Origin of the sequence: Nostoc sp. XA010, from assembly GCF_020829625.1 — a bacterium.
Classification (GTDB): domain Bacteria; phylum Cyanobacteriota; class Cyanobacteriia; order Cyanobacteriales; family Nostocaceae; genus Nostoc.
Genome location: NZ_JAIVFX010000023.1, coordinates 1 through 57,671, shown reverse-complemented (window position 1 = coordinate 57,671; position 57,671 = coordinate 1). Strand labels below are relative to the sequence as shown.

Annotated in this window: 53 protein-coding genes (1 of these 53 running past the window's edge); 23 read left to right on the top strand and 30 right to left on the bottom strand. The window is 40.3% G+C overall.

Annotation, left to right across the window (positions count from 1 at the left end; all coding sequences use genetic code 11):
• On the bottom strand, positions 1-198 hold the start of the coding sequence (locus LC608_RS25695) for a hypothetical protein (protein ID WP_229556275.1). The gene continues 240 nt to the left of window position 1, outside the view; 198 of the gene's 438 nt are visible here — the first part of the coding sequence; its start codon is at positions 196-198; its stop codon lies off the left edge, out of view.
• A 48-nt stretch (positions 199-246) separates the two neighbouring features.
• Between LC608_RS25695 and LC608_RS25690 the strand changes: the two genes are divergently transcribed.
• From LC608_RS25690 to LC608_RS25680, 3 genes are all read left to right on the top strand, one after another.
• A complete protein-coding gene (locus tag LC608_RS25690) occupies positions 247-447 on the top strand; it encodes a hypothetical protein (protein ID WP_229556274.1) in 201 nt (66 codons plus the stop codon).
• 119 nt (positions 448-566) lie between these two features.
• A complete protein-coding gene (locus LC608_RS25685; protein ID WP_229556273.1) occupies positions 567-1,211 on the top strand; it encodes a hypothetical protein in 645 nt (214 codons plus the stop codon).
• A 184-nt stretch (positions 1,212-1,395) separates the two neighbouring features.
• On the top strand, positions 1,396-1,785 hold the full coding sequence (locus tag LC608_RS25680) for a hypothetical protein (protein ID WP_229556272.1): 390 nt from the start codon (positions 1,396-1,398) through the stop codon (positions 1,783-1,785).
• A 140-nt stretch (positions 1,786-1,925) separates the two neighbouring features.
• Here LC608_RS25680 and LC608_RS37660 read toward each other — a convergent pair whose 3' ends face one another.
• Positions 1,926-2,033, bottom strand: coding sequence for a hypothetical protein (locus LC608_RS37660; protein ID WP_374108449.1), 108 nt, complete (start codon positions 2,031-2,033; stop codon positions 1,926-1,928).
• Between the two features lie 127 nt (positions 2,034-2,160).
• On the opposite strand from LC608_RS37660, the gene LC608_RS25675 reads away from it, so the two are divergent.
• Positions 2,161-2,376, top strand: coding sequence for a hypothetical protein (locus LC608_RS25675; protein WP_229556271.1), 216 nt, complete (start codon positions 2,161-2,163; stop codon positions 2,374-2,376).
• Positions 2,377-2,378: 2 nt separating this feature from the next.
• Here the strand turns inward: LC608_RS25675 and LC608_RS25670 are convergent, their stop codons facing one another.
• On the bottom strand, positions 2,379-2,639 hold the full coding sequence (locus LC608_RS25670) for a hypothetical protein (protein WP_229556270.1): 261 nt from the start codon (positions 2,637-2,639) through the stop codon (positions 2,379-2,381).
• A 209-nt stretch (positions 2,640-2,848) separates the two neighbouring features.
• Between LC608_RS25670 and LC608_RS36975 the strand changes: the two genes are divergently transcribed.
• Positions 2,849-2,980, top strand: coding sequence for a hypothetical protein (locus LC608_RS36975; RefSeq protein ID WP_267871203.1), 132 nt, complete (start codon positions 2,849-2,851; stop codon positions 2,978-2,980).
• Positions 2,981-3,089: 109 nt separating this feature from the next.
• Here the strand turns inward: LC608_RS36975 and LC608_RS25665 are convergent, their stop codons facing one another.
• The gene (locus tag LC608_RS25665) at positions 3,090-3,599 is read right to left on the bottom strand and encodes a GNAT family N-acetyltransferase (RefSeq protein WP_229556269.1); all 510 of its coding nucleotides are present in this window, start codon (positions 3,597-3,599) and stop codon (positions 3,090-3,092) included.
• A 752-nt stretch (positions 3,600-4,351) separates the two neighbouring features.
• Between LC608_RS25665 and LC608_RS25660 the strand changes: the two genes are divergently transcribed.
• A complete protein-coding gene (locus LC608_RS25660; protein ID WP_229556268.1) occupies positions 4,352-4,555 on the top strand; it encodes a CopG family transcriptional regulator in 204 nt (67 codons plus the stop codon).
• Between the two features lie 125 nt (positions 4,556-4,680).
• Here LC608_RS25660 and LC608_RS25655 read toward each other — a convergent pair whose 3' ends face one another.
• From LC608_RS25655 to dinB, 3 genes are all read right to left on the bottom strand, one after another.
• Positions 4,681-4,971 (bottom strand): hypothetical protein, encoded by a 291-nt coding sequence (locus tag LC608_RS25655; protein WP_229556267.1) that lies wholly within the window; start codon positions 4,969-4,971, stop codon positions 4,681-4,683.
• Between the two features lie 41 nt (positions 4,972-5,012).
• Complete coding sequence (locus LC608_RS25650; RefSeq protein WP_229556266.1) at positions 5,013-5,306, bottom strand: hypothetical protein; 294 nt, start codon at positions 5,304-5,306, stop codon at positions 5,013-5,015.
• Between the two features lie 328 nt (positions 5,307-5,634).
• On the bottom strand, positions 5,635-6,195 hold the full coding sequence (gene dinB, locus LC608_RS25645; protein ID WP_229556265.1) for a DNA polymerase IV: 561 nt from the start codon (positions 6,193-6,195) through the stop codon (positions 5,635-5,637).
• A 197-nt stretch (positions 6,196-6,392) separates the two neighbouring features.
• Here dinB and LC608_RS36970 point away from each other — a divergent pair, with 197 nt between their 5' ends.
• Positions 6,393-6,527 carry a hypothetical protein gene (locus tag LC608_RS36970; protein WP_267871201.1) on the top strand — a complete coding sequence of 45 codons (135 nt, stop codon included), beginning with the start codon at positions 6,393-6,395 and terminating at the stop codon, positions 6,525-6,527.
• A gap of 111 nt (positions 6,528-6,638) precedes the next feature.
• On the opposite strand, the gene LC608_RS25640 is transcribed toward LC608_RS36970, so the two are convergent.
• A complete protein-coding gene (locus LC608_RS25640) occupies positions 6,639-10,232 on the bottom strand; it encodes a CHAT domain-containing tetratricopeptide repeat protein (protein WP_229556264.1) in 3,594 nt (1,197 codons plus the stop codon).
• 105 nt (positions 10,233-10,337) lie between these two features.
• Here LC608_RS25640 and LC608_RS25635 point away from each other — a divergent pair, with 105 nt between their 5' ends.
• A complete protein-coding gene (locus LC608_RS25635) occupies positions 10,338-11,825 on the top strand; it encodes an IS1380 family transposase (RefSeq protein WP_229556263.1) in 1,488 nt (495 codons plus the stop codon).
• A gap of 150 nt (positions 11,826-11,975) precedes the next feature.
• On the opposite strand, the gene LC608_RS25630 is transcribed toward LC608_RS25635, so the two are convergent.
• From LC608_RS25630 to LC608_RS25595, 8 genes are all read right to left on the bottom strand, one after another.
• Positions 11,976-13,325, bottom strand: coding sequence for a tetratricopeptide repeat protein (locus LC608_RS25630; protein WP_229556262.1), 1,350 nt, complete (start codon positions 13,323-13,325; stop codon positions 11,976-11,978).
• A gap of 50 nt (positions 13,326-13,375) precedes the next feature.
• Entirely contained in the window at positions 13,376-14,134 is a 759-nt protein-coding gene (locus LC608_RS25625; protein WP_229556261.1) for a DUF1822 family protein, read from the bottom strand.
• The gene (locus tag LC608_RS25620) at positions 14,131-14,826 is read right to left on the bottom strand and encodes a hypothetical protein (protein WP_229556260.1); all 696 of its coding nucleotides are present in this window, start codon (positions 14,824-14,826) and stop codon (positions 14,131-14,133) included. The genes LC608_RS25625 and LC608_RS25620 overlap by 4 nt, the downstream gene beginning before the upstream one ends.
• 117 nt (positions 14,827-14,943) lie before the next feature.
• Complete coding sequence (locus tag LC608_RS25615) at positions 14,944-15,153, bottom strand: HNH endonuclease (protein ID WP_267871209.1); 210 nt, start codon at positions 15,151-15,153, stop codon at positions 14,944-14,946.
• Between the two features lie 600 nt (positions 15,154-15,753).
• Entirely contained in the window at positions 15,754-17,064 is a 1,311-nt protein-coding gene (locus LC608_RS25610) for a glycosyltransferase (protein WP_229556258.1), read from the bottom strand.
• A gap of 235 nt (positions 17,065-17,299) precedes the next feature.
• Positions 17,300-17,980 (bottom strand): SDR family oxidoreductase, encoded by a 681-nt coding sequence (locus LC608_RS25605; protein ID WP_229556257.1) that lies wholly within the window; start codon positions 17,978-17,980, stop codon positions 17,300-17,302.
• A gap of 22 nt (positions 17,981-18,002) precedes the next feature.
• Positions 18,003-19,406: a Rieske 2Fe-2S domain-containing protein gene (locus LC608_RS25600; protein WP_229556256.1), complete on the bottom strand. Its 1,404-nt coding sequence runs from the start codon at positions 19,404-19,406 to the stop codon at positions 18,003-18,005.
• Positions 19,407-19,569: 163 nt separating this feature from the next.
• Positions 19,570-19,710: an aldo/keto reductase gene (locus LC608_RS25595; protein ID WP_308189921.1), complete on the bottom strand. Its 141-nt coding sequence runs from the start codon at positions 19,708-19,710 to the stop codon at positions 19,570-19,572.
• 234 nt (positions 19,711-19,944) lie between these two features.
• On the opposite strand from LC608_RS25595, the gene LC608_RS25590 reads away from it, so the two are divergent.
• Positions 19,945-20,241, top strand: coding sequence for a hypothetical protein (locus LC608_RS25590; RefSeq protein ID WP_229475961.1), 297 nt, complete (start codon positions 19,945-19,947; stop codon positions 20,239-20,241).
• 434 nt (positions 20,242-20,675) lie between these two features.
• Here the strand turns inward: LC608_RS25590 and LC608_RS25585 are convergent, their stop codons facing one another.
• The 5 genes from LC608_RS25585 to LC608_RS25565 form a co-directional block, all read right to left on the bottom strand.
• Positions 20,676-22,256 (bottom strand): reverse transcriptase domain-containing protein, encoded by a 1,581-nt coding sequence (locus LC608_RS25585; protein ID WP_229556255.1) that lies wholly within the window; start codon positions 22,254-22,256, stop codon positions 20,676-20,678.
• A gap of 825 nt (positions 22,257-23,081) precedes the next feature.
• A complete protein-coding gene (locus LC608_RS25580; RefSeq protein ID WP_229556254.1) occupies positions 23,082-23,657 on the bottom strand; it encodes a TniQ family protein in 576 nt (191 codons plus the stop codon).
• A gap of 7 nt (positions 23,658-23,664) precedes the next feature.
• A complete protein-coding gene (locus LC608_RS25575) occupies positions 23,665-24,714 on the bottom strand; it encodes a TniB family NTP-binding protein (protein ID WP_229556253.1) in 1,050 nt (349 codons plus the stop codon).
• Entirely contained in the window at positions 24,698-26,947 is a 2,250-nt protein-coding gene (locus LC608_RS25570; protein ID WP_229556252.1) for a Mu transposase C-terminal domain-containing protein, read from the bottom strand. The genes LC608_RS25575 and LC608_RS25570 overlap by 17 nt, the downstream gene beginning before the upstream one ends.
• Entirely contained in the window at positions 26,940-27,482 is a 543-nt protein-coding gene (locus LC608_RS25565) for a TnsA endonuclease N-terminal domain-containing protein (RefSeq protein ID WP_229556251.1), read from the bottom strand. Before LC608_RS25565 ends, LC608_RS25570 begins: the two co-directional genes overlap by 8 nt.
• Positions 27,483-29,371: 1,889 nt before the next feature.
• On the opposite strand from LC608_RS25565, the gene LC608_RS25560 reads away from it, so the two are divergent.
• Together LC608_RS25560 and LC608_RS25555 are read left to right on the top strand one after the other, a co-directional pair.
• On the top strand, positions 29,372-29,674 hold the full coding sequence (locus LC608_RS25560; protein WP_229556250.1) for a hypothetical protein: 303 nt from the start codon (positions 29,372-29,374) through the stop codon (positions 29,672-29,674).
• A gap of 58 nt (positions 29,675-29,732) precedes the next feature.
• Complete coding sequence (locus tag LC608_RS25555; protein WP_229556249.1) at positions 29,733-30,941, top strand: PD-(D/E)XK nuclease family protein; 1,209 nt, start codon at positions 29,733-29,735, stop codon at positions 30,939-30,941.
• Positions 30,942-30,974: 33 nt separating this feature from the next.
• Here the strand turns inward: LC608_RS25555 and LC608_RS25550 are convergent, their stop codons facing one another.
• Positions 30,975-31,274 (bottom strand): tyrosine-type recombinase/integrase, encoded by a 300-nt coding sequence (locus tag LC608_RS25550; protein WP_229556248.1) that lies wholly within the window; start codon positions 31,272-31,274, stop codon positions 30,975-30,977.
• 366 nt (positions 31,275-31,640) lie between these two features.
• Between LC608_RS25550 and LC608_RS25545 the strand changes: the two genes are divergently transcribed.
• Positions 31,641-31,979: a hypothetical protein gene (locus tag LC608_RS25545; RefSeq protein ID WP_229556247.1), complete on the top strand. Its 339-nt coding sequence runs from the start codon at positions 31,641-31,643 to the stop codon at positions 31,977-31,979.
• A 144-nt stretch (positions 31,980-32,123) separates the two neighbouring features.
• Positions 32,124-32,492, top strand: coding sequence for a hypothetical protein (locus LC608_RS25540; protein ID WP_229556246.1), 369 nt, complete (start codon positions 32,124-32,126; stop codon positions 32,490-32,492).
• Between the two features lie 40 nt (positions 32,493-32,532).
• Here LC608_RS25540 and LC608_RS25535 read toward each other — a convergent pair whose 3' ends face one another.
• A complete protein-coding gene (locus LC608_RS25535) occupies positions 32,533-33,474 on the bottom strand; it encodes a hypothetical protein (protein WP_229556245.1) in 942 nt (313 codons plus the stop codon).
• A 649-nt stretch (positions 33,475-34,123) separates the two neighbouring features.
• On the opposite strand from LC608_RS25535, the gene LC608_RS25530 reads away from it, so the two are divergent.
• The 4 genes from LC608_RS25530 to LC608_RS25515 all read left to right on the top strand — a co-directional run bounded on the left by LC608_RS25530 (position 34,124) and on the right by LC608_RS25515 (position 40,899).
• Positions 34,124-34,465: a hypothetical protein gene (locus LC608_RS25530; protein WP_229556314.1), complete on the top strand. Its 342-nt coding sequence runs from the start codon at positions 34,124-34,126 to the stop codon at positions 34,463-34,465.
• A 463-nt stretch (positions 34,466-34,928) separates the two neighbouring features.
• Positions 34,929-35,810: a TauD/TfdA family dioxygenase gene (locus tag LC608_RS25525; protein WP_229556244.1), complete on the top strand. Its 882-nt coding sequence runs from the start codon at positions 34,929-34,931 to the stop codon at positions 35,808-35,810.
• Between the two features lie 104 nt (positions 35,811-35,914).
• Positions 35,915-38,392 carry a filamentous hemagglutinin N-terminal domain-containing protein gene (locus LC608_RS25520; protein WP_229556243.1) on the top strand — a complete coding sequence of 826 codons (2,478 nt, stop codon included), beginning with the start codon at positions 35,915-35,917 and terminating at the stop codon, positions 38,390-38,392.
• Positions 38,389-40,899: a CHAT domain-containing protein gene (locus LC608_RS25515; RefSeq protein ID WP_229556242.1), complete on the top strand. Its 2,511-nt coding sequence runs from the start codon at positions 38,389-38,391 to the stop codon at positions 40,897-40,899. Before LC608_RS25520 ends, LC608_RS25515 begins: the two co-directional genes overlap by 4 nt.
• Here the strand turns inward: LC608_RS25515 and LC608_RS25510 are convergent.
• On the bottom strand, positions 40,857-41,894 hold the full coding sequence (locus LC608_RS25510; protein WP_229556241.1) for a M48 family metallopeptidase: 1,038 nt from the start codon (positions 41,892-41,894) through the stop codon (positions 40,857-40,859). The two genes, LC608_RS25515 and LC608_RS25510, sit on opposite strands and share 43 nt — an antisense overlap.
• 127 nt (positions 41,895-42,021) lie before the next feature.
• Complete coding sequence (locus LC608_RS25505) at positions 42,022-43,887, bottom strand: tetratricopeptide repeat protein (protein ID WP_374108447.1); 1,866 nt, start codon at positions 43,885-43,887, stop codon at positions 42,022-42,024.
• 745 nt (positions 43,888-44,632) lie between these two features.
• On the opposite strand from LC608_RS25505, the gene LC608_RS25500 reads away from it, so the two are divergent.
• The 4 genes from LC608_RS25500 to LC608_RS25485 all read left to right on the top strand — a co-directional run bounded on the left by LC608_RS25500 (position 44,633) and on the right by LC608_RS25485 (position 52,403).
• Positions 44,633-46,159 (top strand): NACHT domain-containing protein, encoded by a 1,527-nt coding sequence (locus tag LC608_RS25500; RefSeq protein WP_229556239.1) that lies wholly within the window; start codon positions 44,633-44,635, stop codon positions 46,157-46,159.
• 15 nt (positions 46,160-46,174) lie between these two features.
• A complete protein-coding gene (locus LC608_RS25495) occupies positions 46,175-46,510 on the top strand; it encodes a fertility inhibition FinO-like protein (RefSeq protein ID WP_229556238.1) in 336 nt (111 codons plus the stop codon).
• Positions 46,511-47,165: 655 nt separating this feature from the next.
• Positions 47,166-48,575, top strand: coding sequence for a hypothetical protein (locus LC608_RS25490; protein WP_229556237.1), 1,410 nt, complete (start codon positions 47,166-47,168; stop codon positions 48,573-48,575).
• Between the two features lie 462 nt (positions 48,576-49,037).
• Positions 49,038-52,403 (top strand): DUF3854 domain-containing protein, encoded by a 3,366-nt coding sequence (locus LC608_RS25485; RefSeq protein WP_374108451.1) that lies wholly within the window; start codon positions 49,038-49,040, stop codon positions 52,401-52,403.
• 102 nt (positions 52,404-52,505) lie between these two features.
• Here the strand turns inward: LC608_RS25485 and LC608_RS25480 are convergent, their stop codons facing one another.
• Together LC608_RS25480 and LC608_RS36965 are read right to left on the bottom strand one after the other, a co-directional pair.
• Positions 52,506-53,168, bottom strand: a complete 663-nt coding sequence (locus tag LC608_RS25480) for a site-specific integrase (protein ID WP_229556236.1) — start codon at positions 53,166-53,168, stop codon at positions 52,506-52,508.
• Positions 53,169-53,863: 695 nt separating this feature from the next.
• Positions 53,864-53,998, bottom strand: a complete 135-nt coding sequence (locus tag LC608_RS36965; RefSeq protein WP_267871200.1) for a hypothetical protein — start codon at positions 53,996-53,998, stop codon at positions 53,864-53,866.
• A gap of 74 nt (positions 53,999-54,072) precedes the next feature.
• Here LC608_RS36965 and LC608_RS25475 point away from each other — a divergent pair, with 74 nt between their 5' ends.
• Positions 54,073-54,639, top strand: coding sequence for a hypothetical protein (locus tag LC608_RS25475; RefSeq protein ID WP_229556235.1), 567 nt, complete (start codon positions 54,073-54,075; stop codon positions 54,637-54,639).
• A 265-nt stretch (positions 54,640-54,904) separates the two neighbouring features.
• Here LC608_RS25475 and LC608_RS36960 read toward each other — a convergent pair whose 3' ends face one another.
• Both LC608_RS36960 and LC608_RS25470 read right to left on the bottom strand, forming a co-directional pair.
• On the bottom strand, positions 54,905-55,039 hold the full coding sequence (locus LC608_RS36960; RefSeq protein ID WP_267871211.1) for a hypothetical protein: 135 nt from the start codon (positions 55,037-55,039) through the stop codon (positions 54,905-54,907).
• A 120-nt stretch (positions 55,040-55,159) separates the two neighbouring features.
• A complete protein-coding gene (locus tag LC608_RS25470) occupies positions 55,160-56,209 on the bottom strand; it encodes a hypothetical protein (RefSeq protein WP_229556234.1) in 1,050 nt (349 codons plus the stop codon).
• 143 nt (positions 56,210-56,352) lie between these two features.
• On the opposite strand from LC608_RS25470, the gene LC608_RS25465 reads away from it, so the two are divergent.
• The gene (locus tag LC608_RS25465) at positions 56,353-56,562 is read left to right on the top strand and encodes a hypothetical protein (RefSeq protein WP_229556233.1); all 210 of its coding nucleotides are present in this window, start codon (positions 56,353-56,355) and stop codon (positions 56,560-56,562) included.
• A gap of 47 nt (positions 56,563-56,609) precedes the next feature.
• Here the strand turns inward: LC608_RS25465 and LC608_RS25460 are convergent, their stop codons facing one another.
• A complete protein-coding gene (locus tag LC608_RS25460; RefSeq protein WP_229556232.1) occupies positions 56,610-57,287 on the bottom strand; it encodes a hypothetical protein in 678 nt (225 codons plus the stop codon).
• Positions 57,288-57,671 lie beyond the last annotated feature (384 nt).

The window sequence follows — 57,671 nt, the reverse complement described above, 5'->3', positions numbered from 1 at the left end:
TTTTTGTAAACCATTGGTTGACAAATTTTCCATCACCTTTACAGATGCAATTTTCAGCGCCGCCGCCATGCGTGTGAATCCAAAGCGATGGCTGCGCCAACGCCAAGGGCGAACGCGGCAATATTCCTCAAATGTTTTGTGCGTTGAACGGTATAATTTGCGATCACGTAACTGGGTTAGTGCCTTCCCCGCTTCCACAAACGCGCTCTCCACTTTTCGCTCCAGATTTAGGCGGTAAGCGTAGCCATGCCGCCAGGCTTATCGCTCTGTTCTTCCTCGGTCATCTCTGGAACTTCCACCGCTTCTACATCAACCGTGACTGCGCTTGGATTTTCCGGCTCTTGTGCTGGTTTGAGGGCTGACTTTGGTTTATCGGGAGTTGTGGGGGTGAGTCTTTTGCGCTTGGAGGTTGGTTGGTTGGTTCATGCTACCACCTCCAGACTGTAGGTGGTTGAGACAGTATTGAGTTGTGTCATGATAGGGGAAGAGTTTTCTAATGTATCCCCAGCCTCACGAGAACGTTGGGGTTTTTCATCTATTTCTTATATATTTGCATTTCTTCTTAAATGGGTAAACACAAGAAAAAGCAAAAGAATGTCCCACCGTGGTTGGCGCACGAGAATCTGTTTATCCCTAAAACTGGCCAGCAAATAACTACAGATGCAGGCTGGGAAAAAATATCATTTGATGATGCTGCTAAATTTTTTAGCACCCAAACTATTCAAGATTGGCACGAATCTTTCATTGAAGGGTTTGATGATATCTCTAATTTACTATTCGCACAGGGTGTAGATATCGATTTAGAAGATGAAGCTGCTGTAGATAAATTTTTGGATAATTACAAGCCTCAACATATCAATGTAGTTATAGCTAAAGCTGTCTATAATATTCATTCTTGGGCCAGAGTTCTACTAATTTCCACTCCTGAAGATGAAGAATACTATTTTCACAACCATGAGATTGAAGCAATTCGTTTAGGCATTGGGTTGCGAAGGTATCTAAACTTAGACATTCCAGTAATTAATGATTGTCAAGATGCTGTGAGATATCTGCAAGGTAAATACCCGAACATCGCTTGGCAACCTAGACATTGTGTTTCGGTTGCTCATCGCCTGAAAATTGCTCAAGCCACCAAGGTCTACAACGAACAAACCTGGGATGAGGAGTGGAACGAAGTTCTGGATGAAGAATTAATTGTATCCGCTCAGTAAATCGGGGTAGAAACAAAAAATCAGAATTTAAATTGGGCGATCGCTTACGTTAGGCGCACTTTCACAAAAATACTCTACCGAGTTATTCACATCAATAGAGTATATAAATTTACTATAATCATCTTTTCCAAATTCAGCTTATACTTTGATAACTATTTATACCTCTGTGTAAGTACTGTAAATCTTGCCTACAACAATCATCCCGGAAGAGACAAACTTCCGGCAAAATGTCTCTGATTCGTTGATAAGTTCTTGTATTCTGGGATATCCGTTCTTTGTGGAGAGCCGAATGATTCCTATAGATATGAAACGACTCATTAAAAAAAACCCTAACCCAGTTCGCAAGAAAGCAGAAGTAACCCCACCACCGATTAAACCCATTGAGATGCTTGAGAGCCAAAATATTCCTGAACCAGTAATTGAACCAAATCCACCTGTGTACATTGAAGACTACGTTTCCGAATCCGAATACATTTCTGAACACTATCGCCCCCTACGCTCTGTTGGTAACTCCGGGTGGCAACCATCTGATGTGTGGCGCGAGTTGAGAGTTGATGATTTTTGTCGTGGGTGAGTCAGTATTTAAACAGCACTATGCCTGCGGTTCTTGCTAGCCTACGCTAAAATGTAATGCCTGCATTTTGGAATAGTGGCAATTGAATTACTTGGGTTTGTTTGGCGTTATCCAGATTGGGCAATGCAATTCCTAACAACCTAACTGCGATAAGGCATTGTCTTACTGCGGGTTCTCTGATGATAGTCAGAGAATTTGATTTTTAACGTTAACGTGCATCCCCTTGTGAAGTGCTGCTCTAGCCTCAAAGCATTCCATCACTTGCATCAACAGGAAGATTAGCTAGGAATTAAGCCTTGATTAAGATAAGGTTATACAACAGAGCTTTCACTTGTATAAGTCCATTTTTCAGAGCTAACACCTTTAGGAGCGCTATTGCAGACCCCAGACCCTCCTGAAGTAGGAGACACAGTTTTGATTCTACGTCCTTTCTATGTAACTGGAAAAGTTGGGGTTGTTTGTGGTCGAGAGCCAGACTCAGATGGTCAATCAAGCATACGCTGGCTTATTCAAGTAGATTCAGATGAGGAAAATACTCTAGTGTCACTCAGGCGCAATGAGTTTGAGGTGATTACCCCGAAGTTAGAATAACTTCAGGCTGTTGCCGATGGCTCCTCACCAATTCCCAGTTCCTTCTTACTATGCTTTAACTGTTTCCAAAGTTCCTTAATTTGCTGATAAGCATCTTCTGGGTCAAGCTTACCATTGCTTTCTAAACTGGTGATCATGCCAACTTTTTGAGCAAATTCTTGCAAGTTAGCGTTAAACACTAAGTTTTCTGGTTTAACTTGTCCGTAGTAGCGGCCACGAGGGTAAAGGAATTTATTTTTGTCTTCCTCATGAGACTGGTTCATGACTTTACCTTCCTACTAATAAGTTTTCATAAGAGAATGAATGTCAACCCAGTTTCAACTATCTCCTTAGCCAAATAGCTGCTTGGAAATATAGTTAGCGATTGCTAAAATCATGAGCCTTTCTTTAGTATGACTCATAGTCCCAAATCATCAAATATAAAGTGAAGAATTTTAGTCATTTAGCTTTTTGACTGACAGATGGCCTTGCCATGAAGCTAAAAATAGCTCAAGAGTCGAATCTCATTCAGACTGCTGAAGCGTTAGAAAATCAACTAGCCCAATTACAACAAGAATTGGGAGATAATTCAGACACACAATTGCAATCATTGATGAGCTTGTGAAATGCTTACAATGGTAACTGAGATTCGCGGCATAACGGCTGCGGTCAAAGGTTGCTAAAAACTCGAACTCAGCACGAGCGGCTTTCTTCAATCCGCTACACTGCAATTGTTAGACATCAGAAATGAACAAACTAACACTTTTACTATCATCAGATAGTTTAATCATTCGCTCAAAGCTTAGTCCTAGTTTTTTGAGCAGCTTTGCTGAACCATAATTGTCCGGTGTAGTGATAGCGACAATACGAGTTAAGCCGAAGGTTCTTCTCCCATACCTCATGACAGCAGAAGCAGATTCATAGGCGTATCCTTTTCCCCGGAACTGAGGAAGAAAGGCAAACCCAACATCCACATCCTCCAAGGAGTCTCTTTTTATCAAACCACAAATTCCAATTGAGACGCTCTTCCCCTTTAGCTCAACCAAATACAGCCCGAAGCCGAGACGCTCGTACATAGCAACCGGATTCTTCAAAATATATTCACGAGCATCATCAAGAGTTCTCACACCTTTATCACCAATAAAGCGCAACCACAAAGGGTCATTCAATATCTCAAGAATGAACTCGCTATCTTCAACTGTCAGCCGACGAAGGAGTAAACGCTCTGTTTCAAGAACTCTCATTGTCGAACACCAAGTTATTGATGTCTAACTATTTATTATGCTGATTAAATTGCGCTGATTCTGTTCTGACCACTTTTTGCAAGCATCTTTAACGATTTCTATCTCTAAAGGCGATAAAAGCTCATCCCCTTGCCCAGAAGCTATAATTTTAGCCAGGCAATGAGTTATTCATCTCAATAGAATATATAAATTTATTCGACTGAACCCATTGAGATTCCTAAGAGCCAAAATATTCCTGAACCAGTTATCTAACTAATAATTTGGCATAACAGATACTGAAGAACCAAAATTATTAAACCTTAATGCTCCTAACAAATTTTCTAGCTTGCTTAAGGTTTCATTAAGTTATAGAGTTAAATATAGTACTTGAATGAAAGTCTATATCCAGAGTAGTTAGTCAATTTCACCTTTGTGTAAAGAGTGAATAAATATTAGATGCAATTGTATGAAGATAAGATTTACTAAATTCAATTGGCAATACTTGCTGATTATACACTTCTTGCAAGGCTCACTCCAATTGCGCTTTGCTTAACAATATTTACAAAAGATACAAGCTCCCTTCAAATGTTCTAAAGTTCATATAAATGATTTATCAGTGAAGTTTTGGGCTACAAGTAAATACTCTGGGGAGGGATGTGCTAAAAATGGTTTTACGGCAAGTATGCTGTGGTTAACATCTATATATTTGTTAAGTATTGCACAAGGCATTTAAAGTCTAGATAATTCATTAAATTTGAGCAATAGAGCAAGTCATGAACAAAAAATGGGCTATCAAACGAATCACAATAAATCTTGCATCAACTGAAAGCGAAAAACTTGAAAAATATTGTGCAAGTACAGGTAGACCTGCAACTGATGTGATTCGGGAGTTGATACGCTCTCTCACAATAACCGAGTTCTCAGCGTCTGAACAGACTACACCTACCCTAAAATATGATGTTCCCATTCTGAAATAGTGGCAATTGAATCACCTGGGTTTGTTTAGTGTTATCCAAATTAGATACAGCGCTTCCGGCTATTATGCAATACAGTTTTTCTCTTTGCCCTCTCATATCAAAGCTTTCAGATTTGGGGATGTACCTCATAGCTGCCGTAAGTGCTGTAAGGAAATGCCCAGCAACCTAATGCTGCGATTCTCCAAATCAATCGACTCAAACAGCGCTTTGGCTATCTCAAAAATCGTAGATAGTTCACTGATGGGAGCAAGCATTGTCCTACTGCGGGTTATCTGATGATAGTCAGAAAACTTGACTTTTAGGGTTAATGTGTGTCCTCGTGTTTCGTGCTGGTCTAACCGTTGCTCGACGATTTGGGCAATCTGTTCGAGTTCTTGCAACATCTGGCTGATATCACTTAAGTCCTGTGCAAACAAGGTTTCTGCACCAACTGACTTGAGCCACGCACATATAATATTTAAGGAAGCGAATTTGGGGCTATTTTGGCGCAATCCAGCATTTGATAATGAGATACATTCGATTTAAGTAAGTTAGAAATGCGCTCTACTTCATTCGGAGGTATATTTTTTCCATATTTCTGTGTTACTGCTTCCACCTCTCGTTTCCAAGATGGTGAAATTTGCTCACATTTTCGCTTCCTTTGACTTATCGCCTCAGTTTCCAAATAATTTTGATATGCTTCAGTGCTGAAATATGCGATCGCACAAGCGGCGACCGTCCCCAACACTAGCCAAATTGACGCTTCTTTCATAGTACGATCACCTCTTGCCCTCTTGATATAATAAAATCAGCCTCTTTTGCCGTGACATTCAGGCTATAAACCAAAGTCCACGGTGACTTTGCGCGGGGGAATAGCTAACCGCGCCTTAAGCTTTTAGTGTCATTCAGTCAGACTCGCGATCGTTTACCACCCCAAAGGGGCAGTAGCCCCAAACGCACTTGGAGGTTATCAAAATGATGACAGATAACAGTCCCCAAGTCACGACACCTCAAGAATACGCTCTTTCAAATCAGCCCCAGTGTGAATGCCGAGCGAGTGCATTTTAGCCACAGTCACCTTTTTAATCCCGTGAAACTTCTCAATCGCTAGCTGTTCTACAAAGGCGTAGACGCTTGCGGCTTGTCGTAGACATCGCATCTTCCGGTAAAATCACCGTTAGTCCATTCGGCTTATTCTGTCCTGATGCCATTTTTGCTAGGAACTTGTTAATTGACACACCCGCAGTTGCCGTCAGCTGAGTTTCCTGGAAAATTGCAGTTTTGATATGTCTTGCAATAGTAGAAGCGTAGGTGATATTCTGCTTGTTCTCAGTAACGTCCAAATATGCTTCGTCTAGTGCAACTCCTTCCACTAAATCACTGTAGCGTTTAAAGATAGCGTGGATTGCAGCAGAAATCTCTCGGTAAACGTCGAATCTTGGTCTGACAAATATCAGTCCGGGGCATTTTGCAATTGCTGTTACTGACGGCATCGCAGAATAAATCCCAAACTTACGAGTTTCATAACTGGCTGCTGCAACTACGCCTCGTTGATTGGGACTGCCACCGACGACTAACGGTTTGCCTCGGTAGCTAGGGTTGTCCCTCTGTTCTACCGATGCGTAGAAGGCATCCATATCAACGTGAATTATTTTTCTCACTTGCAAGCAGAGTGAAGCATTAGGAAGTTAAGCTAACCGGTGCTTAATAAAATACTATATTACCAGTTTTGTAGTACATTAGCACTACTTGTTCCCAATACCATATCTGCATTACTTCCCACCTGGCTATGTGACCAGTCGGTGCGGCATCCCATCATCGCCCCTTCAACACATCACGTTGTTCACCCAAAGATTTTTTGAAGTTAGCGAGGAGTATACGGCAGAAATTACATAAGCATGGCTATCAAGTTGTCGAAATGCCGATTAAGCAATTCTTGGATGAAGACCATCACATGAATGGTATGGAACTCGAAGATGGCACTGTCATCTAGCTAGAAGCTGGACTCATTTCAATGGGGTCGAAGTATCACGCTGATTATCTGGATAAATTCAATCTAGAAAAGCAGGGTGAAAACTTAGTCACTGATAAGATACAGCAGTTATCAATTTAACCCGGAACAGGTGAAAGCTGCCCAATAATAAGGGTGAGAGAAAGGTTTAGACTCTCCACAAAAAGATTCCAAATCTTTTTTTGCTTGATAAATCCGGTTTCCGATTTGGGCATACTTTTTATATTCTTCATTGCGTTGCTGATACATTTGAGAATCTTGTGGATGAATATCCCGTTCTTCTTGAGTTTTTTTACGCAGCGTGTAGGTTTCCTTACCTTTCTGCGTCAAAAAAGAACTTAACTTAGATTTGTAAATGGTGGTAAGAGTTTCACCTGTAAGGGTATGCAGTTCAAATTGAGCTTGTCTAATTGATTGCAGTCGTTTGTTTCCCTGATGTCGGGATTGATAGTAAAATACTGAAAAGAGTGCTGTTGCCAAGTCATCTACTGCCCAGAGTGTACTGATAACACTTCTCGCGCCAGCACAAAGAAAACCTATTGAAAGAGTGAGAATATCGTCGGTTATTTCAGCCACACCTAAACCGGTTTCGCAGCAAGAGAGAAATACATCTTCTAACTGAGGAGTGCGCCAACCTGGAGTTAATAATTGACCTAAAGTAATCTGTCCATCTGCTAAACTTAATGCCGATTCTAAAGGATTATCAAGACGCGATCGCGCATGATGACTAGAATGAATTACTTGGACTTTTTGTATCAGTTGACGATAGTTGCTGACACTAGCTTCTTGACTACCTTTTAAACGTTGATTATCAGGAATATCATACAAATTTGCTAGTTGTCCTCCTTCCCAACTAGCGTAGGGTAAATCTTCAGTAGCATCTTCAACAATACCGTAGTTCATAAGACTACTGACTGAGGGACGGTTGTGACAAAATTCTAAAATTTGGCAGCTAGGAACGTAACGAATTAAAAATTTATCTCCCAGATATTGACTTTCTGCTATTGGTAAAGCAGCAAAAGGAATTTGATGTAATGCTAGATGAGGAACAAGAATCAATTCATCAATATTTTTTAGATGTTGTGCAATTAAATCATTTAACTTTAAGACTTCAGCTAGTTCTGCTATTAAAAAACTAAATTGCTCTTTCCAAGTATCCTTGTTATTAATATATTGCTGTAACCAGGGGGTTAAAATCGATTTGTTTAAAGTTTTAAGTCCCAATCCAGTACAAGTGTGCAAATTAATTTGATTCTGCCGGATGATAAAAATATGGGTATCATTCGAGGTAGTATAAAAGCTCAGGATAGCTGTTGTAGGTAGTTTAATTAGCTGCTGTATCGATGACAAATTCATGGGGCTTACTTGAATTTGACCAGCCAGAACAGGATCTAGGCGACGCATTTGTTCCCAAATTTGCTGTTTTTCAGCTTCTAAATCTGCAATAGTTTCGTTATAAGATTCGATAGCAGCCCGACTATGTGGGCTTTTACCGAGGTTATTACCATCCAAGTTACTGCTATTATAATGGTGTCTTAGTTCATTATCAATTTGCCGTTGTATAGCTTCAAAATCTTGTAAATACTGTTGAATTTCGGTAGGAATTTCCCCATCTGAATAAAGGTCATTACTTGCCATTAAATCTACGAGTCGTTTTGAGCGAGAACGTTCGACATATTCAATAGCTTTATTCAGTTGTTTATTATTAATACAAGCTTGCACCATATTTTCATAAACATGGAGAGAATCAGCTAAGATTTCTTGACGACGTGATTCTGAACTTGCCCAAGTGCGACTGGTTTCTACAGCTTCAATTGCCACACTATAGCCCCTAATCGCTTCAGCCCAATCACCAATGTTAAAAGCTGTGTTTCCCAGCATTTGTCCTGCTTTTAGGCAATCTGCGGGAAAAGCTGTGGGAGTGAATACCTTTAAACATGAACGATAAGAGGTAATTGCTGCTTCTATCTGCTGTTGTTGTAAGAAGACATTTCCTAGATTCAGATGAGTCATAGCCCACTGTCGAGGATATTCTTCTTTCGTTAAAACTTGTAAAGCTCCTTTATGAGCAGCGATCGCCTTTTCTAAATTTTCGCTCCTATCCCCATGAATTCGGTGAAGATAGGCATTAGCCAAATTCATGTGTACTTCTGCCCAACCTTGGCGGAAGGCTTCTTTTGTGTAGACTTGTAAAGCAGATTGATTAGCAGCGATCGCTATTTCCACATTTTCTGCTGCATCACCTCTGAGTCTGTGACGATAGGCAGATGCCAGATTCATTTGAGTTTGCGCCCAAAGTTCTGGGAAGTCTTCACGAGTACGAATGGAAAGAGCATTTTGATAACAAGCGATCGCTTTTTCTAAATTCTCAGCTTTGTCACCGAGAATGCGATCGCGGTAAACAATACCTAGATTATTTTGGATTTTTCCCCATCCTTCAGGAGATTGATCGCGAGTGAAAACCTGCATCGCAGCTTCACCAGCCTTAATCGCTAGTTCTGCATTCTCTACTTGATCGCCACGAATCCGATAGCCATAAGCAATGACCAAATTACTATGAATTTCTGCCCATTCTTCAGGAAACTTTTCACGGTTACAGAATTGTAAAGCATTGTGTAAGTAAGAAAGGGATTTCTCCAGGTTTTCTGCTTGCTCACCTTTTATTCGACGGTGGTAAACATTGCCCAACCAGAATTGACACATCCCCCATGCTTCTCTTAAAGCTTTGCCAGTCAAAATTTTAGAAGCAATTTCATACCCTGTAATGGCAATCTCTAAGTTATTGGCTTGATTACCGTGTCGAAATTCTTTAATTAGAAGGCTTAAACCTATAAGACTGGCAGCAATATCTTTTGCATACTCTGGTGCTACTTCAGATAACATAGCTTCTGTCTTTAATCGCAATACATTAGCAAAACGTTCATCGAGTTTGTGTTTGTTTGCTTCTAGTAAGGGGTATAATTCTTGAAAGTTTTCTTGTTTTTCTAATATTCCTTCAAATAGCTGAATATACAATAGTTCGCAGATCGCATCTTGAATGTTTTCCCATTGTTCATGGAAATCTTTTTTGGTATAAATAGTAGCGGCTACCTCATAACCTGTGGCAGCAATTCTTAAGTTAATTGCTTTATCGCCTTGTGGAAACCCCCGAATCAGATTACTAAAACTTAAAATAGTTGTAGCAATTTGAAGAGATTGCCCTGATGGTATGTGTCCGAAAACATCCTCAAGCTTTTGTAAGTCTTGAACAAATTGTTCATCTAATTTCTTCAGGTTATTTTCTAGTATTTGATATACAGCTTGCGATTCTCCATTGCTTTCAGCAGTTACTTGTAATACCTGTCCGAGGAATTGGGAATTTGAGTAAATTTGTTGAAATTCATCACTATCTAAGAGATTTAAAATCTTTTGAGAACCAGAACGTTCTGCATATTCCCTGGCTTTATCCCGTTCCCCATTGGTGATGCAAAAGACCACCATATTTGTGTAGGCAAATATCTCTTCAGGAATCTGTTGCTTCTGGACAACAGCCCCAGCCCAATGACGGCTTTGTTCAACAGCTTCAATGGCAACAGCATAACCTTCAAAAGCTTCTGCTTTCATGCCAGCAGCCAAGGCTGTTTTACCTAAACTTAATCCAGTTTCTATGCAATCTCTAGGAAAATCGGTGGGAGTGAAGACTTGCAAAGCAGCACGAAGACAGTCAAGCGCGGATTTCTCACAAAATCTGAAAAAAAGGGATCAAAAGCTGCGAAAATGTATATATAGCAAGCATTTCAGCAGTTATAAAGCATGACCCCAGCTTTGACAGATCGTATACAAAAACAGTTCAGATTTGAACAGCCAAAGTCACCTCCAATCGTAGTTAATTTCCAGGGTGGGCAAGTAACATCTGATGCAGGTTTAAGCCTAATTGCTGAAATAGATAGAAAACTAAAAATCACATCACAGTTTGCACTATGTTTCCAAGATTACCGCCAGCAAAATAGAATTGACCATTCAATAGAAGACTTAATTAAACAAAGAATCTACGGGTTGGTCATGGGATACGAAGATTTAAATGACCATGAAGAATTACGTCATGATCCGATGTTTACTCTATCATTAGGAAAAAGAATTGGAGTACAAGATAAGCCTGCAACATTAGCAGGGAAGAGTACATTAAATAGGCTGGAACATTGTCCCGAAGATGTAGAACAAGGATCTGACAGTCGTTATCATAAAATTGGACATTCTTCAGAAGAAATTGAAAGCCTATTTGTAAATATATTTCTAAAATCTTACTCAAAAGAACCACGAAAAATTATTTTGGACTTAGATGTAACTGATGATTTAGTACACGGCAATCAGGAGCAAGTTTTCTTCAATACCTATTATGGAGGATATTGCTATGCTCCACTTTATATTTTTTGTGGTAAACACTTATTAGCAGCCAAACTTCGTCCTTCTAATGTAGATCCAGCGTTTGGGGCGTTAGAAGAGTTGCAGAGAGTCATTAAACAAATACGTCAACATTGGCAGAATGTTGAGATTTTAGTACGAGGAGATAGTGCCTATTCCAGAGACGATATCATGACATGGTGTGAGTCGCTCCCTGGAGTTGACTACGTTTTTGGATTGGCGCGAAACAGCCGTTTAATTCAAATGGCTACGGCGACTCAAAATAGAGCAAAGCTTGAGTTTGAGCAGAAGTTATCAACAGTAGCTTCATTCTTAGAAGCTGTATTTAAACCAAATGAACAAATTTCCGAACTTGCTTGTGACCTGATTGATAACTCAATTTGGCACAAGTCGTTAGACTATCAGACTCGTGAATCTTGGAGTCGTAGTCGTCGTGTTGTTTGTAAGGTTGAATATGGAATAAAGGGAAATAATATTCGTTTTGTTGTTACAAGTCTTCCTACCAATAAAGTACCCCCTGGTCAACTATACAGACAAAAATATTGTAAGCGAGGGGAGATGGAAAATCGCTTTAAGGAACAACAGCTAAAACTTTTTAGTGATAGAACTAGTACTCATACATTTGCGGGAAATCAACTACGTTTATGGTTCTCTTCTCTTGCTTATGTTTTGATGAATGCATTGCGGTCACAATGTTTAGCCAAAACCGAATTAAAAAATTCTCAAGTTGGGACTATTCGGACAAAATTATTGAAGTTAGGAGCCTTAATTACTATAAGCTCACGGCGAACTTTAATTGCGATTACTAGCTCAAGTCCTGTAAAACATATCTTTGCTGCTGCTTACAGATGCTTAAAAATGCTCTCGAATACCGCTTAATTTCAAGTCAAGCAGCATTTCACATTCTCTCTAATAATATTTTTGGCTTGGTTTGATTCAAGCCTTGTTTTGGATGCTTAATTTTATGAACAGAGTGTTTCAATCTCAGTACAAGCAAAAATTTTGGTAACTGTTTTAGCTTGATAATTGTTATTTTGTACTTACTTTGTTTACCATCATAAATTTCAATTGATGATGTATCAAAAAATGTCTTACATCAAGCGATGTGAATTGATTTTTTATTGTTTGTGAGAAATTTCGGTCAAGCGCCTCAGTAATTTGACTAGCTTCATAATAGGCATTTCCCAGATTGCTTTTTGCTCTTGCCCATCGTTCAGGATAATCAGAAATGCTATAAACTTCTAAAGCGTTAATATATGCTGAAATCGCCTTTTCTAGATTCTTTTGTTTATTGCCTATAATCCTTTGAGTGTAGGCAGTACCAAGGGTAAATTGGCTACTAGCCCAATAATAGGGCGATGCCGAACGGGTACGTACTTGTAGCGCGACTTGATAACAAGCGATCGCCTTTTCTAAATTTTGTGCCTTATCACCTTGAATTCTACAAAGGTATGCATTCCCCAAATTATTTTGAAGAGTACCCCAAAGTTCAGGAAGTTGAGCGCGGTTAACAATTTTTAAAGCAGTTTCATAGCAAGAAATTGACTTTTCGATATTTTCAGCTTTGTGTCCTGTAATCCTGTCTGTATAAAGAAGTCCGAGATTATTTTGAATCGTCGCCCACTTTTCGGAAAAATCGTCGCGGGTGTAAATCAGTAGGGCATTATTACAAACAGCAATTGCCTTTTCTTGGTTATCGGCGCGATGTCCTCGAATTCGATGGCGGTAAGCCGGTGCTAAATTTAATTGGATATCAGCCCAAATTTCTGGGACTATCTCACGAGGAAAAATTTTAGTAGCAGCTTCTAAGCCTGTAATTACAATTTCTAGGTTAATTGCCCTGTTACCTAAAGGAAACTGCCCAAGCAAGGTGCAGAAATCAACAATACACAGTCCTACTAATATTACTTGTTCTGTTATTGAGTCGTTGTTGAGTAGGCTAAAGTTTATCCAGTAATTAAACTGTTCAAGAAAATCATCATTGAGTTTATCTAAGTTAGCTTTAAGTAGAGGGTAAACGGCTTGTGGGTTGCCTTTATTTTGTGCGATCTCCCACAATATTTCACCTAAAAAAGCCGGAGGTCTGATAAGATTATCTGTTGCTGAAGGCTCATCTCTATATAATTCCAGTTCTTCAACTAGCCAATGAGCTAAATTTCTCAAAAAGTAAGCAGAACGAATATCTCCTTGGTTAAACCGGATTTGAGCTACCATTTCCAAAGTTTCTACAAACCCAGCATCAACCAAGTGTGCGTGTTTCCTGAGAATCTTCATTTCCCTGCCACTAGGACAGTTGAGTAGCTGTTTAATCAGCTTGAAATAAGCTTTTTGGCGTTGAGTAAAATCTGGTGATTTTTGATAACCGAATCCTTTAGCCATGACAATTGGATGTTTTGGGTAGTTATATACATCATTCCCAACCGGTCAAACTACGTAACATCTCCCCAAATTTCTGCTAACTTCTCCAATAGCATTTCGGCCAAATCTTGTAATTCGCTATCATCTTGCTGAATTGCTTCACGAGTAGCACCAACAGCGCGAGTATCGACCGCTAATATTTCCCCTCCGGCGTAGCGCCACTCAAATTCATCGCCAGTTCGGTAAAGAAGCTCAAACTGTGCCACAATCTCTGATAAAGGTTTGTTGTCTAATACAGACCGTACTTGTACTGCCACCGAGTCATCAGTTTGCAGAAAAGCGATCGCAACTTCAAGACGAGTAATTTGCTCAAGGAAAGACTCAATCGGCTGGAGTTCTGACACTGCTAGCTGTGCAGGCGGATTCACTTCATCAACGGCTGGTGCAAATCCCAATAGCTGCACTGAATCTAGGCTTTCCTGAAACTGTATGGCTACATAGCCAATCCTATTTTCTATAGTATCTGGTAATAAAATGACAGTTTCTTGGGGTAAAACTGGACGGCATTCTAATGTTCCCACATTTGGAATTACTAAATCAGCTACATTCGACAAAGCTGCTTTTACTGGATTCCAGCAATCTGATGAATTGAAATCTGTTGGTATTTGCAACCATTTTAAATAGCTATGAACTGCGTAAACTGCTAACGCATTCAAATAAACTCGCTTACCTTTTTCTACTGTGCTTTGTTGAGCGGCTAAATATCTTGCTCTAGAATGAATTTCTAAATCTATGGGAACCATTAACAAGGGTGAAGTTGCGCTGTTCATAACGATTGCTCCTGTTTATATCCCAAATCTTCGGCAATTTTTTGAAGTATTGGTTCGCATTTTCTCTTCCAATGCGAATTGACGGTTGTATAAGGAATGCTCAACTCTCGTGCTATATCTGCAACTTTGTCAGGTGGTTCTTTGAGTACACGTCTCTGGCTGAGGAATTGACAATTACACCCAACAGAAGAACCAGAATAACTATTTTTGAGCTTACCTTCGGGATCTTGCTCAATGTAAAGCTCCAAATTTAGACCAATCCGTTGCGTAGTTTTCCTTTGAGAGTTTTCAATTAAACTATCCAAACCACTCAAAGTAAAATTGGGTAGATTATCCAGCAGAGTTATTTCCCCAAAGTCGGAGGCTATGGGAGCATCTAAACTGAGTGGAGCATTTTTATCAGGACAATACAAATCTTTCATTCGCAAGCGAAGGTAGGCGTTGACCCATTTCACCAAACTTTTGGCAACCGAGTTAGAATAAGGCTGAAATTCAGAAATATTATTGCTAACCTTCTCTAAAGTACGGTTTAGGATTTCTGGGTAGTTTTGATGACTAGATTTGGCTAATCCTGGGAGTTGCTGAATTTCTAGTAGTAACCGATTCATGGCAAATCGCCATTTTATGCTGTTAGATGGTTGTTGACGTACCTCTGTAATTAAGGTATTCAACCGTTGATCTAAATCATCCATGCCATTTTTTTCAAAGGTGTGGTTTTGATGATAGACATTATCTCATTTAGGCAGATGCTTACACCAACGATATCCAGAATTTATCGGAAGCATCTTTTGAAAAAATTCAACTAAATGCTATTCATAAGTTCTATTTGTAAGTTCAAAAGTATTTCTATTTTGTGGAGGTAATAGACTGTTACCACGGGAATTATTGCAAGTGAAACAAGCCAAACGCAAATTCGAGAGACTATTAGAGCCGCCCAGACTCTTGGGAACTAAGTGTTCAATAGTTCTTTCGGATTTGGTCATTTGCTTGCTACACCAGCAACAACGGTTTCCATACATTTGTAATAATTGATGTCTCTTGCTACGCCTAGAGGCTGGAGACATATTAGCCATAATTTAACTGCCTGAGTATCAAGGTTTGAAGGTGTTCACTTGTTTAACAGGGCAGTACTAAAAAATGACGCAGAGTTTTTGATTGCGTGGCAAAAAGCAGAAACTATAGCAGTTCTCGTTTGGATGCAACACATCGTAGGGACACAGCAATACTCATTGGTATCAACTTAACCTTAAAAAGGCAGTTAGAACCGCACGCCAGTCGCCTCTCCTATCGGAGACGCTGCGCGAACAAGTCGAGCTAGCCCTTTGCGGGGTTCGCCCACGTCGCTGGCTGGCTCGTCTACACAAACAAAAGCTATCGATCCTGGATTTCAGACAAGGGACTGGTACCGCAATGCGGAATTAAAAATGTATACAGAATAAGCGTTTCATTGATTTGAAATGGGTGATTTACTTTGTCTGGGTGAGTTCTTGTTGATATTCTCTATGTTTACACTGCCACTATTTATCTACAGTTTGTTTGGCAGCCACAAGCACAGGTGCCATCACTTTGGTTAGCTGATTATTTGTTGCATTGATGCATTATTTAATTGTTGTATCAACTTACTCAATCAAACCCAAATGCCGATGGAATGCTTCGACAGCATTCGCCACACCATCTTCACCCCGAATTTTCTCACCCAACTCCTGAGCTTTAGCTTGCATTCCCTCATCACGCAGCACGACTTCAATCGCTGCCGCTAGAGTTTCTTCTGATACCTTTTGGTACGGTATCGGTTGCGGGCTGACTCCCAACCGAGTTAGCTGTTCACCCCAAACTGGCTGGTCTGCAAAGAAGGGTACAGTAATTGATGGTGTCCCTGCACGTAACACTGCCGCCGTTGTACTAGCTCCTCCGTGATGTACTACTGCTGGCACTTGGGGAAACAACCAATCATGAGGAACTTCCTTGATCACAAACACTCGGAGCGAATCTTTTATATTCACTGTTCTTCCAACGTCGCCCCAGCCTGACAATATAATCCCGCCTTGATGTGTTTTCTTTAAGGCTTCTACGATGTAATGTGTGAGATATTCTGGATTGGGCATCGTCATGCTGCCGAACCCAAAACACAAAGGTAATTGCTTTCGTCCAAGAAAATCCTCTAGTTCCAGAGGTGGCTCATATTCGGAGGCTTGCTCAATAAACCAGAAACCAGTCACATACACCCATGCAGGCCAGTCACGGGGTCTTGGGATGACGTGCGAACTAAATCCATACAATACAGGGATTCGTGATACATTCGCCGGAGTCTTCTGTCTGAAGCGTCTGCCCAAATATGGTAAAGGCGGCAATTTCAAAGTTTCTGTTCTGAAGTGATTGAGCAGTGGACGATATCTTTGCCAGTGCAAAAACTCTACTAGTAAGTAGCTGCTATAGTTGATTAATTTCTTTAGGGGGTTTTTAGCTATTTGAGCAAATTTCAAAAACCCAAACATCCCTGTAGGAGTCAACGGTAGAACTGATGCAAAAAAGCAAGGTACGCCTAATTTCTCTGCTATGTGATATCCCCAGTTGGCTAGCGGCGTGTAGATAATCATCTCACTTCCAACACACGCACCCCAAGCTGATTCCAACTGTTGAAGCAAAAGCTTATCTGCTTCTTCTTTTTTCAACTTTTCTCCCGCAATCAATCGCTGCCCTTGTTTGGATTGCAGAAGCTCTTGCATATTGCCAGCGATCGGTGCAAACTTTAAATCGAATTTCCTCACAAAAGATGCAAAGTTTTCGTGTGTTGCGACTGTTACCTGATGCCCCGCACGTCTTAAACCAATACCCAAAGCACAGTATGGTTGCAAGTCTCCTCTTGAACCTACTGTTAGGATCGTAATCTTCAGTTTCCGGCTTGGTGCTATAGGTAGACTTTGGCTCAAATGCTTTTTCCTGCTGAAAACTCCAGTATTCAAAAATTGTACTAATTTACTGTGCCTCTGGGCGATAAACCAATACAGTTGAAATCAGCCTGCTTTTTCGTAACTGTTCCCTTATCTTCACAGAAAAACTTTCTTAACTGAACCACATTGAGCCAATTGCGTAGGCGCAGCCCGTCGTAGACATCGCTGTTGCATTGGTTAATATACAGTCAAAGCAATTCACGCATGACCAATTTTATGAAATGGTTAAAGGAATCCCATTATCTTTGGGTTTTAAATTGAGAATAAACGGAACAGCTTTTAATACCCAATCGGACACGGGTGTATAATTAGCAGCTTCTTCTCCAAAGCTAATAGAAAGCATATCTGTATGAATAATACCTGGATTGAGGGGTATAGCTGCCATACCAGTTGGCAATTCTTGTGCCAAAGAACGAGTTAATCCTTCTATTGCCCACTTGGAAGCGCAGTATGGTGCAACTTGGGCTGAAGTCGAACGTCCCCAGCCAGAACTAAAGTTAACAATAATACCCCGTTTATTTTTCACCATTGCTGGTACGAAATGGCGAATTATATTCGCTACTCCTTTTATATTGATATCTATAAGATCCGAAAATTCTTCAGATGGTATTTCCCACAAAGGTGCGGGGTAATTAGTAATTGCCGCATTATTTATCACTATATCTGGCGGTGCATATTTTTGAAGTACGTCTTGGGCCCATTTTTCTACAAGGTGTTCATTTGCCACGTCTACAGATGTGAAATCGTTGGGCGCACTAAACTTTTGGCGTATTTTATCGATTGCATCTGATGAACGGGCGCAACCAATAACAGTATGCCCCTGTTGAATAAAACCCTCGGTCATCGCATAACCTAGACCTTTACTTATGCCTGTAATTAAGATGAGCTTACTCATATATTTCTGGTATTATTAGATTTCAGTTTTTTTCGGGTCGGTTTCGTGGAGGTAAGGTTCGTCCATCATAAAACTGAATAACTAACTTACTTAGTCCGAGCCATGCTAGTGCAAAGATTAAGGGAGCTAGAGTTTCAATCACAACTACTAAAACTGATGTTGTCTGAAAAAATAAAAAAAGCATTGGAGTCCAAGCCAAAGTAAGTATTGTTGCAACTCCACTCCCAAATCTCAATCGCTCAATAATAGAAAGCGCCGAGCTACAACTGGCACATTTTTCCGTATGAGAATGATACCTCTCCAGAAGCACGGACTTTGCCAATGGGGGAGAAAAAGTCTCTTTGCCAAATGGTTCAGCATTATATTGGTTTACCCACTGACGCAATTCAAATACAAAACTATCTGCTTTGGTTGGAAGGTAAAAAGCTTTAGTAAAGTTAGGGCTACCTCCTTTAGCTTCAAGATACCTTTCTTGATAGTGGAGAAAAATTTGATCGTCTTCTAAAACACCATTTTGTCCAATGTGGTAATACCAACGCGGTCTGAGCTTAATAAACCAACCTGGAAGTTTATCAGGAAACTTAAAAGGAAAACGTGCAAATACACGACATTCTCCTTTACGTATGGGTGTAGCATAAACAACGGTTAGAATTCTACCACGCTGGGAGTTGATGTCATGCCACATTAAACTTGGAGCGACGAAGGTTGTAGACAAATCTCCTGATTGCCCTGGTTTCAAACCTTGTTTCCAAATCCCTTTGAATCCATGTTTCCCAGATTCAATCACTTCAAGTTCCAAAGGTGCTGCATTTGCCCTATTTCCTACCGTTTTATGATGTGTAAACGATATGTGGCTAGGGTCTAGTATATTTTCTAATAGTGTTAATGCATCATAAGGTACATCTCTAAATGTATTAATTACAACCCATCCTTCAGGAGATTCTTCTAATGGTTCAATTATTGGGACTTCGGTTTTGGCAGCATTTTCATATTCACCAACGTATACAAACAGTAGTCCTTGCTTTTCAATAATTGGTAATGATGCCACACAAGCTCGTTTTGACGTCTCTGCTGTTCCACCTATAACTTGTTGAGGAATCCTTTGACAATTTCCATCTCCAGAAAAAGCCCAACCGTGATAGGGACATTCCAAAAGCCCATCGTCACTAATCCTGCCTTCAGACAACGGTGCTAAACGATGAGGACACTGGTCTTCAAAGCTTCTCCAAGATTGGGCAAGTCTATCCCACCAAATTACAATATTTCTCCCCAGCACTGTAAAAGGCGTTGGTTTTGATTTGTCTAAGTCCTCTAGGTAATGGATGGGATACCATGTTTCTTTACAATCAAAACTATTCGGATCGCTGCCGCCCCCAGGCTGTTTTGAGTGAAAACTATCTCTGACATTAACTTCTTTCTCAGACATTTTTGATGTTTATTAATTTTTATTGCCTACTCTCAGATTTATTTTAGCTAGTATGAACATTGGCTGTATGGCGATCGCATTTCCATTTTTGATTTTATGAATAACCACTAAGCTCGACTTTATCCAAAATTAAGAACTTGGTTCTCCTTATAGAGCAAAAGCCCTAGCTTTTTGGCAAAAACTTTTTCCATTCGCTAAAGCCGATGTAACGAGCTTTTCCCTGACGCACTACCTCAGCGAGTGCCGTCATGGTTTCTTCTAAAGGCGTATTTTGGATCGTAGCGATGGCATTGGTACAGGTCAACGTATGTCAAAAACCCAAAAGAATTTTGACTTCTAGACAATGATCCTACTGCGATCGCTTTTAGGCATCTGCCCGAAAAAGATATTTATGTCCAATTAATAAATTCTTCTGCAAGGGACTCGTATTTTCCATCGATTTGGTGTACCTTGTTAATTCCGTGCAAATTATTTATACCTAACTTCTCCCAAATTTACTCAGACAAATTTTAAGCCAATGCCTTCAAGGGAACAGCCAATGAAAACTTCTAATGATACAGATACTAAGAAGATCATCAAAAAATCCGACAAGCTTACTCTGAAACAGATGAAGTTGATCGAAGAAGCAGAAGACCAACTTCTTCTTGAAGCTAATACTGACAATTCTACTGCCCCTGTGGTTGAGCTTGAGGAGAAATCAGTAGTCGCTCCTGAATCAAGAGTTCCTGATTATATTCCGCACCTTGACAATCCTCCAGTACAGTCTATTGGCAACTCTGGCTGGCAAGTGTCTGATGTCTGGCGGGATATTCGAGTAGATGATTTTTGTAATTAAAGCAGACAATTTGTATTCCCAGACGGTTCTGCATCAAGGCGGTTGCAGTTATCCATGATCCGAATCTTAGAAATTGAGGGACAGGAACCGCTTCAGGGAGAAAAGTTTTCCCGAATGCATTCTTCGGCAGCAATGCCTCTGTCTCTTCGCTGAACCAATATTATGGCAACCGCCTGAGCAACTTTTGTAAACTATCTTTGCACTCAGTCAAAGTTATAGTTGCATTGTGCCTATAATAAGTTACGGCTAACTATAACTGGAAATTAGCACCCTGTAAATGGTTATCGCTTGGATGACGCATCAAAGACGATACCAAGACAAACAAAATTTATCGGCAGCGCAATAGTTGGTTGAGTCGATGGGGAGTATTATCTCCCGCACCTCTCAGTTAGATCCGTACTTGTGACTTTCATCACATACGGCTCCCGATGTTCTTAGCTTACGCTTTTGCTCATGTGCTTGTAATCGTGACAACTTTCGTGGATTGCCTCTAGATTATTCTTTTTCCAGTTGGCATGATTTTCATCAATGTGGTGCAGGTGTACCCGTCCCTCATCAATGAATTTCAACCCGCAGGAAGCACATCTATAGTTTTGCTTCTTAAGAGCAATAGAGGTTTCACCGTCGTAGAGCTTACTATTACGTTCGCTCCAGTAGGCTGTATCTCCGTCATAGGGGGATTTTGTACCCTGAACCATGACGTGTTTATTTTCGGAGGTAGGAACCGTTGGAAATGCTTTCTTTATGAGCTTTTCGCTCGAATAGCGGTTTTGCTTTGTTTCCTTGTTAAATACCGTGTATGCTCTGTGACTCATAAACCAAAGCGAATGCTTTGACCCGTTCATATCACAATGCTTGTGGTAATTTCTCCAGCCTCTAACTATCGGGGCTAATTTCTCAGCTTTAATGATAGAACCATAATTCGAGTTGTTGACGACGTGTTTTACTTTCTTACGGAATGCTTTAAAGTTATCCACTGAGGGAGTACTTCTAAGCTTTCCATTGCTCTGAACTTTGAAGTTCCAGCCAAGGAAATCAAACCCGTCTGTCGTGGCGGTAACTTTGGTTTTCTTTTGGCTTACATTCATCCCGCGAATACGGAGAAATTCGGCGATTCTTTCAAGTATCTCTGTCGCATCATCTTCGGGACGGAGTATAATAACCATGTCATCCGCATAACGGATTGATGGCTCGGCAATGCTCCCTATAGAGGTCTTGTTTGTTATTCTTTTGCCGCGTTTATACTCTAGGTGGTATCTGTGGATACTTTCAATCCCGTTGAGTGCGATATTGGCTAGTAATGGGCTGACTACTCCCCCTTGAGGTGTACCCTGTTCGGGGAATTGTGGGTTAACTCTTGCCTTGAGGTATCGGAATATACCGAGTTTTAAGCCTTTGGGGGCGATGAGTTCGTCCATGATTGTTGAGTGGTTAATCCGGTCAAAGCATTTTTCGATATCGAGTTCGATTATTCGTTTATCTATTCCGTTGGCGTAGGAGCGTAGGTTATTAAAGATGTACCTTTGTGCATCATGGGCAGAGCGCCCAGGTCTGAACCCGTAACTCCTAGCGTGGAAAGTTGCTTCGTGGGCGGCTTCCAGAGCATATTTTGCAAGGCATTGCCAAGCTCTATCCGCTATGGTTGGTATTTTAAGCATTCTGGTAGTCCCGTCCTTTTTGGGGATGGGGATTTCCCGTAAGCCAAGATGTTTCCAATCTCCGCTATTCACTCTTAACCATTCTTCCAGGTGGAAGCGTTCGCTAAAGGTGAGGAATTTTTTACCATCGATACCAGCCGTCTTTTTACCAGCATTTAGCTGAGATACTTGTCTTATTGCAAGAAATCGAGCCGAGGTAGATTTTAGAATAAGCTTTTGGAGTGACCGAGCTTTCCGCTTGTTTCCAACTTGAACCGCTTTGTACACGCGCTTTTGAAGGCGGAAAAGGTTACGGCGGAATTTCTTCCACGGTAGAGCTTTCCAAGATTCACTAGTATGTCTACTGTGTCTAATCATTTTCTCTTCTCTAGTTAATGTATTCTGAACACCTCAGACCAATTACGGTCTGTCCTACCCGACTTGTGAGAGTTCCGTATCCCGTCTTACCTACCTGGGGTTCGACTTCCCCAGGACTCACAACTCGTTTTTATTCGTTCCCTCGGTGAGATTGATTGTTCCGTTAGATGTAGCCAATTCAACTACTAGATTCCCTGGACTCTTGCCATTTCTAAATAAAAATGTACGGCGGGAATTATCTCCAGTATGGTCAGGGGTTTTTGTGTTACGCCCTGCCTCAACGTAAGTCGCTTTTCTAGGCTCTGTTTCATCTTGGGAACTCCCTATTAGCGCCAGTGTCAGCCCGTAACGGCTGTCTGATTGCGCCCTGTTCCCAGCTTCACTCTACAAGAAACGAGCTTGTTCGGTGTGGGCAGATAAGGAGTCAATTCTGAGTCTGAATGGTAGGGCTTACACCTACATCAAACCGAGAGTTCAACCTTTAATGACAGTAATCTGCTGTCAGGTTGGATTAGTTATGTACGGACTTACACCGTGATTCACTAATCAACGAATCGCACTTTATTCCGTTGCCAACATGCACCCCGCGATCACATTGTGGGTTTGCAGACTAAGTGAAATTTTTTTAACGCAAGAATATGTGGGTTCGCAGATAAGATGAAATTTGAACAACGGAGCTATAGGGATTCCAGGCGATGGAATTCGCGCATAAAGTGAAATCGATTGTGGTGTAAGCGTTTGAGGCAAGTAGCGAATTCGCACATAAAGTGAAATTTGCGAAGCAAAACTCCAAAACTATAATTTGAGGCATCTTACACATAAATTTTAATCCTTGCTAATCTGCACGGTAGCAAGGCTTTTCTCCAAAGAGGATAAGTATGCAGACAGATTAACTTGGTGAAAGGTAGCTGTTTGTGCAAGCCCTGTACGAAAATCGAAACCACATCGACAACGAGTGACTGCGGGTCTAGACCACTGAATATTTTTGTGGCAACTAGAGCATTTTTTCATCAGTACACATTGATGTATATAACAAGCTGTGACTAGATCCCAATCCCAAATTTTGCGGCAATAAGCAGATTCAGTTAAACAATGTGGGCATAGTTTTTTAGCATACTTATAAATAGCGTATTGCTGAGAATTAACATCTCCAACTAATTGATTAGGAAGAGAAGCCATTACCTTGAGCTGTTCATCGCTCACCTGAATAACCTGACTCAAAGTTGAAGGCTCATAAAGACTGTTAGTGAGAGGAATTCTGCAATTAATATGTAAACCTGCTAGCTGCAAAATCCACTTAGGTGAAGAGTAATAATTACTTTCGTTTAATCGAATTAGATAACCAGCTAGACTTTCATCTTCATAGGGAGTTGGAGTTCGTAGCAGCACTCGATTATGCATTTATTCTTCAAGAATTCCTTAATATTTGAGAGGCTCTTAAGTCTTTATATTTAGATTTTAGGCGTTTATTAGTCCCGCCAACTTCTAAGTCTAGAGTTGCAGAGTGAAGTGGCTCAATCTCAAATTTATCAGTGAGAAAAGGATTATTTTTTTCAGGTTTATCAGCTTGAACAAACTTTTCAAAAGCTGCTGCTAAAATATTTAAATCAAGTTTTTCTTGATTTTTATTAAGAGTTAAATAAGTGCCATACCGAACTAGCTTCATCACATGAGCCATGATTCCATCTGATGCATAGTAAAGCCTTCTTGCTGTATATACCTCGGATAAATTGGAGGTTTGAGCTAGAGGTAGCTTTGACTCTAATAAATGTAAAAAAGTCCGAAATTCTGCACCACCATCGGACTGCCATCCAAAAGACGAAAGATAATGACGATTGGCAAAGCGACGGCTGAGTTGAGAATGAGATTTAAGTTTAAGAACTTCTTCAGCCTCGGGCAAGCCAATTAAAATAATTGGCAAGTTTGTATCTAAAATTAAAGTTTTTAACCAATCTGAAACTGTTTTGAGAACTCGTTCTGAATCTCGGTCGATAAAGTGCTGAAATTCATCTAAAATAATTAATTCAACTCTACAATCTTTCAGCAAACCAATTAAACGAATTGTTTGGTTCCCAATTGTACCTTTGTCATAAGCGGGGTCGCCAAGTGTCCACAATAATTTCGTTACTACTGTCTTTACAGTTGCTGGGGAAGGTATGGTTACAGCCAAAATAGGGACAAGTGTGCCATCTTTTGTGACCTGCCTGGGATATTTATTAGCATAAGCTTTGTAGATTGTAGTTTTTCCTACTCCTGTTTGACCGCTAAGAAACATACATTCTGGCTCAGACTTACCTAAAGAAAAATGGTGACAGTACTCTATAGCTGCTAAGACTTCTTGAAGTCGAGGGTAAAGAACATAAATGTTATTAATAATTTGGAGCTTCTCGGCCAAACTAATTTTCAAGATATCTTGGCTACTTGCATCGTCGCTAATTTCCTTATTTGGGTAAACCAATACTCACCTCCCAACCAGTTAAATCTGGCTCCCAATTATCAATTTCAATCACAGATTCTTCAGAAGGAAAAATATTCTCTATCTCTTGAGGATTAACGGATGTTTTATTTTTCTGGCGTTTGGGAGTTTTGGGAATTTTATTATCAGAATTGTTTAGTAATTCTTGGTTATGAGTTTTGAGTTCACTTTGTTGATTATCTAATAAGTTTATTAAGGAATTATCAGGATTGCCTAAGTCAGATATCCCTGCAATTTCACTACTTTGGTTAAATAAATTTGATAATTCTTGCTCGGTCTTTATCTGATTATTTCGGCTTGGGCTGTAATGGTTTTCATTGTTAAATGTAACTTCATCTACTTTTAAGTCATCACGTCCAATCCCTAGCCATCTAGCCATCGATTTACGCGTTTTACCTTTAGAAGACTTTTGCCATTCACGCTCCACAATTTCTTGAATCTTCTGTTTAGCTAAAGCCAAAGCTATAATATCAACTCTTTTTGACTCAATAGCTGCTAGGTTTTTAATAACTTTGTGTTGCCAAAGAGTCAGACCCTGAGTGTATTCCTGATTCATCGCTGGTATAACGATAAACTGATGGCTATTGGGGTCAAGGACATAGATTGTTGATAAATCTGTGGGGTCATACTTAATAGTGGCTTTTTCTCTTTCTCTCAAGCCACCTTGCCTTCTGTTGTCTTCTTTTTCATAATTTGAGCGTAGTCTAGCCAATTCAGAACTGTTATAATAAAGCCCATAAAGCTCTACACCTCTTCTAGTAATAACTCGCTTTTCTACGGCTCCGACTAATACTCTTAAATCCTGGAGATTTAGAGGTAATGTGGGCGGACATTCAGCTATTCCTTTTGACCATATTTCGGCTCTAGGCGTACAAAATTGAGAATGATACTTCTGATTATGAATGTCTACAATAAAAATGTGAATCATCTCTTGTAGAGCTTCAAGAGAAACCACAGCATTCTTTTTTGGGTCATAATCATATTGATTTGTAAATTCCTGAAATAATGCCCCTGGTTGTCCCTGCAATAGCTGGGTATTATAACTACTAAACGTCCTTTCTACGCTACTTTTATACCAAGGCATATAAGGAGGTGTATATTGGATGCTTATCCCTAATTGTTGACAAGCATCTTGAAAGTGTTGGCTATAAAATTCTTTTCCATTATCAACGACAAGAATTTCCATTAGTCCATAGGCATTCCAGTCTTTTGTGACCGAAGGAAATTTGTTTTTTACATAGTCTTTTGGGTGAATGGTATGGAGTAGACACTGCATGACAGAAAGCGAACTGAAAGGCTCAAAGCTCAGGTAATAGCCAACAATAACTCCTGAATATTTATCAACAGCACTGGTTAAAGAGGGTGTGCCAATGGGCATTCTTGTATCTGTATCAACAACAAAGAAAGGCAAAAGTGTATGGTCAATTTCAACTCTTTCTAAAGGACGAGAGGGCCGCGGTCCTTCTTGAACGGGGTCATACATTAAACTGGCAGTTCTCTTTCCATAACGACCAACTATTTTTTCAATTGTGTCTAATTGTTGAATTTGGCGGTAAATGGTGGAGCGATGAGGAATAGAGAGAGTGGCTTGCCTGTTTGATTTCCTTAAATTATTTTCTGCCAGAATCCGACAAATTACGACATCATAGATACTGGCAATATTAGGACGTTCAGGAGTTAGATATACTTCGTTAATAACTTCTTTTATTAATTGATATACTTCTGGGGCTATTTTGGGCTTAAAGTTACCTTTTGCTTGATGTTGAGGAATTAATGAGCGAATATTCCCACCACTATGGCGATATTCTTTTACCCATCGATAAAGAGTAATATATGAAGGGGGATGTTTATCTTCAATTTTTTCGGCAACTTGCTGGATAACTGGTGTCAGGGAAGCAGAAGTATATGTTGATATTTTTTGTTCTAAAACTGTTAAAATATATTTTTCTTTGCGTTGAGCTTCCGCTTTCAGATGTTCAGGAATTTCCGAAAAATCTACTGCTTGCCAGGAATTAACAATTTCAGTTTCGTCCGAATTTTGAAAAGTTAACTGACCAGTGAAGAAGTATTGGACTAATTCTTTTTCACTTAGCGAATTAATTTGACTAGTGGATTTTTCAAGTAACTTAAATTGGTTGCCTGTTTTCTCTTGGATAATATACTCACGATTATGCAGCCACAAGTGAATTCCTTCTTGGAATCTGACTCTAGTCATTTTCCTTGCCTCCCCGCGAGATAGGCTGTGAGGATAAATAAATAGGACTATTATCCTTTAGTTTAACCAATAAATCAGTTTTTAAAAATCCCCCAAAAATTAATTTTAATAAAATGGGTTTATCAATCCCTTGAGGCTGTAGATCCTTGATAGCTGTCGCTAGAGTAATTGCTGATTTTGAATAAAAATATTGATGACAAATAATCAGGTGTTGAAGTGTTAAAAGGATATTGGCATATCGATAGAGAAGTTTAACGTTACTTAACAGAGAGCCTCTACTCATCATTTCATCAGTGATCATGGCAAATTCCCACCCACGAGACTTCAAAGTAGAAGCTATTACTGGAAATTTTTTGACATTTTTTTCATCATCAAGCCAAGTTGCTGGCTTAATTTCTACAATTTGTTGTTTTGACTGCCTTTGCACTAAAAAATCCGGGGTGTACCGCCGTACTTTGTCATCTAAAATGTAAGAAATTTTGAAGGGTTGAGTTTTGTAGGAGAGGACATCTGGGTCAATTTCCAGAAGATACATATAATTTCTTTCATTCAGAGATTCGTACCAAACCAAAGAGCGCATCTTGAAGCTGAAGAATCTACCTATGTTTTTCTTCGTGCCTGTATTGGTAATTTTTCTTGCCAAGCTAGTCAAGTTGCGTTCCTAGGGGATTTTCAGTATCCCTGATGTTGAATGTTCCTAATTTCACATAAAGTCCAGTTAATTTCTGTGATTAGTTACACCATTTCACTTTATGCGCGAATTCGCTAGCTGCCTCAAACGCTTACACCACAATCGATTTCACTTTATGCGCGAATTCCATCGCCTGGAATCCCTATAGCTCCGTTGTTCAAATTTCATCTTATCTGCGAACCCACATATGGGTTCGCGCATAAAGTGAAATTTTGAGAACGATTTACAGGGTTTTCAGCCTCTCTAATTCGCGCATAAGGTGAAATCGATTATGGAATAAGCGTTTGAGCCAGGTAGTGAATTCGCACATAAATTGAAATTTTGCATCTAATCACAGAAATTCACAGTATTTTTGACAATCACATAGTATTTTATACCTAAAAACCTAAACGTTACGCACAAAAGCTACTTGACTACCTTCTTATCAAGAATGTATTGGTAATTCCATAGAGCGGGTAATCGCACTTGAAAAGTACACTTTTAAAAGCATTTGGGCTTTCGTTAAATCAAAGTCAGAAAATTTCACTTGATGTGCGAATTCGCTAAGAGCCTCAAACGCTTACACCACAATCGATTTCACTTTATGCGCGAATTCCGTCGCCTGGAACCCCTATAACTCCGTTGTTCAAATTTCATCTTATCTGCGAACCCACACACAAATAAGGGTTTGGGCAACCTTTGTTGCAGACTAAATGAAATTTTTTTGCAGACTAAGTGAAATTTTCCCCCTAAATTCACAGACTAAATGAAATTTTCCACAAAATGGACATAAAACGTCCCAATTCATTACTGCACATAGGCTTTAAGCAAAACTTTGATTATAGCGATCGCTCTGGGACTACGAAAGAATCAGGGTTACACAAGTAGATTTTCAATTAGTCTGCAATGAAATTTCACTTAGTCCGCACGAATTTCATTTAGTCTGCAAACCGACAACATGTTGGTGAAAGTGTAGTGTCTGGGGGGAGAGTATCTTTATCGTAGATTATATCGGATAAAAGATAAGGGTATTTTATTTTGTGTTGCCGGGGTGATCGCTCTTGTTGTCACTGTAGGCATAAGTTGAGCAAATTGCTTGCTTTATGCTTTCAAAGGGGGTTGCTCAATTTCTGCTTACAAAAGTAGAGACAGTGAACTCAAACAGAAAGTAACTCTGTTGCTCGATTTCGGTTTTCATAGCAGCTATACCTAAGCAAAGTTTTAATGCTGGGCATGAATATGTTTGCTCAGGTTAGGGTTGCAAAACAGAACCTTTGCTCATGTTTTGCTTTCAAAACCTGTTTTCGATAAATAATTTCCGACGTAGTATAAAGGCTTTTGGCTACGTAATTGCTCAACTTATGCTTTCAAAGTTGCTCATTTTATAATTACAGTGACACTTGTTGTGACTTTAGCCATAAGTTGTCACAATCGAACAACTTATGCCTTGGATTGAATGTCACTTAAAGGATAAAGTGGCCGAAATTAAAGCATAAAGTGACCGCAAAGCAGAACTGAGTAGGGAAGAGTGTTTAAGAGATCTGAATGCGATCGCCGTAGATTATGTGCAACGGAAAAATAAGCATTCCAGCTTGATTGGGGCGGCCACTTTATCCTTTAAAAACGGCCATCTTATCCTTTAAGTGACAGGTTGCAACTCATTACAGTATAAAGCTTTGGAGAAATACTTCTCTAATTAGCGATCGCCATATAGTACGAGAGAATAAGGGTTACACAAGGTCATTTATAAAACGATGAAAAAATATGGGGGGCAGTCAATTATTATTCCTAATCGTCAATTTGACGATGGGCATTGTTTTTACGATTATGTCGAGCGATTTTTATATGGATGGTGGACAAGTCAAGGGTATAAAAATACACTGTTATACGATTGGTGGCAGCCAGAGAGCCAAGGTTGTCGAGGCAGGTGGTTGAGCAGTGGACGGATGGAATTTAATCCAATGGATGCTTGTTGCCTGCCAAGTAACAGTGAGTCAATATTTTGGGCTTGGGGATATGTGTTTGTTGGTTGGATATTTCTTAATCTACAAGAGTAACTTTTGCTGAATTTCTGGGAATAATACAACTGTCGTACCAGTAAAAAATTCAGTAGTAATGACAATACCCCCCACAGAACGAGCATTGCTGGAAAGTTTGATTGTTGATAATGAAGATTTAGAAAAACTGGAGTTAAAACTCGCTCAATTTAATATTTTTGAAGCGATTGGTGTTGTACGTCAAGAATTACGCCATTCAAATTTTTTAGCATTTCTGTTAAATCCATCTGAAAACCATAGACTTGATGATATTTTTCTCAAGCGATTTCTTAAGCGAGTACTGTTAGAAGAGTACGAGCCTACAGACGAAAAGTATACAAAAGTTAGTCCCGTTGATATAGATATAGCTGATTTTACAGATGCTGATGTTAGACGCGAGTGGCAAAATATTGATATTCTCATACACTCTCCGCGCAATAAACTAGTATGTGCGATAGAAAATAAAATTGACGCTGGAGAAGGTATAGATAAATTAATAAAATATCAAAGGACTGTTAAGGAAGAATTTAAAGATTGTCGAGCAATTTTAATTTATTTAACACCAGTAGGTGATCCACCTTCTCAAAAAAGTTGGAGAATATATAACTATTCTAAAATAGCTGAGATAATCGATAGCATTTGTATAAGTTATAAATCTACACTTGGTACAGATATTTACACATTAATGACTCATTATTCTACATTAATTAGGAGACATATTGTGAGTGATTCAGAAGTCGCTGAACTCTGCCGTAAAATATATACTAAGCATAAACCAGCTCTAGATTTAATTTTTGAGCATCGTCCAGACTTACAATCAGAAATTGCTACAAGAATTCACGAATTCCTAAATAGAGAGATTGACTCTCAAAAAATATCTGTATATTTTTGGGCTAAGGGATGCATAGGCATCATCCCTAAAAAATGGGAAGACAATAAATTACAACTGCATTTGCAATTTGAAAATTATCCTCAAGACTTAATAATCAAAGTGCTAATTTGTCCTAATGAGGATAAATCCATGCGCGAAAAAATACATAAGATATCTCAGAAAAATATACCTCCTTTCCAGAAGAAAATATTAACACCAAAATGGACAACTATTTATACAAAATCTATTCTCAAGCCTAAAGATTATGAAGATGCTGATCTTGAGGAATTAATGAATAAAGTACAGGAATTTTGGCGGCACTTTATTAAAAATGACTTTGTAACTATCGAGAATATAATTAATACAAATATAGATGAGATAATTTGTAAAGATATTTCCGTTCATCCTGAATCCTGAAGATAAAGTTTAGCGATCGCTCCTGCCAAGAGTCTAGCTTAGTAAAATTTTATACTGGCAGTTTGGAATGTATAGGCATGGCGCATCCATCATATGACAGTGTACCTTGATATCAAGCCCCGCCTGTGCTGCCAGTCGCCCAAGCAGCTTTCGCACTGCATCAGTTGACATCACCTCACCACGCTCGGAAACGAAAATATATTTGCTATCGGGCAACATCTCTCTGAGTTGTTTGAGCAATTCCAGTTCATCATCTCTCAAGGGATGCACCCCAGAGTCACTGCCCTTTTCCCTGGTGATGAAAATCTGACGTTCGGCCCACAGAGCGTGCATCCCACCTTAAACCGCACTTAGCCCCTACAGCTTCCCCCACCCTCAGACCGTGGCGAAACATGAGCAGCATGAGTGTATAATCACGGTGGGAATAACGAGCTTTACGTTCTAGTGCAGCATCAAGAAGACTTCGCACCTCACTTGGTGTAAGGTATTCTCGCTTACCTGTAATGCTTGTTAGGTAGACGAGTTGGGGGCGGTGGCCTCATTTATTCTCGCTGGTAGTGTCCGGTGTACGCGCCTATTTAAGGACACTCCTCATTCCCTACTCATATCTGCCCTGCTTTAACCAAATACCATACCGCAGAGGAATTTACCTGCAAGCGATACCTTCTCTTTCAGAGACGCACTCGCGTTCGAGAGGCAATGCCAACGGCACGTCTTCTCTACCAGACGCACTCGCGTTCGAGAGGCAATGCCAACGGCACGTCTTCTCTACCAGACGCACTCGCGTTCGACGAACGCCACCGATTCATGGCAGGTACGCCTGGGCGATCGCTTACCGCTTTCATACAATGGGTTATTTATTACATTGTTGCATTGTGGATTTGTTGGATTAACCTCTTGTTTACTAGCTATATCATCACTTTGGCTGTCTCCAAACAAGGTTGTACTCTCTCTCAACAGTCGCTAGCAGCAAAGCGTGCAAGGATGACAGATAAGGTTTGGCAAAATCCCCAATCCTTGCAACTGCAAAATACTTGAAACCCTTGATTTATCGTTACAATAGTATTAGTAGTTAATAGCCCCCAGAAGGTTAGTTTGAGCGCTATTGAGCTTACTCCTCGTCAGAAGATTCTTTATCTTCTTCGTCATCCTTGTCAAAATTTGTATTGCTGAGGGGGACTTATGGGTGAATCGAAACGCCGAAAGGCAATATTAGGCAATCACTATGGTTTGCCTAATATTTTCAATGAAGTCCAATCAATGTGGACGCAGATTAATTTCTCAATCAAGCGAGTCAAAGATTCTGATAATGGATGTTTACTTATTCAGTGTTCCAACAACGACCGAGGATTCCATCAAGACACTATTGCCCAAGTTCAAAAAGAAATAGAAAATTGGAAATGTGATTTGGATATTCCTATCTTGATCCAAGTTCTCCCGAGGGGAGTTAAAAATTCAGAAACTAAACTTTTTGATGGGTTCGTTACCCTTTGGTGCAATTGTCCGGAATTTGAATTGTGGCGAGAAATATTTGAAACTAAACGAGTTTAGTAAACTTTGTTGCATTAAATTATTGTTTCCTACTGCAACATCATTTCTGTTGCCTCCACTCGATTTTGTACTCCCGTTCCACAGTCGCCAGCAATTTCGCCTGCAAGGAAGATAAATAAGGTTTAGCTTGTTTCCCCAATCCCTGCAACAGCCAATCTACAGCTTCTTCACGGCTAGCCACTTGATGCAACTGCCGTAACCTCACACATAGCTGCTCCATGAATTGGCAATCTTCATCAAGGAATTTTAGTGATTTCATCTGTTCGATTTTTACGGTGTAGTCGCCGTCCCAGGTCTGGAGTGTACAACTGTATTCTTCAACATGGCTAACTACTCCCCAATAACCGCCTTTACCTCTTAAGTCTGGGTCATCTTTAGGCAGAAGAATGCATATTTCACCAATATGGTAAGGATTGGGTACTTTCGGACTTTCACGTATCCTATCCACAACATCTTTCACTATGCGACCGGATGGAATCTTATTGCCAGCTTGCTCTACTGCCTGTTGCCATACATTTGCTTGCACAGCCGGTTCCAACTCGGCTTTCGCCAAAAACCGCAATTGTCGTTCATTTGTCGGCATTGGAATTTGCTGACCATTGGTCGGCAAAAACTTTTGGAGATTCTCGTAAACAGCAGTAGCCGAAATCTTCAAGTACGCTGCATCACGGCTGTAACCAAAGCGTTCGCGGCAGTATTCCTCAAAAGTTCGGTGCGTGGAACGGTATAGCCGTCTGTCTCTCAACTCCATCAGCGCCTGACCCGCTTCTAAAAATGCACGTTCTACACGGCGTTCTAATTGCAAGCGTAAGCTTTGTTCTTGGTCGGTCAACTCTCTCACTTCAACAGCCGTCACCGTGATAGTTGCCGAGGCTGGGTTGTCTTGGATAGAAGTATTTTCCGGAGCAGAGTCAGTCGCTGGCTTTGGTTCCCCAGATGCCGCAGGGATAGCTTTCTTGCGTCTAGATGGCGGTTTGTTCATTATTCCACCTCCAGGACAAATTGGCTCGTAGCAATATTGAGTTGTGTCATCATGAAAATAGAGTTTTTATTTATACCCTATCCTTCAAATAGGCTGGGGTTTTTCGTTACTTTTTATATTTTGCACTTTTAAAGCACTACCAAATATGAAACATCTTAAAAAGAGAACCCGCTAAACCTGGAGTCGCCTCAATACCGTTCGGTTAAGACATCTCTTCCCCCTTGAAAGAATGGCACGAAGATTCATGTGAAACCTCCTTGCTGGCTATCTTGTTGGGGGTAGGGTTGCAGCTTCGTGTGTTCCAGACAATTTAATGCGAATGCGTCAAGGAGTTCAACATCTGTGTGGCGCGAGTTGAGAGTTGATGATTTCTGTGGCAGGAGGCAGGAGGCAGAGGGCAGAAGGAACCTATTGGAAGGGGATTGTGATCCCTCCCAATTGGAAGCTCTCAAATCAAAGATTTGGGAGGGGCTTTATACCCTTACTCCTTTTAGTCGTGGGCAGAGGACAGAAAGCATTCCTTCTGCCTCCTGCCTTCTGCCCTCTGCCTTTTCTGGTAAATTAAGCTCTGACTAAATAAAAATTAACATATCAAGTTGATTGCTAGTTGTAATATATCTTCGTCACAACAGTGTAGACCCGAATCTGCATGAATCTAAAACTTGCGTGGACAGTAGAACTATTAACAGTAGCGATCGCTATCGGTGGTTTAGCTTCGGTATCTGCCCAGCATTCTCACACAAATCAATCAAAAGAACAAGAGAAAATATTCTTCCTTCCCCGTGACCGTCCTAAGTCTGGAGTCGGCTGGGAAATCACCACTACTTCTGGTGAGGCAGAGATAGCTCTAGCGCAGCATTTGGCTAATACAGGTGCTAAAGAATATGTCGCGTGGTGGTGTCCTCATTGTCATGAACAGAAGTTACTGTTCGGCAAGGAAGCGTATCAAATAATCAGCGACAGCATTAAAATTGAGTGCGTAGACGCTTAACGCTTAGGCGGCTTGTCACAGACATCGCCGTTAAAGGGGGTTAATCTACAAAAAAGCTAAACTTCAGCACTAATCATCAAACAGGCAGTTTAGGAGCACTGGCATCATAATCACCTCACTCGGACTACGGGCAGTCACCACCTACAGCGCCATTAAGGATACTCAATCTGATGGGGGCTGTCTTAGGGTGGAGTTAGGTAGTGGGGAATAGATGCCTGGGGCAGTGTCAAGTTGCTGTTAGCTTTATTTAGAGGTATAAGTCTGTGCTGTGTAAGTGGCTGGTTGCAGTAAGTTGCATTACTACATTAGCTCTCTTTTTTCATCCTATTCTGTGGTGAAAATATCGAACTAAAATACATTTCTTTAAAACAGTAAAAAGATGATTTTAATATTTCTTTTTAAGCTAATATGCTAATAGATATTTCAAAAACAGTAATTTTTGATAAGGTCAGTAATTAGATAAATGACTTATAACCAGCAGCACAAACAATTGCAGTATAAATCAAGATTAGGAGTTGAATTTCTGCAAGATTACAATCTTACTGATCTTACAGAGCAACAGAGGTGTGAATTAAAAAAATCTCTTTGGGAGCATGGTGTTATTGTAGTCAGACAACAAAATCTGACTGCATTACAGTTAAAAGAATTCACAAGACAAACCTTTGGGGAATTAATAATTGGTAGCTCTTATGAAACATTAGATCCAGATATTAGTCCAGACTGGCAAAGCAAATATGTAAGTATTTTAGGAAATCCGAAAGGAGAAACCGAACCAGTAGAACAGTTTGCTTGGATATGGCATCAAGACAAAGATTCTATACCACGCATAGAACGACTTGATATGAATGCTTTGTACGTGGTAATGCTCTATGGAGTAGAAGTTCCTCCAGAAGGGTTAGATGGACAACCTCACACCACTGAATTTATCGATATGTTGGAAGCTTACAACAAGCTAGACAAAGAGCAGCAAAAACTACTAGAAAATATCTCCTTGTATCATAAAGCACCTGTTTTTTCTAAAGAAGCTATTGATATTCCCAAAAAAGTACATCCAATCGTATCAACCCATAAAGTTACCGGACAAAAGGGATTGTACGTGGGGTCGTATGGCGCAGTTCCGGTTGGTATGGAAAATGAACCGGAAAAAGGTAAACAATTCGTACAAGATTTATTTGAAACTGTTTTGACTCGTACACCCATTTACTCTCATGTTTGGCAAAAGGGTGACGTTTTATTCTGGGACAATTCTCAAGTAATGCACAGAGGATTACCATATGATGCAACAAAGTATAAACGTGTTGCGCTTCGTTTAGGAGTGGTGGATAATTTAGAAGTTGAATCTTGAGTTTTTAACTAATTTATAGTTTAATTTTCTTAAATATATCTATTTTAGAAGTTGCTAATAAAACTTCTTGAGCAAGATTGTAAAACTCAACAAAGGAATATTAAGTGAAACTTAGCACAGGGTTGTGGGGAGTTAAAAGTAGTGTATTATTTTGCCTATTAGTTTCCTCATCAGTTGTAGCACAAGTTGCTCCAGATAAAACGTTACCTGACAATTCTTTAATAACAAATCAGGGTAATAGTATTGTTATTGAAGGTGGCAGTGTTAATAATAGTAACCTGTTTCACAGCTTTCAAAAGTTTTCTGTTCCTACAGGTGGTACTGCTTTCTTCAACAATGATGTAGGTATTCAAAACATTATTGCTAGAGTTACAGGTGGTTCTATCTCTAATATTGATGGTTTAATTCGTACCAATGGTACAGCCAACCTGTTTTTGATTAATCGAAATGGGATTATTTTTGGTCAGAATGCTCGCTTAAATATTGGTGGCTCTTTTTTTGCAACTACTGCTAGTTCCATCAAATTTGCTGATGGTTTTGAATTTAGTGCTATGAACCCTCAAACAACGCCCCTACTGACAGTCAGTGTACCGATTGGCTTGCAATTTACCAGCAATTCAGGTGCTATTGAAGTCCAAGGAACAGGTAAAGGATTAGTTGCTCCAAGTAGAGGCAATGTACCAATCACCAGAAATCTTGATGCAACCCATCTAACAGTACAACCAACTAAAACTCTAGCTTTTATAGGAAGTAATATTACTTTGAAAGGTGGGACTATAACCGCTGAAGAAGGACGAATTGAACTAGGTAGCGTTAGTTCTGGTGTAATTAGCCTTAATCCAACCTCTCAAGGCTGGGCTTTGGGTTACGAAGGAGTTTCTTCTTTCAAAGATATTAATCTATCGCAACAGTCTTTAGTAGATACCAGTGGAAATAGAGGTGGTTCTATTGTCTTACAAGGCAAAGAAATTTCTTTGAGTGATGGGTCAGCTGCTTTAATTCAAAATCAAGGCGCACAATCTTGGGAAAGCATTAAAGTTAATGCTTCTGAGTCACTACATTTAAGTGGAACATCAGCTGATGGGAATTTTGTTACCCTCTTACGAACTGAATCTATAGGCTCTGGAAACGGAGGAAACATAGATGTTTCTACTAAGCATCTACTTATAGAAGGTGGAGCGCTTATAGGTAATAGAAATTATGGTATTGCAGAAGGGGGGAATGTCAACGTAAATTCTTCTAAGTCTATTGAATTACTTGGTTTTTCAACTTTTAATCCTTTTGCACCCAGTGAAATTGTAACTAGTAATCTAACTTCTGGAAAATCAGGGAATATTACGGTATCAACAGAACAACTTCTGGCTCAGGATGGAGGACAGATAACCTCTATATCACTTGGAACCGGAGTTGCAGGAGATATAACTATAAATGCAAATTCTATACAATTACTTAATTCTACTGAATTAATTAATTCAGGAAATGATTATACTCCCAGCCTTTTGTCCTCTGTAGCTTTTAGCGGAGGAAACGCTGGAAATTTAATAATTAACGCATCCAAGTTCGTGGTAGGAGAACAAGCAACAGTTAATACTTCTACTATTGGTTCTGGTCTTCCTGGATTTGTTACCATCAATGCATCTGATATCGAGATAAATGGTGGTGATATCAGTTCTGCTGTTGTTTCAGAGCAGGATGACCAACAGCTAATTGCAGCGCCTTCAGAGCAAAATGGAACTTCTGGTCAGATAACAATTAATGCAGAAAGTTTAAAATTGACTCAAGGAATAATTAGCGTCAGGAACCAAGGAACAAGCGAAGCAGGGACACTCAGGGTTAACAGTAGGTTTATCTCTTTAAACAATAAAAGCTCCATCAACGCCTCCACAGCATCGGGCGAAGGGGGCGACATCTTCTTGACCTCCGGCTACCTACGCCTACGCGACAGCAGTATTACGGCGACAGCTGGTAACAACGGCAATGGCGGCAATATCCGCATAGCTACGGGCATACTGATAGCCACCGACAACAACGCCATCACAGCGAACGCATTTCGTGGGCGTGGGGGCAATATCCGCATTGATACAAAAGGATTGTTTGTTTCCCCGGACACACAATTTACAGCCAGTTCTGAACGAGGTATTAACGGCACAGTGGAGATCAATGTTCAAGATAGAAATCCAAGCCAAACCAAAGTGCAACCACAAGCGATCGCACAAACTCCAGAGGTAGTGCCAGTATGCCAAGGTAATTCTGGTGGAGTAGCGAGTACATTTGTGAATACTGGTGCTGGGGGGCTAGCAACGAGTTCTGACAATCAGTTAGATAACAGTTCTACTTGGCAGAGAAATTCTAATCCTGTCCAGGCGATTGATGATTGGGAGCAATCAAAGCCATCAAATACTGAAGAACCCATAGAAATTGTAGAAGCCCAGGGTTGGATACTAAATGCTGATGGAGATGTAGTCTTAACCGCACAAGCCGATCCACCAAGCCCCTACGCTGAGGTATCTGCTTCTAGATGCCATAAGCTATCTTCTACGCCACCAGTATCTTCGATAACAGGAGCGGTACGGTTAAAATGATTAGTTTTTGGCGTTTATTCAAGTACTCGTTGTTATGCATTCTAGGATTATGCATAGCTATAGGACAGCCGTCTTTGATTCTGGCTCAGGAAGTAAGTAAACAAGCACAACAGCATCAAGCTGAAGTACTGAACCAGAGAGGGCAGAGACAACTGGATCTAGGTCAGGCAAGAGAAGCCTTAGAGTCTTGGCAACAAGCTACAAAACTTTTTGAACACCTAAAAGATAAAGAAGGAATCACTGGAACCTTAATTAATCAGAACGTCGCTCTACAAGCTTTAGGTTTACATTTTCGGGCCTGCAAGATAGTTGTCACAGCTTTGAAATTCGATGCTGAAATCTGTGCCACCTCGTCAGACCAGCCTGCTGATTCTACGAAAAGACTACTTGATGCAGAAATTGATAAGTTAAACTCAATACCTGTACACCTACTGGGATTACAAAATTTAGGAAATGTATTGCGACAATTAGGCAAGTTATCTGAATCAAAATTAGTTTTGAGAAAAACGTTATCAATTGCTCAACAGTTAGCTAATTTTGATAACAGTGCAATTTTATTATCACTCAATATTACTGGGAAATCTATATATCAACAGGCACGGGATAAATATAGTTGGATAGAAGAACCAGTTTTTCAACAAGAAACTGTTAATTTTATTCAAAAAGAGGGACTCGAATTACTCAGCAATTATCAGTCATTAATTAATACTCTAACTGTACCAGTATCAATCAAACTACAAGCTCAAATACACCGATTGAGCCTACTGCTAGACTTTGAAACATGGTTAACAGCAGAATCAAATTTAGGTAATAGACAGTTAGCTATGATTCAAACTCAAATAAATCAACAGATTAAACCTTCAGTAGAGCTAATACTGAAAAATTCTGCCGCATTTTCTGATTTACCTGCTAGCCAATCTATTTATACCAAGCTAAACTTTGCTAATAGTCTCAATCAAATTCCAGACGAACGATTACATTCGGTAGCCGTCCAATATGCAGAATCAGCTTTGCAAACGGCTAAAAGCACTAATAAACAGAGGCTCATATCTTATGCTTTCGGCACACTGGGCAAACTAGAAAAACAACGAGAGCGTTCGCTCGATTATCTTGAACAAGCTATGGCTTTGGCTCAATCAATTCAGGCATGGGATATCGCATACCAGTGGCAGCACGAATTGGGTTTAGAGTACTACAAACAAGGGAAATATGACAAAGCCCTTGAAGCTTACAGTGCTGCAATTAATAACCTGACGCAAGTTCGTGATAATCTCTTAGCAAGCAACGCGGATTTACAGTTTTCATTCTATGAGAAAGTAGAGCCTGTTTATCGTGAGTATATGCGATTACTGCTCTCATCTCCCAACCCCAATCTAGAGTTAGTGATTCAAACAAATCAGCAACTGCAAATAGCAGAACTAGAGAATTTTTTGAAATGCGGTAAACTGGATGTTGTAGCTTTGAATAAGCTTCAGGGCTTGCCTATCACAACCGCAATAATTCATATTATTGATTTAGGCGACAGCATAGAAGTAATTGCCCAATCCTCTAATCACTCTCTTGTTCGTAACTCTGTTGACGCCAAGTTAATCAGAAGTCATGTTAATAATATATTAGATGCTGTGCAGTCTTCCAAATTTTTTTCTAGTACTAACAAGGAAATTATTTTATATTATCAAAAACTTTATGAGCTACTGATTAAACCTATTCAGGTATATTTACCTTCATCAGGGACACTTGTATTTGCTTTGGATAGATCATTTCAGAGTTTACCAATGGATTTACTTTATAACGGGAAAAACTATTTAATAGAAGAATACAGTATTGTAGAAACTTTCGGCTCTAAAATCCGATCACCTAAATCTTTATCTCAAAATAAATTCACAGCTTTAATCGCTGGACTCAGCAAAGAAAGCCCCAGCTTCAATGACAAGAACGCTCCAAAAGGGTTGAAAGCGCTACAAGAAGTGGTAGTAGAAGTAGCCCAAATTAAGAAAGAGACAAATTCCTCAACTGTACTGCTAAACGAAAACTTTACTAGTCTACAGTTCAAACAAGAACTTATTAAAAGTGATTTTCCAATTGTTCACATCAGTACTCATGGACAATTTAGTTCTAACTCTGATAAAACTGTATTTTTAGCTTATGACAAAGTAATAAACGTATTAGAATTTGATAGTTTACTAAAACAAAAGACTCAATTTAATGAAAATACAATCGAATTATTAGTTTTAAGTGCTTGTCAGACAGCCAAAGGTAATAAGCGTTCAACCTTGGGAATGGCTGGAGTGGCAGCACAAGCAGGCGCACAGAGTGTAATCGCTAGCTTATGGCTGGTAGATGAGGATTCTACTGCCATACTCATGCAAGAATTCTACAAGGTTTTGAAAAATGGTTTGACTAAAGCAGAGGCACTGCGTCAGGCAAAATTAAGTTTATCATCCAATCCTAAATACGTTCATCCTTACTTTTGGTCAGGCTTTGTGCTAGTTGGCGGATGGTTATAAAGTTCTACTATTTTTAAACCTTCTTGTACACGAGCTAGTTCATCTAAGTTATTAGTGTTTTTTGCCAGTTGTGCCGCTTTGCTATATTCACGAAGTGCCTCCTTTGGTAACCATGCTTCTAAATACCGATCTGCTAATAATCGGTAGATAGTAGGGTTCTGACTTCCTGCTCTTACTCTTGCTTTCAATGATTCAATCGTTTCATTTAAAAGATTTCTTGCCATAAACACAGCATCTAAATCCCATATCGCAGCTTCATCTGGAGGTAAGTTTAATTCTGTAATCTGCTTTACCCTTTCTGCAAAAGCATCTTGTTCTTCTTGTCTCAAAACACTAACTACTAACGTTTCAGAGGAACTAATGGGAGTATCGCCTACATTAGCAAGTACGGTAAATTTATAAGTATTAAAAAATTGCAATTCTTTTTGTTCTTTTGGATAGGGTAGTGCAGTAATAGTTTTATCTACTGTCTTCTCCCAGTAAAACTCATAACCGCTAACAACTACTGTGTAACTAGTAGCTTGAGGTATAGGATACCAAGAAATTACAGGTCTGGTACTTAACATTGAACTGCCATAGGGACTAATTAGCATTGGTACATTTGTTGGGCCTTTAATGCCGTCACATTCAGTTGGGTTCAATCCCGTACATAGCCTTACTCTGTCGTGTGGTAGCCTACATTTATCTTCAACATCGAAAATGCTACTTTGTTTAAAATCTAGAAATTCTCCGTTCAAGTAACATAAAGTATTAACTGTTCGTCCATTTATTGGAGTAATGCGATCTCCTGAGCACAATAAGCTATTTACTCGCCAGCGAAGATCGCTCACGCTAGTAACTCGACCAATAACCTTACACCTACGTTTTGCTTCTGGCTTTACCTGACCCCACGCATTACTCCAACCTAGAAGAAGTATCGTTGATGCAACTACTAAAATTTGGGAGATGTAGACTTTTCTCGCAATTTTGTTCTTTTGTCTGTGTGTACTTAGCATCAAAAGTTTTATATAGCTATATGCAAGTTAATAGCATACAAGAATTAAAGAGATAAAAAAAGGTGTTTAGACTTGTAAATTTGAATAATATTTTGTTACTATTGAAACGCTATTAAATTCAAGAAGCTTAATCTTCAATTAAATTAGGAGCTTTTTGCCTAATTCTTTCTATTATTTCGGCTCGCCAGATGAAAACCTCTGGTTCTCTAGATTCAGTTAGCAGACAGGCTTCCCAGGAAAGCCAAGAGTTATCAAAATCACCTAAAATTCCCTGCACTTTTGCCAGCAAACAGTGGGTAGATGTTCTTTGGATATCTAACTCTTTTGCTTTCTCTAAATATCGCTTCGCCTCGCTATATTTCTTCTGCTCAAATTTTGCCCAACCTAAATTTTTATACAAAACTGCTTGCCATCTGGAATTTGTAGTTTTTTGTAGCCCTTCTTGGGCGAGAGAAATTGCTGTATTATAATCACCTTGTAGAATTTTTACTCTAGATAAATTATTGATAGCAATTATCGCTTGTCTATTAATTTTTATGGCTAACTGGTATTGTTGCTCCGCTAAATCATATTTCATTCGTTCATCGTAGTAAATTCCCAATCCATAATGCCCTTCCCAATTATCAGAGGTTAACTTAAAAGCCTTTTCATAACTATCTATTACACATCGAGAATCTTGTAATTGTTTACACACAATACCTAAATTATTATATGATTCTACATTTGTGTCATTATATTTAATTGCTAATTCATAGTATCTTTTAGCTAATTCTAGACTCTTCGTACTACGAAGTCCTTTTTCAAAATAAAATTTGGAAATTGTGTATCTGGCTTGAGGATTAATTTTTATAGCTGAGTCAAAAAACTCTTGTGCGGTCTGAAAATTATTTGCTGCCTCAGCCTTCTCCCCTTGAGACAGTAAATATTTAGCTCTTAGTGGTAATAATACTTTAAAAGTCACAAGGACTGTCAAAATCATAAATCCAATTACTGCGCTGACTCTGAACGTTTTAGACCTCGTTACTCTATAAATTTTACTTTGCTGAGGAAGTATCTTTAACCGTTGCAGGATAACTTCAGTAGTTGGTGGACGTTGCCCTGGCATGGGAGCCATCAACTCATCCAGAAAGTCAGCAAAGGGTTTATCAATCTGCGATGCTTTATTTCTCCAGATTAATCGTCCTGTATTTTTGTCTGTCGGCAAACGTGTCAATGAAGTACCAGTAACTAGACGAACAAAAGTCCGGCCTAAAGCAAAAAAATCTGATTGTGGGACTGCTTTACCATAAACTTGTTCTAGTGGAGTGTAAAAATAAGAAACTACAGTTGTAATTTCATAATTTCCTACTCTTGTATCAGTTCCTCCACTTGCACTAACTTTAGCTAAATACGTATCAGTTATTCGTCGTGCAGTTCCAAAATCAATTAACGCAAGTTCCCCTTTTGGTTGAAGAATTATGTTTGCAGGTTTAATATCTCTATGAAAAAATTCAGTATGGTGTACTACATCAAGTATCTCAACTAATTGACGTAGCCATTCTAATGCTTGAGCTTGGGAAATCGGTTCATTCTCTTTTATCCATTCTTCTAAGTTTTGTCCCTCAATTTTATCCATTACTAAGCAACTTAGTTCCAAAGGACTATTATTAGGCACAAAACTGAAAAAATCTTCAACATCACATTGAGGAATATTTGGATGTTGGATTAGCCGTAAAGCACCGAATTCCCGCTTAATTAACTCACGAAGCCTAGTCGAATTCCATTTGAGAACTTTCATGACTCTTCGCTCACGAACCGGATGCCATTTCGTACCAGCGTCATCCACCTCAAAAACTTCAAAGTAGCTTCGAGGGTCATAAGTAAGCTCTCTCAATGGCTTAAGCAGTCGAATACGGTTATTAATCAGCAACGGACTACCACAAGATAGACACGTTTCAGTATTGTCAGAATTTTTACGTTGCTCACAAAGGGGGTTTATACAATAAAACGACATACTTGCCAAGTATAAATTTATGCCTTAGGCAGTTGGTAAAGAGTGTTTATGTCTTACTGCCTGAATATAGATACAAGTAACCATGACAATTTACGCTAATTACTCTCCCTTTACATTGCTTGAATTTTTGTGATTTGTAAAAAATTTTTTTGAACACAGGGATGCAATCTAAACATTCCCCCCCTCGGTTTGCCAAAAGGCAGGGAGTTTTTATACGAAAAAATAAAAATACATAAGTCTTGATTTCTCGTTTTGTAGCGTAGCTTTTTACCCCGCTTCCATTCCTCTTCCCGAAGTGGAGAGAGGCTTTGAAACCCAGTTTTAGTTTTTCTCTGGTTATATGAAAACACCCTGCCTCTCGCTTTGCCAAAAGGGGCGACAGCGCCAATATCTCTATAATTGGGACATTTTTTCGAGAGCGAACGCCAAACAGACATGAGTACCTTCCTGTCCACAAAAAATGCAACAACGGGGACAAGTAGCTTTAGACCAGAATTACAATAATACTTTTGCTACTCTGAATGAAAAGCAAGTTACTATGACTTTGTGGCTCTTATCTTTCCGTAGATGCCCTAAATTCGATCAAACCTGTATAACGGTTAACTTAGTACTTTTTTGAAAAAATTAACCATAAATAGTAAGATCAGGTATGATTGATTGCAATCTAACATACTCTAAAAACTAAGCCTCGTTCGCGGAGAGCCTCTTCACGAGCATTTACTGTAGTAGAGGTACTTGCATAGCTATGGATTTTACTGTTGAACCAGAACTTCAATCTCCTCTTTCTTCCTCTGTCACTTTTGGAGAGCAGGAACTTTCACTTTCATCTGATCAATCATCATCTCAAGCCGTATTTCCAATAACAGAGACTTTTAGACTAGCGCTGGTCGTAGTAAATGACTTAGTTTTTGCCAAAAGAGACAAGTACTTATCTAAAACTGAAATGCTAGTTATCAAAGGGGCATTGAATGATCGAGAGTACGAGGAGATAGCAAGCCACTCAACTTACAGCTTAAACTACATACAGCGCACAGTAGCACCCCGTTTATGGGACATACTTTCAGAAACTATAGGGGATGGCGAACGAGTGGGTAAAAAGAAGCTTTGGTATTTTTTAGAGCAAGTTAACAAAAAGTATCATATTCAATCCGCCTCAGACGAAAAACAAAGGCTTTCTGTTGATGATTTGACACCAATTATTAGGGGGAAAGTGCCCGACATATCTAGCTTTTATGGGCGAATACAGGAACTAAACTCATTAAAAGAATTGATAAGTAACGAGCGTTGCATATCCTTAATAGGAATTGCGGGTATCGGTAAAAGCGCATTGGTTGCAAAATTGATAAAAGAAGTTAGTGCAAGGAAACAATCAACATTTGATAGCTTAATCTGGAAAACAATTATTCATGCACCATTACTTCAAGATTTAGTAGCCGAACTCTTAGAACTAACTCAACCTTGCCAGCCTGATTTAGGTTTACCTGAATATACCCAGGAAATGATTTCAGTATTGATTAAACGCTTACAATCACGCCGTTGTCTGATAGTACTAGATGGTTTTGATTCTTTATTTCAGAAAAATAACTTTCAGCAAAGACTTGAATATGGAGTATTTTTTCACCGATTAATAGAAGAAGAACATGAAAGCTGCATACTCTTAACTGGTCGAACTTGGCCTGATGAACTTGATAATGTTATAACAGCAAAACAACCTTTTCATTTCTTAAAAATCCAAGGTTTAGACCTAGATGCCGCAATGCAGCTTTTATCTAGCAAAGGATTGACGGATAAAGAAAAGTGTAACCAATTAATTCAAACGTATCGCGGAAATCCTTCAGAACTCGAAGCAGTAGCTAATCGAATTAACCACTTCTTTGGTGGTAATACCAAAATGTTTTTTGAGAATCCAACTACGCTTGTTAGTAGTAATTTTGAGGTAATCCTTAATCAACTGTTTGGAGAATCATTAAGCAGTACTCAACGAGAAATTTTAATTTATATAGCAGAAGAAATAGTCGGAAATCAACAATCCATTAGTTTTACTAAACTATTGTCTGGTATTAAACAGAAAAATCCAGAATTTGTATCAACTTTAGAGTTAATCAAAGCGTTAGAAAAACTTGAGAATCAGTCATTAATTGAAAGTATCAAAGACCCAGTTACTAAAGAAATCAGTTTTACTCTTCAACCAATTATTAAAAAATACATCAAGACAGATCCACAAGGGTTAGTGCATACATCTGATGGTTCACCATTAACGTTGGCATCTTAATACAGAGAGGTATGTATGATTTCAGGAAAGCTAGAAGTAACAATCAAAATCAATGAACTACCTGAAGCAAAAACGATAGAGAACAACTGGCAACAGTTCACCATTGACTGTGATGGACGACGCATCATTAGCATCACAGTCAAGCCTAACATTTGGAAGGAACTGACCGATGCTGCCAGTAATTACCCTCTGTGGGTAGCAGCAATCGCTGGTAAACTCGATCAGCAAACAGAACATGGGTTCATCATATTAGAGAAACCCAGCATACAAGTTTTCGAGCGCAAGCCCAAGGCAGAAACGACCTCTGCGGTAGGTCTGCTTCTTGAAAAAGTGATTACCCAATCAGGGTAAGCTAGAACGAAGAATAGTAAATATGGAGGAGTCAGACAAAGAAAAATCAGAATCTCGTTAGATACCGAAAGACCACAAGTTATGTAAGATCAAGCTAATTGAAAGGAGGTATGGAGATGAAGATACAACAGTACGAAAATTTAACGCATAAAGCGCCACTAAGGAGTAGCGCTTTGTGCGGGTCTTAAATTCCATATAACCTCAGAGCGGGGTTATCTCACGAAAACCGAACCAGTGGTAATTAAAGTTTGACCGCTTTTACCCACTGACTGGTTAGACGAGATTGAATCCGCTGCTTCTCGTATTATACGAGAAGCTGCACGAAACTCACCAGTTTCGTGTGGCAATTTTTGTTGTTGAAATTCATAAGTTTCTGTAAAGTTAAGTTTGATTAAGAAATATCCCGAATTTCGTAGCAAAAAGCAGTAGCAGCGCGAATAACAGTTACCAGTTACCAGTTATCAGTTGGAATTTACAGTCCTTGATAACTGTTGACTGATAACTGATACAACCCCCTCTGAAGCTTGTCAACCAAGTTATCAGGGAAAAATATCGTGAAAAATGACTTATGCCCAATACACCTTGGTGTCGGGATTGAGGTGACATCAAAATTTTTTTCAAACCCCTCTCCTTGTGATAATGACGGGAGAGAAATATGCTGACACTAGATAGAGAAGAAACCAAATCAGCACTTGATTACGATGATCTTAACAGCAGTATCAAAGACACCTTCGCTACCATAGACCAATTTGAGTTACAAGCAGTAGAACAGATTCGCCTCATGCATGACGAGCGGATGTACAGAATCGCTGGGTACAAAAATTTCTCAGAATATTGCCAAGGCGAATTGCATATATATGGTGGCTATCGGCGTATAAATCAACTTTTAGGGGCATCAAAAGTTATTGTTGCAGCAGGGGAGTTGGGGCCACAGATTAAAAATGAGCGCCAAGCCCGTCCTCTTTTGAGGTTAGCCAAAGAACCAGAAAAACTTATTGCTGCTATAAGACTGGCTTTGGAATTAAACCCAGACCCTAGTGAATCAGATTTCGCAGCTGCGGCTAATATTGTTGCTCCAATGCAAAGAGGAAAAAATAAACTCCATCAGGAACCATTGGTTCCGAAAAATGCCATCACAATTTCATCACCAGAACATCCCCGTTATGGGCAATCGGGAGTGATTTGTGCAGACGCACCGAATAATTCGCAGCAGATTGTCACCTTCAGCGATGGTGAAAGGCTGCTGGTAAACAATGCTGATTTGGATGCGGCAATTGTATCCGATTCGACTGAGCGAACTTATCCACCAGAGTACTCCGAAGCGATCGCTGCACTTGAAGAACGCCATAAGCAAGAGTTAGAGCGACTCTCTCAGGAATTGAGGATTGGACTACAAGCAGAGGTTAAGGCTAGAGCCGAAGCCCAAGTCAGTGAGCAAATCCAATCTCTGCAAAACCTGTACAGGCAACAGAAGGAGGAAAATATCCAGTTGCAGCAGCGCTTAGACGAGATGGAATCGCTACGGCAGTTGGAAACTGAGAACCAGCAGCTAAAAGAGCGCATTCGGGATTTGGAAAACGCCTTTGAGCCGCATCAATTACAAGACTGGGGGAATACCTATACCAAACAAGGAGCTAAAGCATTAAACAAGAAGGTTCAGCAAGCTCTGGAGAAAACAATTGATTTGCGAACTTTGGCAGCCGAACCACCCAAAGAAAATGCGACTGAATGTCTGCGCCTCATGGGTATGGCATTGAAAAACCTAAGCGTTGCCATGAACAATACCCAAGCGCTGGAAGCTGCGGCGATAATTTTGGGTACTAGTCCCACACAGTCAGCCATCGCAACAAGGACGGAGCAATTACAGATGCTACCTATGGCTATTAGGGAAATTAGGCAAGTACTTGCACGTATTGAGTTTACATGGCTTGACTTTTGGGCTGTGGCTGAGAAATACGAGGTGATAAAACTTGACTACTGGGCTGAACTTACCACCTGCGAGACTGATTTAATCACACAAGCCCAAAAAAACAGTGAACAGTTAACAGTTAACAGTGATAACTGATAACTGATAAGCTAATCGTCATTCATTTTTCCAGACTGACTCGCTCGTGGTAAGCGGCTCTAGCCCTGGGTTTATGCAACTTAAATGCTCATTAGCTTAACTGATGACTGATGACTGATGACTGCGGCATAGGTGCTGCAAGTCGCTCACAAAGTCATGGAAAAATTTAGGAGAAAAGTGAATACAACAACTTATATTGCACTTAACGGTGGCAACAAAGAGTTCTTTGAGCCTAAACCAGATTGCAAGGTATCAGTTGAGCAGAGGGAACACCCAATTGAATACCCAAACAATCTCACGGCTGCCCAATACCATGAGTTGTTAGCTGGTAGCGCCATTCATCCGGCGTTGATTAAGCGCAACTTTTTCCACGTTGAGGGAGAATCAGTTTATGATTTCCTGTTCATATCTGATAAAATCCCACGCAAGAATGCGGGTCGGGTAACAGATGGATACATAAAAATGTATCAGCACCTATTACTGGGTGGGACGTGGATTCAATCTCTTGACCCCTTTAAAAACTGGCAACCAATGGAGTGGGGGCGGATTAAGCCAAACTTCCCACGCATTGATTGGGAAAAAGGCAAGCCAGTTAAGTACGAATCACCCCCCAAAACCCCCAACCGCGTTACCTACTTTGATGTCGCTAACCCTATCTGGGACAGAGTTGCAAAGCGTTATTTAATTAAGCGCTATCATTCACTTTTAACATTGCGCTTACTGGATCAACTCAATCCACTAATATTTTGGGAATGGGTAAAGCAACATCCAGAGATTCCAGTTATCTTATGCGAGGGCGAAAAAAAAGCTGCTTGCTTGCTGAGTTTAGGGTTTGTAGCGATCGCACTTCCTGGAATTTGGAACGGGCGCGTGGGCAAACAAGATTTTGATGAACGGTTGCATCCTGACTTAGTACCAATGGCTCAGGCGGGGCGCAAGTTCATTATTTTATTCGACTACGAAACTTCTTCTAAAACCAGGTGGTCTGTGTTTCAAGCCACTGTTCGCACTGCAAAAGCAATCGAATCGGCTGGTTGTGAATGTGAAGTTGCGCTGTTGCCGGGGCCAGAAAAAGGCGTTGATGATTTTGTAGTTAGTCGAGGTGTTGATGCCAATGCTCTGCTGACTGCAATTGTAGACGATGCCAAATCACTCAAAGATTACCAACGCTCGTATCGGGCTAAAAAATGGGGACTAAGTAAATACAAGCCAGATGTCACAGTCAATATTAAATATTTGACCCAAGCACTCTGCATTCCGGATCTGGAGGAAAAATGTTCATCTGTCCCGCCACTTTATGATCTGGCAGAAGAAAAATTGTTTACCCCAAGTGTTAGCTCTACAAGCTGTGGAGAGGTAGAAGGAAAACAAGAGTTAATAATTTCTGACTGCCCTGACCACAAACCCAGTACCCAAAATCCCAAAAAGTCTTTCCGTTTTCCAGAAAAAGGGCTAGTAGTCTTGTGGAGCGACATGGGTACAGGCAAAACTGAACTCATGCGCTGGTGGCGTGACCAAAACCCCGACGCGCGGTTCCTCAACAATGGGCATCGCGTAAATTTGCTGAAAAATCTTGCCGAACGCTTGCGGACGGCGATGTATTCAGACTTGGGTTACACAGGTTTAGCCCAGGCCCAAGCCCTTAGTATTACTATTGACAGCTTGCACAAACTCAATACTCAGTCTCTCACCTACGGCTGCATATTTATTGATGAAGCTTGCCAATACCTCACCCACCTACTGCACAGTAATACTTGCAAACAGCACCGTGCAGCAATCCTAGAAGTCCTGGAATATATAGTATACAACGCGCCACTGGTCGTCATCGCTGATGCACACATGGATGACCTGACTGTGGATTTCTTCCGCTCCATGCGACCAAAAGGTGAAGTACCTTACATCATTAAAAACGAGTGGCGAAACGGTTCACGCACAATTTATTGGTACGAGGGGGATAATTCAAGCGCTCTAGTCGCCCAAATCTCGGCAGCGCTGATGCTTGGAGAAAAAGTTATGGTTGCCAGTGACAGTAAGCGTTTTATCAAAAAACTCGACAAATCCTTTACTATCAAATACGAAGAATCTAGTAGTTCGCCAAGTGAACTTGGCTCTTTAAAGGGGAAAGGGGAAGGGGAAAAGGAAGAATTAACAGATTCCTCCACCCTTTCCCCCTTACCCCTTACCCCTTGCCCAGCCCGTAGGGCTTCATGGCGTATCTGGTCTATTCACTCAGACAATTCTGGCAGTGAGGAAAATGTTGCATTTATCAAAGATATCACCAACGCCGTCAAAAACTTTGATGCCTTGTTCACCTCTCCCAGTCTCGGTACTGGTGTCGATATCTCGGAGTATCATTTTGACTTAGTATTTGGTGTCTTTCACGGCGTTTCCCAAACCGCTACCGAATGTGCCCAACAACTGTACCGCTATCGTCCAAAAGTCCCGTTTCATATTTGGGTGGCCCCGCGTCCTCCCTTTGGTTACAAGGATACAAACGCATCCAAGATTAAAGAGCGCTTGCTCCAAACCAATGAAATGACCGCTTTTCTGTTGCGGATTGACAGAGAAACGGGTAAGCGGGGCGCAGAGAAAGATTGGGCGCTTGAGGCTTACTGTCAAATTATGGCTAACCGCCACTATTCTCTCAATAATCTGCGTGATGATTTGCGATCGCTCCTCACCGAAATGGGCAATACATTTATATATGTGGGCAGTGATTCAGATCCTCAATCCCTTGAAAGTCTTAAAGCAGCAGCACAAGCTTTGGATAGTGCCCACAATTCGGCTGTTGCCAAGGCCAAGAATATTACTTTGAGCGAGTACCGTGCCCGTCAGAGCAAAGATTACCTTGACCCTAATGAAATTTTTGAATGCGAAAAATTTCGCATTTCTGATTCTTACGGCATCGAAGTAACCGAATCACTCGTAGAAATGGATAAAGGTGGCCGCTTAATTAGAGCGATCGCCGGACTTGAGGCCATTTTAGCCCCACCCGAAGAATCTTTTACTGACCCCAAAACTGGGCAAAGTTATCCTACGCCACCAACAATTGTCACCCAAAAAGACCGCACCGAACGCGACAATCTCCCCTTGTGCATCGACTGGGGCAATTATTCCGCACGGTGGCTGGCTAGATTTAACCTGGGACTGCATCAAATTCTCACTTCTTTAATGAAGGGTGATGAAGTTACCGCCGATGACCCCACTTTGCTCAAGATGACGGAGATCGCTATACATTGTGCTGCTCACGTCAAAGCAATTCTTGGGTTTACTATTCCCCTAGACTGTAAACCTATTTGGTTGCTGGCGACTTTACTAGAGCAGCTGGGGCTAAAGCTGACTTTCCGCAAGCAAGGTAAACGGGGGCAACAGGTGAAACTTTTCTCTTTATCTAAAGAGGAATTAGAATTTGCAATGCATGTAATTGCTCATCGCGTGGAAAAGCGTAATCAAAAAGAAAATCGAACCTATTACGCTGCTCAAACCCCTGCTGCGTATAGTGTAAACCCCAATCAGCAGGACGTATCCACGCCCCCCCCTAATGCTATAGGGAACTCCCATTGCCAAGGGGAGGATACTACCGAATTTGAGTCACCTCCGACCGATCGCATTACGCTACTTCACTGCGTGGAAATGCTTCGCTCTGGTATCAAGCAGGGGGTTGATGCGATTAAGGGCATCCTTAAGCGATGGGTTGAGGATTTGCGCTGGGAGACGGTGCTGGAGTTGGAGACGGTCGCGGCAAATGAACTGCGACTTGTGGAATCTCAAGTTCCTGAATTTTATGAATGGCTCTTAGAAGAAGTGTTGCCGATGGAGGGGGGCTAAACCTTCGTCATAACTAACCGCATCATTGAAGCAATTTCTACTTTTGCTTTCAGCAATTGCGCTGATGCTGCTTTGCTAAATCGATTTTTTGATAAAATGGGGTCAAGAGCTTTCATGCATTGAATTATCGGTCACTTCGACAAAGTTGGGTTTCCCGAAGTCGTCTTCATCGACCGGAGCAAGTAGTGCTAAAGATGATACCGCTCCCAATACTTGATCTTCTCTTACCTCCAGGTACTTGTACAGCTCGTCCAACGTGCGATGCCCAGAGATTTCCTGAATCACTCTTAAGGAAATTCCGGCATTACTCATCGAGGTGAGTGCTGTACGCCGAAAGCTGTGAGAGCTTACGCCTTCAACTCCTACTTTTTTGCAAGCGACTCGCAATATCCACAGTGCCGAATCCCGGTGCAGGTGGTTATTCGCTCTTGAGTGGTCAGCATTTCCAGGGAACAGCCAAGGGGAATCATCACGTGGTTTATATGCTTGCAACCTGACTCGCAATTCTTGAATTACTGGGATGGCACGGGTAGCCAGTTTCCCTTTCGTGTTACCTTTGCGAAAGATGATTTTGGCTCTGACTTTTCCTTTGGCATCATATACGTCGCGCTTAAGCAACGTCACTGCTTCATTCACCCGACACGCTGTGTAAAGCATCACCGCAAACAGCGCTTTGTCTCGTGGCGAGTCTACCCCCTGCGAGAACAGAAGTTGGATTTCCTGCAAAGACAGAATCTTTGCTTGACCATGCCTATCAATTTTCAAGGTTGCTGTCCCATCAACACCCCGCCCTGTTCTTATTATCCCAGTCCACGGGACAGGAATTGCTACGGGGTGCAATTTTCGCAGCTATGCAGTATGCCACACAACGGGCAATTAACAACAAGGCTGGTATCTTTTTTTGTGGTTCCCCCTAAAAATACACCTTTAAAAGAAAAACCTAAAAATCGATGAAAAAAATAAACTAAAAATGACTTTATAGTTAAAAAGTAATGCAATAGGTTAAAGAGCATACTCCTAACAGTTAACTACACAAATATTACAGGTGTAGGTTGGGGTTAAAGAAAACGGGCAAAGGTGCTTATTTTAAGAAAATTGTACAAAATTTCCCCCTGCTTCAGTGCCAAATGAAGCCTTATCCAAATAGCCCACTATTTAATCGCTATCACGCCATAAAACTATAGAGTCATTTTTAGTTTATTTTTTGAGAGTGGCTTGATTCCTCTATAAAAAATTCTTCAAGAAACGGGTAAAACTTGCGTGCCAAAAACTCAAACTTTTCGGACACCAGGGCTTAAAAGCAGGGGCAACTTTTAGAGACGCTACGCATAGCTTGCTTCCCCGTAGGGGTACAGACTTACTGCACTGAATGCAATTATTGCTTTCTTACTCAGCAATCTAACTAGGCACTCAGCACTGTTTCGGTGATCAAAAATTAGATAAGACAATCCTGCAAGTGTTTAAGCCTGAGATAATTTTTGATCGCCAATGGTAGCCGTTGGCGGTAACATCTCTTCTAAAAGCGATCGCCTCCGGCGGGCGAGTACGCCATCGCTTGAAGAATGCGCTGACACATTTGGCGATGATACTATCAAGGTAATTCATCATGATGAATTACACGATTTAATAAGCGTGGGCAGTCCAAGTTTACCTAGATGATACACTTTCCATGAGCAATACAGGGCGTAAAAAAAAATTAGCATCTTTCAACTGCGATCAAAGGAAGTGGGAGCAGTTTATCGCCTATTGCAACTCGAAAGGCACAACAGCAACAGCCACGCTGCTCGAATTTATCGATCTCTACTTAGGCGATTCCCAAGATAAGGTTGATATAATAGGTGGTAACGATTTAGACGAACGCCTAGACTCAAAGATTAAGGCAAGTGTAGAGAAGTACTTAATTACGAGTAATAAAAATCACAATAGTCCAACTAATGAAACGATAAAAGCTATTTGCTCACGACTTGATAAGCTCGAGTCAGAGTTTTTAAGAGAATTTAATAGCAATCAAACTACAGAAATTGATAATCTTGCCAATTTAGAACAAAAAGTGGAGAGAATGGCAGCTCGAATGACACAGTTGGCTGAGGCGATCATTAAAATACAAGACTATCTCAACAACCAACAAAAGCGGGGACAGAAATCGTACTACAATAATTCATCATTCAAAGTGCATACTCCTAGAATGCAACCGTTAACTGAAGAAGGTAAAGCCCCAGAGACTTGGTGTAAGTGAAGAAAGTGTACGCAAGGAGCGAATTAATCTTCCCCCACCGCTTTTTGTAGCATGGTGTAAGGGCAAAGATAGAGCAGGGTTAGGGTGGGAATTTAACGAAAATACGGGATTATATCAGCCAGCAAGTTAGTATTTTGATTAATTTCAACTTGTCGCGGTGACGGATGAACGTCGATTTTGTCACGAACCAAAAATAGTGATCGCCTCTTCATCCACCAAAGCATATCCAATCACGCCCAGCAGTAAGAGCTGCTGATGGTGTATATTAAAGCTTTTGTTCGCCAAACACTGCACCATCGTCATTAATAATCCGAAACTGCCAGCAATGCGCTTGAGTGTAAAATACGACCAAAATAGAGTTGTTGATGCAGGTAAGTGAGTAAATTTTAGTGGTAGTCATAGTGCTGTGGTGGCGCAAGGCTAACTTGTGCTAAACGTCAGCTACCAAGTGAAGATCCGTTTATTGTTGAGAGAGAGCTAACATTGCTTGATGAACAATATTTCAGATAATCAATCGTTTCTACTTGTTGAGCAACTCTAAATCCCAGGTATAAAATCCAATTTGGTCAGGGACTCTAAAGAATCGCCCTGTGCGATGACCCCGTGATAACTCATTCAATACCTTGTTTTTCACTTCTCTAATCTCAGTCGCAGTGAGTTCGCCATAGATTCCGTTGATAATTTCTGAAACCCCGAAAGCTGTACCCGAATTCTCTTCTAAAAAAGTGGTCAAGGCATCAATTACAAATTGACCAAGATATGGTTTAAGCATTGGTATCTCTTTGGGCTGCGGCGGCAAAACTTGTTTCTTATTTTTGCCTTTGACTCTGGTGGACGAATTTTTCGTCTCAGGTTTGGGGAGCAAAGTTAAAGAGAGAGTATAACATCCCGGTGATCCTGGGACACTGAACCATTTGTTAGTTTCCTTACCATGAGTGAGGGATGATTGAATTCTACCTTTGATGACTTTGAAGGCATCCGGCTCTAATTCTCCATAAAGCATTTTGACAATAAAATCGATGTGAACAATTGTGCCAATGTGTTCTGCCAAAACCTGTTCAATAGCTTCCAGGCGAGACAGGGATTGGAAAATAGGCAGCATGGCCGTCTCGGTTCCATGTTGCGTTTGCTGTTGAGTTGATGTTTCTATCGGTGGCTCTAGGAGGAATGGACTATCTGTAGCTGCATCAGATTCTTCACCTGACCAAGCTTGTATAAGTGTGAATATGTTTTGTTGAGTGGAGTCAAGCAATTGTGTTGCGACTGGTGATGTATCCTGTGAATCGTCTAATAAAGGAGCGGTAATAGGTTCAACATCGTCATTAACAGATTCCTCACTTAAGAATAAGAAGAAATTTTTTCCTTTTTCAGAGATGAATTCTTCATTATCATTATCCACCTCCTCAGTCAAAGGCCAGTTAGATAATAGAGCTTCTACATGAGTAAGATTTGCTTTGGCTAGGGTATATAATTTTTCGTACTCTTCTACAAGAGGTGCGTAGTAATCTCGCAATGCGAATAGTGACTCGATTGCTTTTTGGGGAGGTGATAAAGGAAAGGGGCTATTCATCTTTGGAATTAACTATACGTTACGACACTCGTATAGTTATGAAACGACATCGAGTGAATTAGAAAAGAATTGACAGTTTTAGACCTATTGTAAAGTATTTGAGTAATCAGATATAAAGCGATGGCATAACCGCAAGAGCGTGGATGACAATACTCCGCCCCGCGCCAAGTACCGCCACTGATACGCCGAAACCACTGGCGTTCTTGACTGCGCTGCTCACATCAAAAATTTTGGGTTTCACTGTTCCCTCTGACCCCAAACCGAGAGAGGCTGTTGGTGCTGCAATGGGAAGAGCGATCGCTGCGCTGGACTATTTAGATATCTGTGGCTGGTGGTGCTGGAATGGGAAGTAATTGCTCCCGGTTGAATTGCGATCAAAGGAAGCGACTGTGCCTGATTTTTACGATTGCGTCTTCTTCCATTCTTCGAGAGTCAAACAATTTTTCCCAGTGGGTATTAAGCCTGTGGTTGCTGATACACCAAAATTGGTTAGTGCGTAGTTTTCTACTTCTGCGTCCTTGAAGGCAAGTTCTACTACTGTTTGCTTTTCTTGTCTTGACAAAACTTCAACTCCCACATTCTCTGGCGTAGGAGTAGTACCTGTTTTCTTGAGCATGAAATTTTTCACATTGTACAAGCCTTCTTCTTGCGGCTTCCCTAAATTTAAGCACCCTCTTGATTTCACAAATAATCCTGTAGTCCAAAAATTTCTTACAAAGTCCTGTTTGTTAACAAATTGGACTCCATTCGCTCCCCACACATAGACAGGCTCGAAATATCCCTTAGTTCGAGGGATTTTGGTTTCGTTGCACCTTGTTCCGTTTTTGTACGGAGCGTTCCCGTCTCCGCATACCTTCCAAGTTATTCTATATAAGTTAGGTGTCTCTTCTACATATTGCCTTATTTGCTCCTGTACTTCCTTATCTTTTTGGCTTTGCTCATCATCACTTGCCGCCGCATAAGCCTGTTTTAAGTCATTCTCTGCCTGAGCAACCAAGTCTGTTTCAGACTGGCAAGCTCCTAAGTATAGTCCTACACCTATTGAAACAAGTGCTGCAAATATTTTTCTTTTATTCATAAATACTCCAACAAATGATGCGTGAAAATTAATTCCCAATTTCCTTGCTTGACCAAATATTTACTTCTAACAAATGCTGAAGTACAAGCTGCAAGTATTATACATATTTGTTCTATACATATAATCAAGTTTTAACAGTTTTTAGTTATGATGCAAAACATGGTGAGGTATCGAAGGGGAAGTTCAATTTATGGAGAGCAGGGATACTTAAACAAGTCGGAAGTCGGAAGGACGCTCTCTACGAGACGCTGCGCGAACGCAGACTCGCTACCGCTACGCTAACGGAAGTACAGTTTTGTAATGGGGATTTTAATTAGGCAGGGAACTTAAACCCCCAAACTTTGTTAAAGCTAATCTAGATGTTTTACATCATAAAAATAGTCA

Coding starts and splice junctions, on each gene's coding strand:
- LC608_RS25505 (WP_374108447.1), bottom strand. CDS start 43,887: ATGTCGTTTTATTGTATAAACCCCCTTTGTGAGCAACGTAAAAATTCT.
- LC608_RS25530 (WP_229556314.1), top strand. CDS start 34,124: ATGAATCTAAAACTTGCGTGGACAGTAGAACTATTAACAGTAGCGATC.
- LC608_RS25690 (WP_229556274.1), top strand. CDS start 247: ATGCCGCCAGGCTTATCGCTCTGTTCTTCCTCGGTCATCTCTGGAACT.
- LC608_RS25590 (WP_229475961.1), top strand. CDS start 19,945: ATGAAAACTTCTAATGATACAGATACTAAGAAGATCATCAAAAAATCC.
- LC608_RS25660 (WP_229556268.1), top strand. CDS start 4,352: ATGAACAAAAAATGGGCTATCAAACGAATCACAATAAATCTTGCATCA.
- LC608_RS25600 (WP_229556256.1), bottom strand. CDS start 19,406: ATGTCTGAGAAAGAAGTTAATGTCAGAGATAGTTTTCACTCAAAACAG.
- LC608_RS25540 (WP_229556246.1), top strand. CDS start 32,124: ATGGGTGAATCGAAACGCCGAAAGGCAATATTAGGCAATCACTATGGT.
- LC608_RS36960 (WP_267871211.1), bottom strand. CDS start 55,039: ATGACTACCACTAAAATTTACTCACTTACCTGCATCAACAACTCTATT.
- LC608_RS25510 (WP_229556241.1), bottom strand. CDS start 41,894: ATGCTAAGTACACACAGACAAAAGAACAAAATTGCGAGAAAAGTCTAC.
- LC608_RS25515 (WP_229556242.1), top strand. CDS start 38,389: ATGATTAGTTTTTGGCGTTTATTCAAGTACTCGTTGTTATGCATTCTA.
- LC608_RS25495 (WP_229556238.1), top strand. CDS start 46,175: ATGATTTCAGGAAAGCTAGAAGTAACAATCAAAATCAATGAACTACCT.
- LC608_RS25460 (WP_229556232.1), bottom strand. CDS start 57,287: ATGAATAAAAGAAAAATATTTGCAGCACTTGTTTCAATAGGTGTAGGA.
- LC608_RS25560 (WP_229556250.1), top strand. CDS start 29,372: ATGAAAAAATATGGGGGGCAGTCAATTATTATTCCTAATCGTCAATTT.
- LC608_RS25665 (WP_229556269.1), bottom strand. CDS start 3,599: ATGAGAGTTCTTGAAACAGAGCGTTTACTCCTTCGTCGGCTGACAGTT.
- LC608_RS25525 (WP_229556244.1), top strand. CDS start 34,929: ATGACTTATAACCAGCAGCACAAACAATTGCAGTATAAATCAAGATTA.
- LC608_RS25535 (WP_229556245.1), bottom strand. CDS start 33,474: ATGAACAAACCGCCATCTAGACGCAAGAAAGCTATCCCTGCGGCATCT.
- LC608_RS25550 (WP_229556248.1), bottom strand. CDS start 31,274: ATGCACGCTCTGTGGGCCGAACGTCAGATTTTCATCACCAGGGAAAAG.
- LC608_RS25565 (WP_229556251.1), bottom strand. CDS start 27,482: ATGTATCTTCTGGAAATTGACCCAGATGTCCTCTCCTACAAAACTCAA.
- LC608_RS25635 (WP_229556263.1), top strand. CDS start 10,338: ATGACCCCAGCTTTGACAGATCGTATACAAAAACAGTTCAGATTTGAA.
- LC608_RS25475 (WP_229556235.1), top strand. CDS start 54,073: ATGAGCAATACAGGGCGTAAAAAAAAATTAGCATCTTTCAACTGCGAT.
- LC608_RS25555 (WP_229556249.1), top strand. CDS start 29,733: ATGACAATACCCCCCACAGAACGAGCATTGCTGGAAAGTTTGATTGTT.
- LC608_RS25465 (WP_229556233.1), top strand. CDS start 56,353: ATGACAATACTCCGCCCCGCGCCAAGTACCGCCACTGATACGCCGAAA.
- LC608_RS25670 (WP_229556270.1), bottom strand. CDS start 2,639: ATGAACCAGTCTCATGAGGAAGACAAAAATAAATTCCTTTACCCTCGT.
- LC608_RS25615 (WP_267871209.1), bottom strand. CDS start 15,153: ATGTATGGAAACCGTTGTTGCTGGTGTAGCAAGCAAATGACCAAATCC.
- LC608_RS25470 (WP_229556234.1), bottom strand. CDS start 56,209: ATGAATAGCCCCTTTCCTTTATCACCTCCCCAAAAAGCAATCGAGTCA.
- LC608_RS25625 (WP_229556261.1), bottom strand. CDS start 14,134: ATGAACAGCGCAACTTCACCCTTGTTAATGGTTCCCATAGATTTAGAA.
- LC608_RS25500 (WP_229556239.1), top strand. CDS start 44,633: ATGGATTTTACTGTTGAACCAGAACTTCAATCTCCTCTTTCTTCCTCT.
- LC608_RS25580 (WP_229556254.1), bottom strand. CDS start 23,657: ATGCATAATCGAGTGCTGCTACGAACTCCAACTCCCTATGAAGATGAA.
- LC608_RS25605 (WP_229556257.1), bottom strand. CDS start 17,980: ATGAGTAAGCTCATCTTAATTACAGGCATAAGTAAAGGTCTAGGTTAT.
- LC608_RS25545 (WP_229556247.1), top strand. CDS start 31,641: ATGCCAACGGCACGTCTTCTCTACCAGACGCACTCGCGTTCGAGAGGC.
- LC608_RS25570 (WP_229556252.1), bottom strand. CDS start 26,947: ATGACTAGAGTCAGATTCCAAGAAGGAATTCACTTGTGGCTGCATAAT.
- LC608_RS25685 (WP_229556273.1), top strand. CDS start 567: ATGGGTAAACACAAGAAAAAGCAAAAGAATGTCCCACCGTGGTTGGCG.
- LC608_RS25490 (WP_229556237.1), top strand. CDS start 47,166: ATGCTGACACTAGATAGAGAAGAAACCAAATCAGCACTTGATTACGAT.
- LC608_RS25585 (WP_229556255.1), bottom strand. CDS start 22,256: ATGATTAGACACAGTAGACATACTAGTGAATCTTGGAAAGCTCTACCG.
- LC608_RS25650 (WP_229556266.1), bottom strand. CDS start 5,306: ATGAAAGAAGCGTCAATTTGGCTAGTGTTGGGGACGGTCGCCGCTTGT.
- LC608_RS36975 (WP_267871203.1), top strand. CDS start 2,849: ATGAAGCTAAAAATAGCTCAAGAGTCGAATCTCATTCAGACTGCTGAA.
- LC608_RS25630 (WP_229556262.1), bottom strand. CDS start 13,325: ATGGCTAAAGGATTCGGTTATCAAAAATCACCAGATTTTACTCAACGC.
- LC608_RS25485 (WP_374108451.1), top strand. CDS start 49,038: ATGTATCAGCACCTATTACTGGGTGGGACGTGGATTCAATCTCTTGAC.
- LC608_RS25620 (WP_229556260.1), bottom strand. CDS start 14,826: ATGGATGATTTAGATCAACGGTTGAATACCTTAATTACAGAGGTACGT.